Origin of the sequence: Aetokthonos hydrillicola CCALA 1050 (assembly GCF_017591665.1) — a bacterium.
GTDB lineage: Bacteria > Cyanobacteriota > Cyanobacteriia > Cyanobacteriales > Nostocaceae > Aetokthonos > Aetokthonos hydrillicola.
Genome location: NZ_JAAKGC010000055.1, coordinates 1 through 49,506 on the forward strand (window position 1 = coordinate 1; position 49,506 = coordinate 49,506).

At 39.5% G+C, this 49,506-nt stretch carries 46 protein-coding genes and 1 tRNA gene; 23 read left to right on the forward strand and 24 right to left on the reverse strand.

Going from position 1 to position 49,506, the window contains the following annotated elements:
- Nucleotides 1-982 (forward strand): sensor histidine kinase (locus G4P69_RS23590; RefSeq protein WP_243903031.1); only part of this gene is annotated, 982 nt, incomplete at its 5' end.
- A 279-nt stretch (nucleotides 983-1,261) separates the two neighbouring features.
- Here the strand turns inward: G4P69_RS23590 and G4P69_RS23595 are convergent.
- Nucleotides 1,262-1,804 (reverse strand): hypothetical protein, encoded by a 543-nt coding sequence (locus G4P69_RS23595; protein ID WP_208344753.1) that lies wholly within the window; start codon nucleotides 1,802-1,804, stop codon nucleotides 1,262-1,264.
- 118 nt (nucleotides 1,805-1,922) lie between these two features.
- A complete protein-coding gene (locus G4P69_RS23600; RefSeq protein WP_208344752.1) occupies nucleotides 1,923-2,480 on the reverse strand; it encodes a DUF6658 family protein in 558 nt (185 codons plus the stop codon).
- Nucleotides 2,481-2,824: 344 nt separating this feature from the next.
- Between G4P69_RS23600 and G4P69_RS23605 the strand changes: the two genes are divergently transcribed.
- On the forward strand, nucleotides 2,825-3,745 hold the full coding sequence (locus tag G4P69_RS23605; protein WP_208344751.1) for a lysylphosphatidylglycerol synthase transmembrane domain-containing protein: 921 nt from the start codon (nucleotides 2,825-2,827) through the stop codon (nucleotides 3,743-3,745).
- A gap of 19 nt (nucleotides 3,746-3,764) precedes the next feature.
- Here G4P69_RS23605 and G4P69_RS23610 read toward each other — a convergent pair whose 3' ends face one another.
- Entirely contained in the window at nucleotides 3,765-5,072 is a 1,308-nt protein-coding gene (locus G4P69_RS23610; RefSeq protein ID WP_208344750.1) for a hypothetical protein, read from the reverse strand.
- Nucleotides 5,073-5,284: 212 nt separating this feature from the next.
- Between G4P69_RS23610 and G4P69_RS23615 the strand changes: the two genes are divergently transcribed.
- The 3 genes from G4P69_RS23615 (at nucleotide 5,285) to G4P69_RS23625 (ending at nucleotide 6,448) form a co-directional block, all read left to right on the forward strand.
- The gene (locus G4P69_RS23615; RefSeq protein WP_208344749.1) at nucleotides 5,285-5,533 is read left to right on the forward strand and encodes an nSTAND1 domain-containing NTPase; all 249 of its coding nucleotides are present in this window, start codon (nucleotides 5,285-5,287) and stop codon (nucleotides 5,531-5,533) included.
- A gap of 255 nt (nucleotides 5,534-5,788) precedes the next feature.
- Nucleotides 5,789-5,992 carry a hypothetical protein gene (locus G4P69_RS23620; RefSeq protein WP_208344748.1) on the forward strand — a complete coding sequence of 68 codons (204 nt, stop codon included), beginning with the start codon at nucleotides 5,789-5,791 and terminating at the stop codon, nucleotides 5,990-5,992.
- Between the two features lie 51 nt (nucleotides 5,993-6,043).
- On the forward strand, nucleotides 6,044-6,448 hold the full coding sequence (locus G4P69_RS23625; RefSeq protein ID WP_208344747.1) for a hypothetical protein: 405 nt from the start codon (nucleotides 6,044-6,046) through the stop codon (nucleotides 6,446-6,448).
- Between the two features lie 110 nt (nucleotides 6,449-6,558).
- On the opposite strand, the gene G4P69_RS23630 is transcribed toward G4P69_RS23625, so the two are convergent.
- Both G4P69_RS23630 and G4P69_RS23635 read right to left on the reverse strand, forming a co-directional pair.
- Complete coding sequence (locus tag G4P69_RS23630; protein WP_208344746.1) at nucleotides 6,559-7,290, reverse strand: ParB/Srx family N-terminal domain-containing protein; 732 nt, start codon at nucleotides 7,288-7,290, stop codon at nucleotides 6,559-6,561.
- Complete coding sequence (locus G4P69_RS23635; protein ID WP_208351560.1) at nucleotides 7,290-8,654, reverse strand: AAA family ATPase; 1,365 nt, start codon at nucleotides 8,652-8,654, stop codon at nucleotides 7,290-7,292. Before G4P69_RS23635 ends, G4P69_RS23630 begins: the two co-directional genes overlap by 1 nt.
- A 59-nt stretch (nucleotides 8,655-8,713) precedes the next feature.
- Here G4P69_RS23635 and G4P69_RS23640 point away from each other — a divergent pair, with 59 nt between their 5' ends.
- Nucleotides 8,714-8,854: a hypothetical protein gene (locus G4P69_RS23640; RefSeq protein ID WP_208345031.1), complete on the forward strand. Its 141-nt coding sequence runs from the start codon at nucleotides 8,714-8,716 to the stop codon at nucleotides 8,852-8,854.
- A gap of 292 nt (nucleotides 8,855-9,146) precedes the next feature.
- Here the strand turns inward: G4P69_RS23640 and G4P69_RS23645 are convergent, their stop codons facing one another.
- Entirely contained in the window at nucleotides 9,147-9,593 is a 447-nt protein-coding gene (locus G4P69_RS23645) for a CHAT domain-containing protein (RefSeq protein WP_208345033.1), read from the reverse strand.
- Between the two features lie 1,411 nt (nucleotides 9,594-11,004).
- Between G4P69_RS23645 and ndhL the strand changes: the two genes are divergently transcribed.
- From ndhL to G4P69_RS23660, 3 genes are all read left to right on the forward strand, one after another.
- Entirely contained in the window at nucleotides 11,005-11,217 is a 213-nt protein-coding gene (gene ndhL, locus G4P69_RS23650; RefSeq protein WP_208345030.1) for an NAD(P)H-quinone oxidoreductase subunit L, read from the forward strand.
- Between the two features lie 25 nt (nucleotides 11,218-11,242).
- Nucleotides 11,243-11,539: a DUF3007 family protein gene (locus tag G4P69_RS23655; RefSeq protein WP_208345029.1), complete on the forward strand. Its 297-nt coding sequence runs from the start codon at nucleotides 11,243-11,245 to the stop codon at nucleotides 11,537-11,539.
- Nucleotides 11,540-11,856: 317 nt separating this feature from the next.
- Nucleotides 11,857-12,504, forward strand: a complete 648-nt coding sequence (locus G4P69_RS23660; protein WP_208345028.1) for a heterocyst differentiation related protein — start codon at nucleotides 11,857-11,859, stop codon at nucleotides 12,502-12,504.
- A gap of 85 nt (nucleotides 12,505-12,589) precedes the next feature.
- Here G4P69_RS23660 and G4P69_RS23665 read toward each other — a convergent pair whose 3' ends face one another.
- Both G4P69_RS23665 and G4P69_RS23670 read right to left on the reverse strand, forming a co-directional pair.
- Nucleotides 12,590-13,978, reverse strand: coding sequence for an efflux RND transporter periplasmic adaptor subunit (locus G4P69_RS23665; RefSeq protein WP_208345027.1), 1,389 nt, complete (start codon nucleotides 13,976-13,978; stop codon nucleotides 12,590-12,592).
- Nucleotides 13,979-13,983: 5 nt separating this feature from the next.
- On the reverse strand, nucleotides 13,984-17,352 hold the full coding sequence (locus G4P69_RS23670; protein WP_208351562.1) for an efflux RND transporter permease subunit: 3,369 nt from the start codon (nucleotides 17,350-17,352) through the stop codon (nucleotides 13,984-13,986).
- A 604-nt stretch (nucleotides 17,353-17,956) separates the two neighbouring features.
- On the opposite strand from G4P69_RS23670, the gene G4P69_RS23675 reads away from it, so the two are divergent.
- On the forward strand, nucleotides 17,957-19,186 hold the full coding sequence (locus G4P69_RS23675) for a serine hydrolase domain-containing protein (RefSeq protein WP_208345409.1): 1,230 nt from the start codon (nucleotides 17,957-17,959) through the stop codon (nucleotides 19,184-19,186).
- 23 nt (nucleotides 19,187-19,209) lie between these two features.
- Here G4P69_RS23675 and gap read toward each other — a convergent pair whose 3' ends face one another.
- The 5 genes from gap to G4P69_RS23700 all read right to left on the reverse strand — a co-directional run bounded on the left by gap (nucleotide 19,210) and on the right by G4P69_RS23700 (nucleotide 24,850).
- The gene (gap, locus tag G4P69_RS23680; protein ID WP_208351565.1) at nucleotides 19,210-20,235 is read right to left on the reverse strand and encodes a type I glyceraldehyde-3-phosphate dehydrogenase; all 1,026 of its coding nucleotides are present in this window, start codon (nucleotides 20,233-20,235) and stop codon (nucleotides 19,210-19,212) included.
- A gap of 115 nt (nucleotides 20,236-20,350) precedes the next feature.
- Nucleotides 20,351-20,923 (reverse strand): DUF1003 domain-containing protein, encoded by a 573-nt coding sequence (locus tag G4P69_RS23685; RefSeq protein WP_208351567.1) that lies wholly within the window; start codon nucleotides 20,921-20,923, stop codon nucleotides 20,351-20,353.
- Nucleotides 20,924-21,239: 316 nt separating this feature from the next.
- Complete coding sequence (gene brnA, locus G4P69_RS23690) at nucleotides 21,240-21,464, reverse strand: type II toxin-antitoxin system BrnA family antitoxin (protein WP_208351568.1); 225 nt, start codon at nucleotides 21,462-21,464, stop codon at nucleotides 21,240-21,242.
- Between the two features lie 173 nt (nucleotides 21,465-21,637).
- Entirely contained in the window at nucleotides 21,638-22,537 is a 900-nt protein-coding gene (locus G4P69_RS23695; RefSeq protein ID WP_208351569.1) for a peptidoglycan recognition protein family protein, read from the reverse strand.
- Nucleotides 22,538-22,561: 24 nt separating this feature from the next.
- Nucleotides 22,562-24,850 carry an FdhF/YdeP family oxidoreductase gene (locus G4P69_RS23700; RefSeq protein ID WP_208351576.1) on the reverse strand — a complete coding sequence of 763 codons (2,289 nt, stop codon included), beginning with the start codon at nucleotides 24,848-24,850 and terminating at the stop codon, nucleotides 22,562-22,564.
- Nucleotides 24,851-25,150: 300 nt separating this feature from the next.
- Here G4P69_RS23700 and G4P69_RS23705 point away from each other — a divergent pair, with 300 nt between their 5' ends.
- The 4 genes from G4P69_RS23705 (at nucleotide 25,151) to G4P69_RS23720 (ending at nucleotide 28,062) form a co-directional block, all read left to right on the forward strand.
- Nucleotides 25,151-26,335, forward strand: coding sequence for a LeuA family protein (locus tag G4P69_RS23705; protein ID WP_208351579.1), 1,185 nt, complete (start codon nucleotides 25,151-25,153; stop codon nucleotides 26,333-26,335).
- 49 nt (nucleotides 26,336-26,384) lie between these two features.
- Nucleotides 26,385-26,846, forward strand: coding sequence for a DMT family transporter (locus tag G4P69_RS23710; protein ID WP_208351580.1), 462 nt, complete (start codon nucleotides 26,385-26,387; stop codon nucleotides 26,844-26,846).
- Entirely contained in the window at nucleotides 26,846-27,688 is an 843-nt protein-coding gene (locus G4P69_RS23715) for a DEAD/DEAH box helicase family protein (protein ID WP_208351583.1), read from the forward strand. The genes G4P69_RS23710 and G4P69_RS23715 overlap by 1 nt, the downstream gene beginning before the upstream one ends.
- A gap of 110 nt (nucleotides 27,689-27,798) precedes the next feature.
- Nucleotides 27,799-28,062 carry a hypothetical protein gene (locus G4P69_RS23720; RefSeq protein ID WP_208351593.1) on the forward strand — a complete coding sequence of 88 codons (264 nt, stop codon included), beginning with the start codon at nucleotides 27,799-27,801 and terminating at the stop codon, nucleotides 28,060-28,062.
- A gap of 259 nt (nucleotides 28,063-28,321) precedes the next feature.
- Here the strand turns inward: G4P69_RS23720 and G4P69_RS23725 are convergent, their stop codons facing one another.
- From G4P69_RS23725 to G4P69_RS23740, 4 genes are all read right to left on the reverse strand, one after another.
- Complete coding sequence (locus tag G4P69_RS23725) at nucleotides 28,322-29,407, reverse strand: dCTP deaminase domain-containing protein (RefSeq protein ID WP_208351595.1); 1,086 nt, start codon at nucleotides 29,405-29,407, stop codon at nucleotides 28,322-28,324.
- Nucleotide 29,408: 1 nt separating this feature from the next.
- On the reverse strand, nucleotides 29,409-30,446 hold the full coding sequence (locus G4P69_RS23730) for an adenylosuccinate synthetase (RefSeq protein ID WP_208351598.1): 1,038 nt from the start codon (nucleotides 30,444-30,446) through the stop codon (nucleotides 29,409-29,411).
- Between the two features lie 22 nt (nucleotides 30,447-30,468).
- Nucleotides 30,469-32,550 carry a ribonuclease H-like domain-containing protein gene (locus G4P69_RS23735; RefSeq protein ID WP_208351599.1) on the reverse strand — a complete coding sequence of 694 codons (2,082 nt, stop codon included), beginning with the start codon at nucleotides 32,548-32,550 and terminating at the stop codon, nucleotides 30,469-30,471.
- A gap of 1,302 nt (nucleotides 32,551-33,852) precedes the next feature.
- Nucleotides 33,853-33,924: transfer RNA gene (locus G4P69_RS23740), tRNA-Gly, on the reverse strand.
- A 407-nt stretch (nucleotides 33,925-34,331) separates the two neighbouring features.
- On the opposite strand from G4P69_RS23740, the gene G4P69_RS23745 reads away from it, so the two are divergent.
- The gene (locus G4P69_RS23745) at nucleotides 34,332-34,664 is read left to right on the forward strand and encodes a hypothetical protein (protein WP_243903033.1); all 333 of its coding nucleotides are present in this window, start codon (nucleotides 34,332-34,334) and stop codon (nucleotides 34,662-34,664) included.
- Nucleotides 34,665-34,972: 308 nt separating this feature from the next.
- Here G4P69_RS23745 and G4P69_RS23750 read toward each other — a convergent pair whose 3' ends face one another.
- Nucleotides 34,973-35,200 carry a hypothetical protein gene (locus G4P69_RS23750; RefSeq protein WP_208351602.1) on the reverse strand — a complete coding sequence of 76 codons (228 nt, stop codon included), beginning with the start codon at nucleotides 35,198-35,200 and terminating at the stop codon, nucleotides 34,973-34,975.
- 437 nt (nucleotides 35,201-35,637) lie between these two features.
- On the opposite strand from G4P69_RS23750, the gene G4P69_RS40295 reads away from it, so the two are divergent.
- The 3 genes from G4P69_RS40295 (at nucleotide 35,638) to G4P69_RS23765 (ending at nucleotide 39,456) form a co-directional block, all read left to right on the forward strand.
- Nucleotides 35,638-37,140 (forward strand): zinc ribbon domain-containing protein, encoded by a 1,503-nt coding sequence (locus tag G4P69_RS40295; RefSeq protein WP_208351604.1) that lies wholly within the window; start codon nucleotides 35,638-35,640, stop codon nucleotides 37,138-37,140.
- A gap of 103 nt (nucleotides 37,141-37,243) precedes the next feature.
- Entirely contained in the window at nucleotides 37,244-37,822 is a 579-nt protein-coding gene (locus G4P69_RS23760) for an HD domain-containing protein (protein ID WP_208351607.1), read from the forward strand.
- A gap of 749 nt (nucleotides 37,823-38,571) precedes the next feature.
- A complete protein-coding gene (locus G4P69_RS23765) occupies nucleotides 38,572-39,456 on the forward strand; it encodes a lysophospholipid acyltransferase family protein (RefSeq protein WP_208351610.1) in 885 nt (294 codons plus the stop codon).
- Here G4P69_RS23765 and G4P69_RS23770 read toward each other — a convergent pair.
- Both G4P69_RS23770 and G4P69_RS23775 read right to left on the reverse strand, forming a co-directional pair.
- A complete protein-coding gene (locus tag G4P69_RS23770) occupies nucleotides 39,419-39,868 on the reverse strand; it encodes a hypothetical protein (protein WP_208351612.1) in 450 nt (149 codons plus the stop codon). The two genes, G4P69_RS23765 and G4P69_RS23770, sit on opposite strands and share 38 nt — an antisense overlap.
- Nucleotides 39,869-40,114: 246 nt before the next feature.
- Complete coding sequence (locus G4P69_RS23775) at nucleotides 40,115-41,350, reverse strand: RNA-guided endonuclease InsQ/TnpB family protein (RefSeq protein WP_208351614.1); 1,236 nt, start codon at nucleotides 41,348-41,350, stop codon at nucleotides 40,115-40,117.
- Between the two features lie 80 nt (nucleotides 41,351-41,430).
- Between G4P69_RS23775 and G4P69_RS23780 the strand changes: the two genes are divergently transcribed.
- Entirely contained in the window at nucleotides 41,431-41,757 is a 327-nt protein-coding gene (locus G4P69_RS23780; RefSeq protein WP_208351638.1) for a hypothetical protein, read from the forward strand.
- Here G4P69_RS23780 and G4P69_RS23785 read toward each other — a convergent pair.
- Nucleotides 41,754-42,311 carry a peroxiredoxin gene (locus G4P69_RS23785; protein ID WP_208351615.1) on the reverse strand — a complete coding sequence of 186 codons (558 nt, stop codon included), beginning with the start codon at nucleotides 42,309-42,311 and terminating at the stop codon, nucleotides 41,754-41,756. The two genes, G4P69_RS23780 and G4P69_RS23785, sit on opposite strands and share 4 nt — an antisense overlap.
- 56 nt (nucleotides 42,312-42,367) lie before the next feature.
- The gene (gene sipA / locus G4P69_RS23790; RefSeq protein ID WP_208351617.1) at nucleotides 42,368-42,607 is read right to left on the reverse strand and encodes a regulatory protein SipA; all 240 of its coding nucleotides are present in this window, start codon (nucleotides 42,605-42,607) and stop codon (nucleotides 42,368-42,370) included.
- A gap of 494 nt (nucleotides 42,608-43,101) precedes the next feature.
- On the opposite strand from sipA, the gene G4P69_RS23795 reads away from it, so the two are divergent.
- Nucleotides 43,102-44,319, forward strand: coding sequence for a sensor histidine kinase (locus G4P69_RS23795; RefSeq protein ID WP_208351620.1), 1,218 nt, complete (start codon nucleotides 43,102-43,104; stop codon nucleotides 44,317-44,319).
- Between the two features lie 6 nt (nucleotides 44,320-44,325).
- Here the strand turns inward: G4P69_RS23795 and G4P69_RS23800 are convergent, their stop codons facing one another.
- Complete coding sequence (locus G4P69_RS23800; protein ID WP_208351624.1) at nucleotides 44,326-45,144, reverse strand: SDR family NAD(P)-dependent oxidoreductase; 819 nt, start codon at nucleotides 45,142-45,144, stop codon at nucleotides 44,326-44,328.
- Between the two features lie 624 nt (nucleotides 45,145-45,768).
- On the opposite strand from G4P69_RS23800, the gene G4P69_RS23805 reads away from it, so the two are divergent.
- Nucleotides 45,769-46,434, forward strand: a complete 666-nt coding sequence (locus tag G4P69_RS23805; RefSeq protein ID WP_208351635.1) for a response regulator — start codon at nucleotides 45,769-45,771, stop codon at nucleotides 46,432-46,434.
- 19 nt (nucleotides 46,435-46,453) lie between these two features.
- Here the strand turns inward: G4P69_RS23805 and G4P69_RS23810 are convergent, their stop codons facing one another.
- Complete coding sequence (locus tag G4P69_RS23810) at nucleotides 46,454-46,879, reverse strand: nucleoside deaminase (protein ID WP_208351626.1); 426 nt, start codon at nucleotides 46,877-46,879, stop codon at nucleotides 46,454-46,456.
- A 359-nt stretch (nucleotides 46,880-47,238) separates the two neighbouring features.
- Between G4P69_RS23810 and G4P69_RS23815 the strand changes: the two genes are divergently transcribed.
- Nucleotides 47,239-48,021, forward strand: coding sequence for an ion transporter (locus tag G4P69_RS23815; RefSeq protein ID WP_208351628.1), 783 nt, complete (start codon nucleotides 47,239-47,241; stop codon nucleotides 48,019-48,021).
- Between the two features lie 181 nt (nucleotides 48,022-48,202).
- The coding region (locus tag G4P69_RS23820) for an alkaline phosphatase D family protein (protein ID WP_208351630.1) at nucleotides 48,203-49,506 on the forward strand (1,304 nt) is incomplete at its 3' end.

Sequence of the window (49,506 nt, forward strand, 5' to 3'; positions counted from 1 at the left end):
AGAAATTCTCAAAACAGCGACTCATATTGCCAGTATTGCTACAGAAACCACTAGAGCAGCAGAAGCTTTACAAAAAGCTAATAGTGAGTTGGAACGAAAAGTTGAAGAACGAACGGCTGAATTAAGAAAGGCTCTGCTGGATTTACAAAAAACCCAAGCTCAACTGGTTCATAGTGAAAAAATGTCGAGTTTAGGGCAAATGGTAGCAGGGATTTCTCATGAAATTAACAATCCCATTGGTTTCATTGATGGTAATCTCGGGTATGCGAATCAGTATGTCAATGATTTGCTAGATTTAATTAGGGTTTATCAAGAGCAATATCCACAATTTAATTCAGCAATAGCAGCAAAAATAAAAGCTATTGATCTACAGTATTTATGTAATGATCTACCTAAGTTAATGGAATCTATGAGAGCAGGTAGCCAGCGAATTACAAATATCGTTCTAGGTTTACGAAACTTCTCTCGACTAGATGAAGCAAAATTAAAGCCAGTAGATATTCATGAAGGGATAGATAATACCTTAATGATTTTGAATCATCAGTTGACAATACCTCATAAATTAGATATTCAAATAATAAAGAATTATGGTCAACTACCCAAGGTTAGTTGTTATGTCAATCAATTGAATCAGGTTTTTATGAATATTCTCAACAATGCAATTTATGCATTAAAGGAGAATATGCACCATTGGCAGTCTACAAGTCAGATACCAACTATTGAGATTTCGACTTCGGTTGTAGATAACCAGAAGATTTTAATTAGTATCAAAGATAATGGTTCAGGTATCGCTTCTGACGTTCAGCAACACATCTTTGATCCCTTCTTCACTACGAAACCTGTTGGTCAAGGAACTGGGTTAGGTTTATCAATAGCCTATCATATTGTTGTGGAGAAACATCAGGGGAAACTGTATTGTTTATCTGTATTAGGCGAGGGAACTGAATTTCAAATTGAGATTCCTATTGATATTGAAAGCTAACTTCTTTAAAGGAGAAATATCAATTGCTCTCATATCAATACTGCTCGGTTAAGCTAAAAACTTAAATTTAATGTAGGTTGGTTTGAGGAACGAAACCCAACATTTATAGGGTTTTGTTGGGTTTCGCTATCGCTCTACCCAACCTACAATTCTCGAATTCTCGTTAACCGAGCAGTATTGGCTCTCATATAAGCTTAAAAAAAATGTGTCTCAAGTATTCGAGACACATCTCAAGAGTTTTCTGCATTCGTATTAAGGCTTTATAGTATCCTCAGCAGATTATTGAACGTTGTCAGACAAGCCGCTAACGGCGTCCTTAGTATTTTCCTTAATATTGTCGATTCCTCTCTGAGTTCCCTTGACTAAACCTTCTCCCAATTCTTGGGCTGATTGTTTTACATCCTCACCAAGGCGCTTAGTTCTTTCTCCAAGGGGTGTACCTTCCCGATAGTTCCGACCATATTGCTGTGCGCTGTCTATTGACTTCTCATCAATGTTTGTTTGAGCGTTTTCTTTGAGATACTCGCTTTGAGCTTTTATGTTGGTTTTAGTTCTCGGATCTACGTCGCTGAAATTGTTCATCCCGCCTTCGTAACGGGATTTGATATTTGTTCCTTTGGGGACGTACACTTCAGAATTAGGTGGTGCTGATTGATTTCCAACGATTTGATGAGGAACTTCTGCTTTTGATGATGTTGCTTCTGGTGCTTTTGCTTGTACAGAGCTACAAGCTTGAGTAACAAACATGACGATGGCTACCAGAAAGACTGTTATTGTCTTAAATGGACGAAAGTTTTTTATTGTAGAAATAATTTTGCTCATTGTGCTACTCCTTGTTTACTTTTTGGGTTAATCTAAATGTTGAGCAAGTATCTGGTCAACAGTTTTAGATTGTTGGTTTGGGTTCAAATGCAACTGTGAAACCCACAAAAAATCAATTCTATTTTTCTAATGCTGGATTACGTTTCAACTCTGGTCTTGCGCTTGCTTCAGCAGATTTATCTTTGAGAAATTCTGAAGCTTCGCCAAATGCACCTTGAACAGCATTGATTCGTTCTCTGAATCGAGTTCCTACATCAGGTGAATTCTGAATTAAACCACCAGGCTCAGGCTGTTCGAAACTTTTCTGTGTTACAATTGGTAAATTATCCTCTTTGTAGATTCTGCCCTCTGGGGTCTCTGCTCCAGGGTAAAGTATCTCAGATTCTCTATTGCTGTAAGCAACTAATGGTTGTGAGTTTAGCAATAGGGTAGATTGATCACCCTTATGGTTATTAACCTCAGCATCGACAGACATTCTCTGGTTGAGATATTTATCCCCGCCACCTTTGTATGGGTTGTTAGCTCCACCAGCTTGCACCGCTGGATTATTTGGGTTCGCACCTTGAGCATTAGCACCACTGCAAGCAGTGTTTGCTATTAACAATATACTTACGAAAAATATAGCTAAGACTTGGCGTAGTCGCAGTTTTTTAATAAAAGCTATTAGCCTGTTCACAAATCACGCCCTCCTTTTAGCTTATGAGAAGCAAAACCTTTTTAATTAGGTTTTATCTTTATTGATGCTATAAAGGAAAAGCAAAGCTAACCTCTAACGTAGGTCGCATGATGATTAATATTAATCGATTTTTTCTCTCTAACTTTCGGGAGATATAAGTATCTATTATTAAGCTCTCATTTATTTGCTGTCTTTTTAAGAGAGTATAACTATTTAACCATGATTTTATATATGTACGTCTTCCTAGATTTATAGAAGACTCCTTAATGTCAAAATTGAAGCTACAGACAATTAAGTTAAGCAAGACAAATTCAAATTTCAAGATAAATTAAAATATCTGATTTATGAAGCAAATTTTACGTTGGTTCATTTTGGGCGGGACATTGTTTTTTCTGGGAAAAGCCCTTAAGGATCATTGGGTTGAGGTAACAGCTATCCGTATTGAACCAGTAGGATGGGCAATTATTGCGATCGCCATTGGTGTAACCTTACTCGCACACATATGGGCGGGCTGGGTATGGACTTGGATTTTTCGAGAGTTAAATCAACCAATAAACTCTTCCGAATTCATACAAGTATATTTAAAAACAAACATAGCTAAGTATGTGCCAGGTAATGTGTGGCATTACTACGGTAGAATTATCGCTGCAAAACATGCCAATGTTTCTGCTGGGCTAGCAACCCTAATTGTGCTGCTAGAACCACTACTTATGGCAGCAGCAGCATTAGTTATTGTTCTACTAAGCAGCCAATTCACAGCACAAAATATAAATCTCACTGGAAAAATTGCAGAATTATTCGGTTTGTTAGGGGTTCTTGCTATTGTTCATCCTCGATTTTTGAACCCAGTCATTCGTCTACTTTACAGGTTAAAGACAAAGCAGTTATCTTCTACTACCTCAAGCAACAGTGTAATTGTTGGTCTAGAACGCTATCCACTAAAACCTTTATTAGGAGAATTAGGCTTTGTAGGATTGCGTAGTGCTGGGTTTATATTAACTCTGTTTGCCCTTAGTCCATTAAACTTAAGCGAAATTCCTTTATTACTAGGAAGTTTTAGTTTTGCTTGGTTGCTAGGATTAGTTGTTCCAGCTGCGCCTGGTGGTTTTGGAGTGTTTGAAGCTACTGAGATTGCTGCACTGCAACACCATTTTCCGGCGGCGGTAGTCATTAGTGCTACCGTTTTGTATCGATTAGTCAGCATTTTAGCTGAAACTCTTGGTGCTAGCCTAGCTTGGCTTGATGAACATCTAATGAATCGGTAAAAAATACAGGATCTATCAATTATTTCGATTGAGAGAATACACGATAAGCATGTAAATCAAGCTGTGGATTCCGATATTGTTGATTTTCTTCCATGTTAATCAAATTATATTCAATATTATCTGCATAAATAGCCAACATAATATTTAAAATTTCTATGAAATTAATAAACCAACGGCATTCTTCTGCTGGATATTTATCATAGTAACCAATCAGGTTAGCAATACGAAGTTCTAAATGGCTACGAGAATTTTTGCAGATTAAAATTATTTTCAGCAAGACAATAACCAATGTTAAAGAATTGCCTTGTAGAACTAATAAAGTGAATAATGCAGAAGGCTCTCGACCATTTTCTGTTGTCAACAAATCAATAATACGGTTGCTGGTTCTCAATAGCAAATCCTTACTTACCGTTTGTTTGTCGTAATCAACTAGAAAAGACAATATTTTATCTGATAAGTCCTGTTTTAATGTTTCTACAACTTCTTGTTGATCAACAGAAAAAATTAAATACTTCTGAATACTTTCTTTGAATTGCTTAAAGGTTTGATTTTCTGTTTGTTTAACAAATATATTAGCTATATTTTTATAGTTAAAAACACCATTTTTAACTATAATTCTCTTAATTAAACGTACTACCTCATCCCCTAAAGTACTGGGATTTTTGTAACGATTTGTCTTAGCGAGCGCAGTTTCAGAATGAGCGCTATACATTGCCAGTTCAAACTTAAATTTGTCTTTTAGCTGTCTGGATATTTTATGAGCAACCTCTTGTTGCTCTTTTGGATTTTTTTTGTTTAAAGATTGAGCCGTCAATAAATAAGATCTGTAACGCTTAGTCCAATGTTGTTGTACCGACTCTTCGTGTTTATAAGCAAATAGTTTTAACTCTTCGTAGTCATTACTTGCTAAAAAGTTTTCTAGCCAAACCTTGTATCTACTTTTTGGGCGTGAACTTGTTAACTTTATATTCTCGTGAAGATTTTCTAGTAAACTGATTAATTTTTGTATGTACTGATATTTTCTACTAGTTTCCCAATTATTAATTAAAATATAGCAGCAACGCTTAAATGTGTTATGAAATTCATCTTCAGTACTTTCAATAAAGATTTCATATATCCCTGATGAAAAATTAGAATTGAATACATCAATAGTGTCTATAAATAAACACTTAAACTCATTTAAGACATCCTCTGGCTTCCAGTTTCTAACAATTTCCAGAAAAAAACGATAAATTTTCTCTTGTGCCATTTCGAAGCTTAGATATTGTTTGCCTAAGTTCCGGATATTTTCTTGCTCTTGATTAATTGATAAACTTTTAGTTGTCATAATAATTTTCTAACTCAGAGGTTTCACTGTTTATGTTCTTCTCAGCTTAACCTCGATTACTGTCAGTAACAATTGATTATTTTAAAATTTCGGTGATTTTTTCTCAAAGAAATAGTTATATGGCTTTATATTAGCATTACGGTTAGTTCGCAATACGCAGACACTCTATTTATTAAGCAAACTTATTTTTATAAAAAAACTATGATTGCTATATGAATTTTTTACAATTTAATGTAGGCTGTTGTCGACTAATTTTCCCTGCTCCTGGCTCGCCTGCCCAAGAATTACAAACAGCCATAGAACAACCAGCTAATAGCCTTAAAGTGCAATTAGAACCAGGATTAACACAACGTCTCATTGATGTGGTGTTAGAATCTTCCAGTTACTTACCTTTGCAGGAATTTACTTTAACTCAATTGTGGCAAAAACAACACAGAGGATGGCTGAGAGATAATTTATAAAGTAAACATTAAGACTCTGTAGGTTGGGTTGAACGGAGTGAAACCCAACAAAATTCTAAAAATGTTGGGTTTCGTTCCTCAACCCAACCTACGCAAATTAAAGGTTTTTGGTGCTAACGGTGCTTAAGATTTACTTTATAAATAGCCTCTGACTCATCAAGCTTACATAGATATTGGGGGTGTTGAAACTGCTTTAGCCTGTGTAGTTGGATTCCGCGCTAAATTAATAATGATGCAAACCGTAGAATTTTAATTATGAGTTGGGTATCACATCATTGTGAAAGTGAGCATTATGCAAAATTGGCAGAATCAGTGAAGAGAGAGCAGAATAATGCTCGTGCTGTAGAACTTTATCGGCTTGCAGATCAAGCGGAAATTTTAGCACTCGAAGCTTTAGAGCCAACTAAAACAAGAACTATTGGTATTACAGCAGCCAGTGCAGCCTCTCCGCTCTTGTGAAGCGCCGATCGCAAATCTTGCGGGTTACAGAACATTAACTAAAAAACAACCATGACTCAGCTTGAATTAAAGAATCACCAAGTCTGGCAAGATTTAACAAAACTTTTAGAAACTATAGATAGTAATGCACTCGCTAGAGAACATCTAGATGCATGTAACTATACAGTTGGTGGTTACTGGGATGAGGAAGATACATATTATGAGGAAATTATTTTACCTCTTAATTTAGAATTAGAATTAACTAGTAGTTCTATTGGTTTTACAGGGAAAGAACGCTTTTTACAACTCAAGTTTATCCTGAATATTCCTGTTGATGCTTCGGATAAGCTAAGCCATAAACATCAGACAATTGGTGAGATAGTTCTAATTTTTAATGAAAATTTGGAATTTCTAGATGAGCATTGGGTTTTAGATGTTGATTCTCCCTGGTTGGAGCTAAAACGGAAGCACCAATAATTTTTCGAGAGCGACATTTAGAACAGCAAATGCGATCGCATCAGACCTCTTCCATAACTTTTATAACAGATATCAGGGTTAATTTCTTTAGGCGCTACTAGAGGCAGTACTTAATTACTGTCTGACCACTGATCGACTATATGTAGCATTTTCTCAGGGCTGATTCCTTTAACCAGTTTCCTTCCACTTGGAATTTTAACCCGTTCAACCACATCGTTCAAAGATTTAAACTGCTCTTTAAGACGCTCTATTTCTACCATTTCTGCTATATCGGACGCTTTTTTAGAACTAAACCCAGTATTTTGTAACTTGGAAGCAAGTTGATCTTTGGGAAGTTTATTAAAAATTTCTAAGGGTTTAGTATTCTTGGGTTTCTTTTTCTTAAGATTTTCAAGTTCATTTTCTAATCTTACTTTAGAGGTTGCTTCTTCTAACAACTGATGAGTTATTTTGTCAAAGCGTGATTCCAAATTTTTGAGAAACATTTCAATGTCATCAGAATTCCAGACAGTCTTGCCTGATGTATCGGATTTTTGTTTTCTGAATAGCTCAACTTGTTTTATTAAACGCTCTTCATTCTCAGGCTCAATAATAAATACTCCAATCGTCTCACCTTTACGAGGATCTATCTCTCTTGCTCTAAGAGCAGCGTAATATTCAAACGCTCCATCAACTACCTCGTATGATTGCAAATCTTTTCTGCGAACAACTATGGGGTTAATAACTCCTTCAGATTCTAAAATTAATTTTGCAGCTTGTTCTACCTCTTCATCTTGAAACATAGAGAGAGGTGCTGCGCAAGTAATTTTTTTGACACTCACCAGTGAAGTAGATAATTTCATTAACTCATGCCTATTTTTTGTAATACTTCTTTTGCTAACAACTCAAATTCTTGTGCTGAAAGTGAATGAGGTTTAAAATCAATCACAGAAACCGGATCCGCAACTTCTATTTCTCCAACCATCAAAGTTTTTTCAGCACACTTTGCCAAATCATCTCTTTCATAAATCACAGTATCCATAACGTCAATACCGTATCGTTCAGAAATTTTTTGTAACCGATTTTTCAAAGTGGTTTGCACGAACTTAGAATTGGTGGATATTTTGCAAGGAAGAACACCTAGTATTTGAATAGGTGGCTTTCTTATCTGTCTTCTAAAACTATCAACGTTTTTGATGAATTCTTTAACATTTCTTAATCCCTGGTTGGCAAAGGGTTTTAAATCTGATGGAATTATCAAATAATCGGCAGCTATCAAAGCGATTCTTGCATACAGGTTTAAAGAAGGTGGCGTGTCAATGAGTACAACATCATAGTCATCTTGTACCTCTTCTAGTTTATCAATCAGTATCATTCGGCTGAAATCAAGACTATTTAAATCGGTTTCATTGTTCATCAAATCGATGTGTGCAGGAACTACGTAAATTTCTGGATTACTAAAATTAGAGGTTCTTGCAACTTCTGAGATAGGATAGAAATCAACTGATTGCAGTACGTGAAGAATGTTACAGTCTTGAATATTATCAAATTCTTCGTCATCAAATTTGACTAACCCTGTAGCAAATGTGGTGTTAGCTTGACTATCTAAGTCAATGACTAAAACTCTTTTGTTTCTTTTGCTAAGAGCTGATGCAAGGTTGACGACTGTTGTTGTTTTGCCTACACCACCTTTGTTGTGATATACTGCAATAATTTTCATTGAATGTTTCCTCCTGACTTCATCATTTTTATCACTCTCAGAAATTTTTGCTTTTAAGCCATTATTGTGGTACCTTGCTTTCAAGCTATCTCTGCCAATTAAATTTTTGATCTCAAATATATTACTATGAATTTCTTTACCAGAACATTGGAATATCATTTGAATATCATCTTTTAATTTGTGATATATTCTGATTTCTCTACCATTAGTTATCAGTCCATATTCGACATTCAAACTTGTTAAATAATGCCTGAGCCTAGAGACATAATGATCTAAGTTATGCTTTGGATGCTTTGCCTCCATCACAACACTCAGAGGCGAGTTCGCATCTAAAACAAACGGAATAGCTTGTGCTGCAAACGCTAAAAAATCTAACCTGATACTGCCAACTACAACTTCTTGGTGCCAAGTCTCTGGTGTATAACCTAACTCTGGCAGCAAATATTGGACTATAAGTTTGCTTTCAACTTCGCTTTCATTGCGGCAAAACTCAGGATTAAAAGACAATCTTCTTATACCTAATCGACAAGTTGATACATGTCTGATTATGACATAGGTATTTTTGTTTGCGTAAGAAAAACTACTGGGTGTGTGGAGTATTAGAGAGTTTAGGAGCGATCGCACTCACCTACCAGACACAGAACTACTCGAAACTGTGGTGTGTCTTGCTCATACCAATGGGGTTACGCGATCGCCAAATTCAATGAATATGAAGAAATGTAAATTCAGGGTAGCTGACATCTTGCACCATTCTGAATCAGCCCGATACCCCGCCCACAACTGAAGTTCCGGGCTAATAGCTTAAGTCCATTGAAATGGACTGAAATCCTTCATCAGTCCTCTTGAGAGGACTTTAGCTATCAGCCAGCGATTTAAATCGCTGGCTGGGTGACAGCCCAAGTGCAAGATATGACGTAACGCACCTTAAATTTGTGGCAGTGCATTACAACACACCCCACGTTAAAATTTCTTAACATAGCGTGAAATATTAACGCCGACTTACTTACAGCCAAACTCATAAGCCTCTTGATAGGATCTATTCGCCCCCAATGCATCATAAAATCCCACAGCAAATTTAATTGCTGCTCGATCGCCTATCGCCTGGTTCATCCCAATAACGTAGTCAATGTGTTGGTAAATTGCTTCTGCTTGCTCCTCGCTATAGCAAGCATTCAACAACACGCACTCTACCTTATCCTTAAATAACTTAAATAGCTGTGCTAGTGACTCAGTACTCACCAGATGCGTAGCACCTGTATCATTCTGTAGCGCTAAACCTTGGTTTACCACGCCATGAACGCAAAAGTGAACAATTTGTGGCGAGAGATCCGATAGCGCACGCCTTAAATCATCTGTACGCACCGCCCACCTGGTAATCATTTCAAACTGCTCTCGATTTTTGGCTCGTTCCAACGCTCCCTGAATTGCCCGTACTTCTTCATCCAGTCGTAGCTGACTTGTGTCCTAGGGATTAGCTGATAGAATCAGGATTTTTTTTGCCGTGGTTTTCACTGTTTTTAGCTACATGCATTTCACTACAACACTTATCCGGTTAATTCTTGAGAGTATACTACACTGAGTACCCTGTAAACAGGGTACATGAAAACGCCTTTGTTTCAGCACTTAAATCGTGTAAGTGAGTTGGTGTTAATATTTCAAGGGATCTTAAGAAATTTTAAGGTAGATGAGTAGACTGGTAGGTTGGGTTATAGCTTGCTTCCCCGTAGGGGTACGAAGTGAAACCCAACAAAATATTACAAATGTTGGGTTTCGTTCCTCAACCCAACCTACATTAGGATGTCATAAATTTAAATGGGGGTGGAGGGACTTGAACCCACACGACCGTTTAAGATCAACGGATTTTCATTCTCCTGCAGCTTTCGCGACTGCCTAATTAGGCTTTGAGAATTGGACTCTCCCTTTACCCTCGGCTTTACGTTAGGGTAGCTCCCGTCGAGTCTCTGCACCTTCCTGAGATTTTAGATTCTTGATGAGAAATCACAAATCTAAAATTCTTAGGCTTGGCTCAGGATTGCCATATCTGTTAACAGATTTAGGTTTCCCTGAATTTGAGAGCAGTCACTTGATAAATTTCTTTATCAAGGCTCAATTCCTTAAGTCCGTAGCGTCTACCATTCCGCCACACCCCCTGATATTTTTGGGTAGTTACTATTATATGTATTAAAACAGCAAAGCTGCCACATACAACTTACCCGTAGTTCGTCTCTGAGATTTGGGGTGTTTACTTCCCGCTTCTACCGAATGAGACACAACGTCTGAGTCTACAGCTATTTGACACTCTCCTCTCTAAAGAGACGGAGATTCTTAAGACCTTTCAGTCTTAATATCCTGCTTTCACAGGTTCCCAGGCTCGGCACGTTTGCCCCTAGGGCGTGCTGATGTCTCCTCAAGAGTGTTTTAGGCGTGACTTTCTCCCAGTCCGGGAGTAGGTTTTATTTAAATGTCTTGTACTGACATAGTAGCATTCTACCATAAAGCAGTCCTTTTAGGACGGGGTTTTAAACCCAGTAATTTTGATAAAACTGCTATTGATCAACTTTTTTGATCAACTTTATCTATAAAAACACAGATTTTGTTATTTGTCTATTAAAAATGCAAAATGTTTTTATCGAATAGAATTCACAAGTCAGGAGGCAGGAGTTAGAATACATCATTCCTGTATAGGTAGTGTATGCTGACTCCTGAATTCTGTCTCCTGGCTCCTCTTTAACTATGGCTGAGGTTGTATCATTGAGTAGCCATATCAAAACTGCCTCTTTGCTTACGCTAGCTTAGGCGCTCCGCCTATTATTATGGAAAGAGGATTCACATTCGTTTTTACTTAGAGCCAACAATTATGGTTGTAGCGCTACTGTATCTCAGTTTAGCTGGAGCTTATCTTTTAGCCGTACCAGTTGCCATTCTGTTATATCTCAACCTGCGGTGGTACACAGCTACCTCCTTAGAGCGTAGCTTTATGTACTTTTTAGTGTTCTTCTTCTTCCCAGGTTTATTGCTTTTGTCTCCGTTTGTGAATTGGAGACCCCAGAAACGACAGATTGAGGTTTAACAGATTTATTTGGTAGGTCATCATCATGCGACGCATTGACGCTCTTGGAATTGGCTTTGGCGTTTTTATTACAGGCGGCTTGGCTTATATCTTGTTGCAACAACTAGGCTTGGATAGCCAAAATGCTGGTATTTGGAGCCAAGCCTTGTTAGTAGGTGGGTTAGTTGGTTGGTTACTCACCTACGTTTTCCGCGCGACAAGCAAAAACATGACCTACCACCAACAGCGCAAACAATATGAAGAAGCCTTCCTTAACAAGCGTTTGGAAGAACTTTCTCCTGAAGAACTAGCGCAAATTCAAGCTGAAATTGAGAAAGAGTAGGGCAATGGGCATGGGGCAATGGGCATGGGGCATTGGCGGAGGAGCAGAGGGGCAGGGGAGCAGAGGCGCACAGGAGAGAATAATATCGGTTAATCCTAAGTGGGAACGAGTCAATACTGCGTAGGATTTACCTTTTTTTTGTACCCATGCCCTATGCCCCATGCCCCATGCCCCATTACACTAAAAAATTTATCTGATTATAAATTTTGAGTATCTTTTAAAGTGAAATAGGGTATAAATTATGAGTGTGACTAGGAGAGTGAGTGTGTACCAATCCGTAAGAATGATAATTTTGCTACATTTTAGGGGCGAAGGCGATGAGTGAAAGTATGGCATTTATCGGTGGAGTCGCCGTAGCAGGACTAGCAGCTCTTTTATTGCTTAAGGGGACGGGTAATTCCCTACAACCTAACATTTTGCCCTCGCAAGTTTCTTCTGTAGTAGCGCCACAGCCGGTGGTTCCACCACCGCAATATCCTTATGGGCAACCAGTGTATCCTAATCCCCCAGCACCAAGTGGCCCAACCACTGAAGAAAGGGTGGCAATGGAACGGCTGAAAATGGAGAATGAAGCCTTCAAAAAAGAAAATGATCAGCTCAAAACCCAAATTCAGCAAATCCAGTTTCAGTATCAAGCCCAAGTAAATGCTATAAACGCGCAAAACGCTCAAAATAACCAACCCATACCAGTCAAACCAACTTTACAGCCAGAGCAAAGTCCTTGGTGGTCTTCACCTATAGCTTGGGCGGTAGGCGGTATGACTTTAACGATTGGCGGTGGTGTTGTTGTTGCTGGTGTCTTGGCTTTATTTGGACCAAAACAGCAACGCCCAACCCGTACGGTACAGGTTATTCACCCTTATAACGGTCCCACTCCGCCACTAGCTCCTGTGCGTCGTGCTGAGTTTCTTCCCCCACGTGGTGTGGTCAGACGAGCTGATGCAGAGTATGAAGATACTTATTAAATGGAAGCGAAAAATGTAAATTTGTAAGGGCAACCCTCCCAAGTTATCTTCAGGGTGTTTTGCCCATACTTAACAAACTTGACAATTATTTTGCTTTTCTCTTTTGCACAACAGGTTGTATTTTTGTGCCTTCTGTTTGATCTACTGTAGGAGTGGCAACCAACAATTCATTTCCTCTTAAACCAGAGGTAACTTCTATCTCTGTGCCAAAATCCCTCCCTAGCTCAACTTTTTGATAATGCACTGTATTATCTTTAGTTACTGTTGCTACTTGTGTACCTGATGCGTTGATTACCAAGGCACTATCAGGAACAATAAAAGGAGGATTAGCAGAGGCAAGTTTCTTAAAGTTGACTGTTGCATACATACCTGGTCGCAACGCTCCGTCTAAATTCTTGACTGATATTTGGGTGAGCAAGGTGCGAGTATTTGGATCGAGAGCGTTGGTTGTGCGTGCTACATTACCGCTGAATACTCTTTGAGGGAATTCACGGACTGTAATCTCAGCAGGTTGATCATTCTTGAGTGACTGTGCTAAAGTCTGCGGCACATTAACGTTTGCGTAAACGTTGTCATAACTAGCAATTGTGTAAAGGCTACTACTACCACCACTGCTACTTGCGTTGCTTGGTGGCGTAATTAAAACCCCTGTACTCACGTTACGTGCAGTTATAATGCCAGTAAGAGGAGCAGTCACTTTTTGAAAGGACTGCAACACAACGTAGCGTTGTAGATTTGCTTGATTGGAATTGACGATCGCCTCAGTAGCCTTGATGTTAGCTTGAGCAACTTTAACAGTATTTTCAGCAGATTGAACGGTTGCTAAGTTAGCTTGATATGTTGCATATCTTGTGTCTGCATCTTGCTGTGAGACAACACCCTGCTGTACCAGTGTCTTCCAACGCTCCCAGGTTTTCAGGGCTATGAGTAAGTTAGCACGAGATTGGTTTAAATCCGAATAACCTTTGGCTAAAGTGGCACGACTTTGAACCAAGCTAGCTTGTGCTTGTGCTAGTTGAGCACGTGCTTGTGTAACTTGTTGATCAGCATCAGGAGACTCAATCTCAGCTAACAACTGACCAGCACGTACTGGCTGACCAATATCCACTAACCATCGACGCAGATACCCAGTACTACGAGCATAAACCGTAGTTTGGTTGAGAGATACTATAGTACCAGGAAGAACCAAATTACTAGCAGTAGCACGGTGAGGAGTGATCACGTTGACCTTAGGTACAACGCTTTGTTCCTTTACGGCGGCTTTTAATTCTTCTTGTTGGTTAATCCGGGGTAAAATGCCTACAGCCAACAGGCTCACCACAGCGCCAAGACCCAGCGCGATCGCCACAATAGGAGGACGACCATGATGGTGTTCCTCTTTCTGCTTCAAAGGTGCTGGTTGTGCTGATGAGGGTTGATCTCGCGACTCTGTATCAACCGCTGGAGATGGGGATTTACGATCTTGAGAATCCATAAATATTACTTCTGCTGTTGTGATGAGAAAGCAAGTGCTTGATGTGGATCAGAGAGAGCATCGTCCTCCTCATCCATAGGACGAGGCTGTTGACGCCGTAAAATGCTATAAACAACTGGCACAAAAATGAGAGTGGCAAATGTCGCAGCCGACAACCCGCCAATTACAGCACGACCTAAAGGTGCATTTTGTTCGCCGCCTTCCCCAAGACCGAGGGACATTGGTATCATACCGATGAGCATGGCAAAGGCAGTCATTAATACCGGACGTAACCGAGTGTAACCTGCCGCTTGAGCCGCACGATAAGCGTCCTCTCCTTCAAAACGCTGATCATTGGCAAAAGTGATTAATAAAATACTATTTGATGTTGCCACACCAATACTCATAATCGCGCCCATCAACGAGGGAACGCTAAAGGTAGTACCTGTCACAAACAGCATCCAAATAATACCAGCCAAAGCACTAGGCAACGCCATCATAATAATCAGAGGATCTAGCCAAGTTTGGAAGTTCACCACCATTAAGCAGTAAACCAACACAATCGCAAAAATCAAACCTAATCCCAAACCCACAAACGAAGAATTCATCGTTTGAACTTGACCGCGCACCTGAATTTTGCTACCTCTAGGTAACTTGCGCTTAAATTCAGCCACAATCTTATTAACATCACGGGAAACGCCACCAAGATCACGACCTTGAGCATTGGCAAAAATGTCAAAAACAGGTTGCACGTTGTAGTGATTAACAACTTGCATCATCTTGTCACGTTTTACAGTTGCTATATTGCGTAGAAGTTGGGGTGATCCAGTTTGGTTATTCGCTATTGGTGTATTTTGCAGCGAGTCAATGGAATTCATTTTGTACTGAGGGACTTGTACAGCAAGGGTATAACTTACACCCTTTTTGGGATCAAGCCATTGGTTAATTGCTGCTTGACCGCTTGAACTTAAACTAGTCAACACGCTATTGGCTACGTCCCGCTGAGTTAAACCAGCTTGTTGTGCTTGAGTGCGATCCACGTCAAGGCGTAACCTTGGAGCATCCATAACTTGCTGTACATGGACATCTACTGCACCAGGAACACGAGCAACACGAGCTTCAATTTGTTTAGCAATTTTATAGTTTGCTTCGGTGTTTGGAACTGGCCCAGATATTTGGATGTCAACAGCAGCAGGTAAGCCAAAATTTAGAATTTGAGTAACAATATCGGCTGGCTGAAAAAAGAACGTGTACTGTGGAAACTTGGCTTTTAATTTTTGCCGTAGTTGCTTAATGTATGAAAAAGTCTTCCCTGACTCTTTCATAGAGACAAGAATATCAGCATCAGCACTACTAATTGTGGCACCGTTGTACCCATAGGTGAGGTTAATACCGCTGCTGGGTACACCAATGTTATCCAGAATCATACCTAAATCATGTGCTGGAATCGTCTGGCGAATAACGTCTTCTACTTTACTAACAACAAGTTCTGTCTCTTCTATACGAGTTCCAGGTAAAGCCCTTACATGCAAAGTCATCTGACCAGCATCAACTTGCGGGAAAAAGTCTTGTCCAACGAATGGTAACAGCACTAAAGCACTCACCCAAAAAGCGCCAAACAACACGAAGACGATCTTACGGCGATTTAATGACCATGTGAGGATGCCGTAATACCAGTTCCGAAATTTTTCAAATTGGTGATTAAACTTTTCATGTAACCGCCAGATCCAGTTTTTCTTGACTGGCTTGTGTTTCCCTGTTGATCCGTTAGATTTCCCATTTGGTGAGTCTGTGTGGTACTGGTTACTATTATGCTCATCAAGCAACGTAGTATTTAGTGAATCTGTCTGGTGCTGATGACCATTGTGTAGGTTCCCACTACCATTATCCTCCTCACCTTCAGTATACAAGTCTAATTCAGAACGTAGTAAATAGTTTGCCATTGTTGGCACTACAGTTCTTGACAGTAAGTAGGAAGCTAGCATGGCAAATACTACTGCCATCGCTAAAGGCACAAATAGGTACTGTGCCACTCCACTCAAAAACACCACTGGTACAAAAACAATACAGATACACAGCGTTGCTACAAACGCTGGTACGGCAATTTGCTGAGCACCATCTAAAATTGCTCGCTTGAGGGGCTTGCCTTGTGCTAAGTTTCGATGGATATTTTCAATTTCTACTGTGGCGTCATCTACCAGAATCCCAACTGCTAGGGAAAGACCACCCAAAGTCATGATGTTGAAGGTCTGCCCCAAGAAATTCATGATTATAATTGAGACTAAGATAGAAAGGGGAATTGAAATCGCCACAATTATCGTGCTGCGCCAACTTCCCAAGAAGATAAGAATCATCAATGCTGTTAAACACGCAGCAATAACCCCCTCTTTGATTACCCCATCTATAGAAGCTTTAACAAAGATGGATTGGTCGAATAAATATGATAATGTCAGATCTTTGGGCAAAGTTGCTTTAATCTGTGGTATCGCTTCCTTAACACGCTTGATAACATCAATTGTAGAGGCACTACCACTTTTGAGAATACTGACCAAAATAGAACGTCGCCCGTCCTGACGGACAACATTCGTTTGCACAGCGAAACCATCTCTAACCTGAGCTACATCCCGAATATAAACTACAGTCCCGTTAACTTGTTTAATTGGCAAATCGTTAAGAGCTGCTACTACGCCTGGACTATTATTAAGCTGTACTGCATAGTCACGACTACCTATTTTTGCATTACCTGCTGGCAAAATCAGGTTTTGTGCACTAACAGCGTTAGTAACGTCTTGGGCAGAAACTCCTTTGGCATAAAGTGCCTCTGGATCAATATCAACCATAATCTGCCTAGGTTTACCACCGAAGGGCAAAGGTACACTTGCGCCTTGTACTGTTGCTAACTGAGTACGGACAAAGTTTGTAGCGTAGTCGAAGATTGATTGTTCAGGAAGGGTTGGACTACCCACATTCATCTGAAGAATCGGCACACTAGAAGCGTTGTATTGAATGATAAACGGCGGTGTGATTCCAGGTGGTAGAGGGCGTAGAATTGTTTGACTAATAGACGTGATCTGGGCTACTGCCGAGGGTATATTGGCATTTGGCTGTAAGAACACTTTAATCACACTGAGTCCACTAAGGGACTGAGACTCCATGTGTTCAATATCACCAACAGTCGTTGTAATAGCGCGTTCACTAATTGTGACAATCCGCTCTGCCATTTCCTCAGGCGTTATGCCATTGTAAGTCCAAACTATACTAACAACTGGGATATTAATCGCTGGAAAAATGTCCACAGCTGTCCGAGTTATTGTCACTATACCTAGAAGGACTATAAGCAAGGCTAAGATCACGAATGTGTACGGGCGACGTAAAGCGAGTCGTACTATCCACATGTAATTACCTATGAAATGCGTTTACTGGTAATGTTATCGCCAACAATTAGCACAACTAAAGTTTAGAGTGCTAAGCTTTTCGAGCAAATATTCCCTACTATCCGATTTTTGTTAGTGAGGTGGTTGCAGTAAATCAATGATCTTAATCTGAATTATTATCATATGCAATTTTAATTGTCAATAACAAATTAAAGAGATTGTGGTGTTCTGATCGCGACAAGTCGCACTCTATATATAACCTGATTTTAAAGTATCAAATTTGACTAATAACTGGTGTTTCTTAAAAGTTTGTTTGGGTAGTGCCTCACAATTTTAAACTTATCTTTACATTTTTAAATCTTTCCTATGATAGTTGATTTGTTCAATAATTCCGAATTATTGAATAACAGGATTCGTCGTCTCAAAAAATCTATCTTTGGAAAGATTATTTTTGGCGGATATGCAATTAAATCGACTTTGCCTAAAAAATATCTACTTTGTATACAAAATAAAAAGGGCTATATTGTTAAGAGTATAAAAAATTTTCTCGAGCAAGGTTAAAATTATCAGAATGAAAAATTAAATTTGTTGATAATTGGGTTGGGTTTCCAGTAGGCGAGTAAAGATGAATCAGAGAATTTTGCTTCCCGTTAAAGTTTTAGTTGCAATAGTCTACGTAATATCACTAAGTTGTGCAGGATATTTAGTAGGGAGTAATCTTAGTCAGAAAGCAATGGGTAAATCTATTGCTAAACAGGAAAAATCATACTCTGCCAAAGATATTAGCACGAAATTACAGAGACTACTAGATGAAGCTGTTTCAGACCAGAACATACCTGGCGCAGTAATGTATATTTCTACTCCTAAAGGTAAATGGGTGAAAACATCCGGAATCAGTAACGTGGAAAACAAAACACGCATAAAACCTACGGATGGGTTTTCCATTGCCAGCATGAGCAAGACTTTTGTTTCAGTAGTTGTGCTGAAATTAGCGGAAGCAGGGAAAATAAATTTAGATGAGGCGATCGCCACATATCTACCAACCAAAGTCAGTCCTCATATTGTCAACAGCGACAAAATAACAGTTCGTCAACTTTTGAACCACACCAGCGGAGTTGTGGAATACGACACAACAGAAGAGTTCAAGGAAGCTACAGCAAAAAGAAGCCGTTCACAGCCTTGGACAGCTGGTGAAGCAGTGGAATACATGTATGATGCTCAACCTCAAGCAGATCCAGGAGAGAGATTTATCTATACAGATAGCAACTACATCCTCTTAGAACTGATTGTTGAGAACATCACTAAAGGGACTCTTGCACAAGCAACTCGCAACCTCGTCTTAAAACCGTTAGGTTTGAAAAACACCTTCACTGAACTGCGCGAACCAAGTCTAGGAAACGTCGCCACAGGTTATGGCGATCGCAATAAAGATGGTAAGGTTGTCAGTTACGCTGAGGTTAATGATGGAAATGGTCTAGGAGATGGAGCCTTAGTTTCTAACGCAGAAGATTTAGCCAAATTTGCCCAAGCCTTATTTGCTAAGAAAACCTTGCTATCTGCCAAGATGACTAAAGAAATGTTGACCTTTAAAAGAAATAACGTCAGCTATAGCTATGGGCTAGGTGTAGAACGCTTGCCAACACCTTACGGAAATTCCTATGGGCATACTGGTACAGCCTACGGTTTTGTAACTTTAATGGCCTACTTGCCGAGCAAACAGACTACCATAGTTTTGCTGCTAAACAACCAAGATAGCGATGCAAAAAAACTTGCAAACAAAGCGATCGGCATAGTCAATACTATGAACCCCAACGAAAAATTGAACCCCCACGAAAAACTAAAAAGGAAAAATTAAATTTTTCCTTTTTATCCGGAGCTTTACAACAGTCCTTCTTTCCGTGCCATTGATAATATCAGGTCAACAACCCGATGGGAATACCCCCACTCATTGTCGTACCACGCTACAACTTTGAAGAAATTTGAGTTGAGTTCAATCCCAGCACCAGCATCAAAAATACAAGAGTGGGGATCGCCCTGAAAATCTGTTGAAACAACTTCATCGTCAGTGTAGCCTAAAATACCTGATAGCTCTCCTTCAGCCGCCTCCTTCATTACAGCACAAATTTCCTTGTAGCTAGTGGCTTTAGCAGTCTTAAAGGTCAAATCAACTACCGACACATCAGGAGTAGGAACCCGGAATGCCATACCAGTGAGTTTACCTTTTAACTCTGGCAATACCAGTGCTACAGCTTTTGCTGCACCAGTAGAAGAAGGAATAATATTTTGTGCAGCACCTCGACCACCGCGCCAATCCTTTTTACTCGGTCCATCTACCGTTGGCTGAGTTGCAGTCATAGCATGGACAGTGGTCATTAATCCTTCAGTCAAGCCAAAGTTATCATTAATGACCTTAGCTACAGGAGCCAGACAGTTAGTTGTACAGCTAGCATTAGAGACAACTGTATCCTTTGCTGGGTCAAATATATCATTGTTCACACCGACTAGCAGGGTAGGAACTTTATCTGGATCCTTTGTTGGAGCGGAAATAATAACTCGCTTAGCTCCTGCTTTGAGGTGATTTGCAGCTCCGTCATAGGTAGTAAACAATCCTGTAGATTCGACGACGTAATCTGCACCCAATTTACCCCAAGGTAGTTCAGCCGGATTTTTGATGGACATACAAGGAATAAAATTCCCGTCTATCAAAATACCATCATCTTTTGCCTGAACGTTCCCCTTAAAGGTTCCGTGGGTTGAGTCGTATTTCAGTAAATAGGCAAGGTTATCTGGTGGTACTAAATCGTTAATGCCTACAAACTCAATATTCGGGTTGTTAAGACCAGCACGCACTACAAGTCGCCCGATCCGACCAAACCCATTAATGCCAATCTTAACCTTAGTCATGACCAAAGATCCTATTGTTGGAAATAAGAACATTAAGGAAGGGGGATTGTTTAACCACACCCTTGACCCGATCCTGACAGCGATTATTACTCAAAGTTCATTTAATCGCTATATTTTAAGGTTTATTTCGGAGGACTTTTTGAGTTCCTTGCTTTTTTAGATCTTTTAGTTCTTCGGTTAACGTTTCTTCCAGAGCATTCACCACTGCTTCGGGATCAGCAGCTTCCTGCATTGTTTGAGCTTCAGGATCGTAGCGATTTTCAACATCAGGAAGATCACTACGCAGTTCCTCAAGCAAAGCAATGAGTTTAGCAATTTTTTGCTCAGATAGTAAACTCAGTTGTAAATTAAGTTGTGCACGTTGCTCTGCTAACTGTTCCTGACGATTTTGCTTAATCAATACTCCTATTGTCAGTAACAACGAGCTAGTGGTGAGTGAAAATTGTAGCCAAGGAAATGGAGGGGGATCGAATCGCGGTGAATTAAAACGTCTTGGCAAAACATTAGGTATCGTCCACAAGATAATCGTGAGTAAGATACCGTACAGGAATGACGGACGACCGAAAGAACCGATTACAGCTTCTACAATTCGCTGATGCTTAGATACATCTTGTTCGTGACGTGTACGTAAAGCTATGATATTTTCGATATTTTGACTAATAGGTTCTGGTAATGGGGCAGTGGGCACAAAAGAATTCTGGTGTGTTTGGTATGATTTTTGTAACGAATTTTTTGAGTCTTGTTTGCTGCTTTTCATTGGGCTGTCTCACCTTATAAAATACCTCGTTGGGTTGATGAGCGAGGTTTGTGACAACTTATATGGGCAGCTTGCTTACACCCACCGCAGTGGATAGATACAGAGGCTACTGTTCAAAGTTTAACAAGACTATTGTTTTGTCCTTGGCAAAAGTCTCTACAAGTTATTGAAAACTCAAATGATAAAATACCCCACCGCATAGACCGATAGGGAAGAAGCCGTTTTGTTAAAATTGCTAATAAGGTACTTACGGGCGACGCTCAAGCCGCGCCGCGATCCACACTTTAATGATGCTTTGGCGAGTTACCCCAAGCCGCTGCGCTTCCTGATCAAGGGCTTCAATCATCCATACTGGGAAATCAACATTTACCCGCCTTTGCTCATATCCAGGACGGCGCGCCTCAGATAAGTCTAAGAAGTCGGTTACGTCCTCTCCCTCATCGAATCGTCGGTCAAACTCTTCTGCCTTCATACAGTACCACCTCTTCTAATACTGGTCGGTTGAGCCAAAAATTTAAGTTTAATGTAGGTTGGGTTGAGGAACGAAACCCAACACATACAAGGGTTTGTTGGGTTTCGCTGACGCTCTACCCAACCTACGATCTCGTCATGAAACGCAAGTAAGATACTCACCTGTCAAAAATACTATTTTCTATCTAGAGCTAGTAGACGGTACTCATGAAGTAAATTGAAGAACTTGTCAAAATCAAAACTTCTGGGATCAATTTTTTGACCTGAGCGATCTACAGCCTTATGAGTGGTAATCCGCTCATCTGGAACATTACTTTGAGCGATTAACCAAGCAAGAGAACGGTACTGAGCTTCAGTGTAACTGCTATGAGTTGGTTCAGTATTCATATGACCATCAGGCGGTGTTTCTAAAGAGACGTGATAGGCAAAGTTATTCACAGAAGATGGAAGTTGGGGATTAGTTTGCACAGCCTCTAAGCCATAGGAGCCATTAAACTCTGAGTTAGCTGCGCCAAAGGCTCGCTTTTCTGGTGGGACGATATAAACAACCGTTCCGTCCAACTGAATCATAGTGTGATAACTTGCTTGCACACTCTCGTCTTGATGAGGTTCTTGAAAAAAATTAATGACACTGGACGCAGAAGCATCAGTTTCATGAAGCACAATAATCGGTTGATTGTTAACAGCAACACCATTTACATCTCTATTAAACCTATCCCCGTAGTTGGTAGGGTTTGCCCAAGCAATTTTATATTTAGGTCTATATTGTCTTACACTGGCAATGGTATTAATCTGAGAAGTTGCAACAGCTTGAGATTTACTTGCACTAGTGCTGATCTGAGAATCAAAATCAGCAGACTGCGGCTTACCTTTGTTATTTGTTGTTAATTCGACTGACGGATTAGGATGCGGATTAGGATATTGATTCCAAACCGTAGTTTCAGAACCACTTGTATTGTATGCTACTGTTTTATTTTTTATCTGTGCTGTTCCAGCCAAGAGTACACAAACAATAACACAGACAAGTGGAAGAAGAAATAGCAGCCCTGACTTTGCTCTTACCCTAAATCTCATTTTGCGTGAATAAATCTTGAATATTTAATTTTGTCTAGTACTATCAGTATAAACAACAACAGGAACTCGTTTGTAAGCAGGTGTGCCAGATCGTTTGTCAATTGGTGCGTTGAAAATTACATTAACTTCAGGGTAAAACATCAAGGCAGATCCTTGACGAACTGCGCCGTAAATAACCTCGACATTTTCCATTTTGCCCGCGTTACCCTGAACTGTAACACGCTGATGTTCTTGCAAATTGACGCTTTCAGCATCCGCACGATTCATCAATATACAATTGCGATGGGGTATACCTCGGTACTTATCACCTATTTTGTAAACTACGGTGTTGTGTTGTGAGTAGCTGCGTCCAGTCATTAGGGCTAATACTATCCCCTGAGTTGAGTCAGATAAGCCAAAATCTTTTGGTTCTGGTAGCGTCAACTTAGGTAAAGGGGTAACAAACATAGACGCTTTCCCAGAAGAAGTGGGAAATTTCGGTTCTGTAAAAATGCGCCCGCTAATCGTGAATTCTTCTTTTGTCTCATCGATCGCGCCAATTTTTTCATACCCAGGAATAGTTTGCGCAATTAATTGCCGAACGTATCGAGTGTCTTGAAGTTTTCGCCAGTTAACAGGATACTCACCATGAACCCCATAAGCTAATTCTGTCAAAAAGTCGACTTCAGGAATTAGATCTTCATTTTTAAGGTGGGTTTCACCTTCATCGTTTAAGCGAACAAAATTATTACCTGATTCAACTGTTGTTTTATGAGGATTCTCAAACCTAGTTAGTACAGGGATGATAATCGTGTTTACGTTGGCTAAACCGTGGAAATGTCCTAAATTAGGCTTTGTGGCTAGATAGATAATAGTTTCAATCTTACCTAGCGCGCGTTTTGCTTGTGTTAAATCTGGATTTGCGCCGTATAAGTTACCGCCTAGACAAATCAGGGTATCAACGTTACCTGCATCGGCTGCTTCAATTAAAGAACGAGTGTCATAACCTTGAACGCGACTTAAGGAACGTCCCAATAATTTTTCTAAAGCTTCCTGAATCTCTTTTCTCAGCTTAACGGTTACGCCCATTGAACCAAAGCCTTGCACGTTAGAGTGTCCTCGAACAGGCATTACCCCTGCACCAGGTTTGCCTACATTACCAGTTATTAAGGCAGTGTTGGCAATACTGAAAACGTTGTCGACACCATTTTCATGTTGAGTGATTCCCATTGCCCAAGCAAATACCACTTGTTTGGACGTACCGATAATTCTTGCTGCTATCTCAATTTCTGGTTGAGAAACCCCGCAGCTTTCAGTAATTGTCTCCCAAGAAATTGATTTTGCATGTTCGATTACTACTTCCCAACCTTCTGTGTAAGCTTGGAGATAATCGATTTGAATCAAGCCTTGTTCAATGAGGGATTTTTGAAGACCTATAAAAAGGACTGTATCACTTCCTGGAATGAGTTGTAGATAGAGTGAAGAAATATCAGAACCAGTTAATAGGGATTTAATTGGGAAGGCGGGTGAGCCAAATTTAACTAAACCAACTTCCATGACGGGGTTGATCACGATGACTTTACCACCGCGATCGCGCAATTTGATCAACTCGTTCATCAACCGAGGATGATTATAAGAACAATTGGATCCCGCTAGTACTACACAGTCTGCTTCCTTTAAGTGCTCCAAACTAACCACAGAAGTACGTGTCCCAAACATCTGGTTTAATCCAACTGTTGAAGGAGCATGGCACAAATCAGAGCAATCGGCTAGGTTGTTAGAACCGAGTGTTCGCATCATTAGTTGCAGTAGAAACGCTGCTTCGTTAGAGGAACGTCCTGAACTGTAAGAAGCGACTCGTTCAGGGGACTTGCGGAAAGCTGATGATGCGATTTTATAGATCTCGTCCCAGGAAATGCGATCGTAGTGAGACTTACCTTGCCGTAAAATGACAGGATAGCTGAGCCGTCCTAGCCTATCTGCTTCCATAGAAGAGAGTTGCTGGAGTTCGTTAATGCTGTGTTGCTCAAAGAAATCTCTTAAAACAGGTGGTTTTATTTCAGAGGAGATTGCCTCTACACTCTTCATACAGCGTTGAAGTTTTTCCCCAACCTCATTCGTAAAGCCTCCTTTCTGTCCACCTGTTCCCCAAGAACAAGAAAGACAAGCACTTTTATGAAGCAAAGTTTTCCAAAGTTTTGGTCCTTCAGGAGACAAGGTATGTTCTGCCCAATACTCAATAACTGGTAAGCCTCCTCCAATATCTGGTGTTTCGTCGTTTTTGTCGTTATACTCCGGAGTGGGCTGGATATTTGGCTGTGAGTCTGCGGTCATAAAGTTTACCTTTGAATTGGGCTGGTGCTGATTAACTTCCCAAGACAAGGAAGAAACTATTCACTAACACCTAGTTCTTGGTAATAGCTAATCCTAGTGGAATTCTAGCGAATGGACTATGTAGCTAAACAGTAATAGGCTGAGCTTGGTTAGGAGATTTTAGCTCAGCGCCCTTAAAAGTTGATTTCGTGAGCTTTTTAGCTTCTATATTACCCTCTCAGCACTAGCAATCCCCCTTTTGGGACAATTGTGTGATGTACTAAAAGTTTGAAATGCTAAAGATAAGCGCGTCAGAAAAATATGGTTCAAATCATTGATTCGACTTTGAGAGAGGGAGAACAAACTCCTGGAATTTATTTTTCTCCAGAGACTAAATTGTTAATTGCTCAACTTTTAGACAAAATTGGTATCGACATTATAGAAGCAGGTAACCCAGCAGTCAGCCCGGAAATATCAAGTTCTTTAACCCGCATTGTCAATTCTGGATTGAATGCTAAGATAGGTGCTCATTCTCTATGTCGTATAGATCATGTGACAAAAGCATTGGATTGTGGTGTCGATTTTTTAGGGATTTTTCTGAGTGTTTCACAGCAACGTCTAGAACGAGATTACAAAATTAGCTTAGAAGCGGCGATTGAGAGAATTGTTAAAGTTATTAGGTATACCAGAGATCAAAAGCCAGATTTATTAATCCGATACACACCGGAGGATACTGTTCGCTCATCAATGGAGCATGTGATCCTGGCTGCAAGTGCCGCCGTAGAAGCAGGAGCTAATATAATTAGCATTGCCGATACCACTGGGTACGCAACCCCGTTTCAACCAGAGCGCAGTTATTTCTACTATGTGAAAACTTTAAAAGAGGAACTTGCTAAACAACAAATGTATCCAAAAATTGAGGTTCATTGTCACAATGATCGTGGTTTGGCTTTGGCAAATGCCTTAGATGCGTACAAAGCTGGAGCAGATATTATCGATACAACTGTTATGGGATTAGGAGAACGAACTGGCATTGTTGATTTAGCAACATTACTGGTGAATTTGGTTGATATGGGTGAGCCGGAATCTAGATGGAACCTCAATTATTTACAACAACTATACGAGTTGGTGAGTGAACAAGCTCACATCCCAATTTCTCCTCACTCGCCGATAGTAGGTAAAAATGCTTTTACTCATTATGCTGGTGTTCATGTTAAGGCGATCGCACAGGATGAGGCTTTTTATCAAAGCTTGAATACACGGAATTTGGTGAGAAAAAGTAATGTTGCATTAGGAATGCAATCGGGACGTACTGCTATTGAATTAGCTCTCAAACAGATTGGCAGGGAAGATTTATTAAAAAATAATACCTTGATGAATCAAATTCTGAATGATATTAAGGAATTGGCTAAAAGAGGAATTCCAATTGATATTGAAAAAGAATTCCCAATTCTTGTCGAGAAATCTGTAGAAAAATTTATTTCTATGGATTTGAATGCTGATTAATTAAATTTTAAAAAATTGATATTATATGGTCTTAAGTGAGCCAAAAATTTTGCCATTCAAAGAATCGCTGCCCTTCTCTAAACGAAGCTTTATTCCGTTATTGATTGCCTTAATTGCGCTATCATTCGCTGCTATTTTTATTAAATTGAGCGAGCAAGAAATTGGACTTATCGGTGCGATCGCTATGATCCCCTTTGTCTGGCTAACAGAAGAGCATTTTTTCCCCCATTCCCTACATGGTTGGCTCATCATTCTTGGACTTGCGATCATCTGCCAGTGTTTTGGACAATGTATTTTAGTTCACAACCTCAATAAATTTTCTTCTGGTTTTATTGCTGTGTTTCTACTACTTGAGCCTACCCTCACAGCTATTTTTGCCTGGTTAATTTTTGCCGAAACTTTAAGTGCTTTGAACTTACTTGCTTTTGTGATTGTTTTAATCGGGATATTTTTTGCTAAAACTAGCCAAAGCTCTAATAGCAAAACATTACAGGAGGGTGGATCGAGATAATGCAGTTAAATCAAGAAGAACTTACTTGTGTGGAAATGGTTCCAGGGATAGGAATAGGATTTTCTGCTTCACAAGGATGGCTGCCACTGAGGGATCATCCTTTACTGATTTTAGTAGGGCTAACTGGTGTTGGGAAAAGTACAGTCACCTCTTGTCTATCTCGTGAAGGGCTAGACTTTTATTTACTTCCCAACCGCCGTACTTTAACTGATCGGTTTATTATCCCCACAATTATCAAAATGGAACAAGCTCAAGAAGCTTACCCCTTTTGTCGTGTAGCACGGTTCTACTATACCAGCCGCTACAAACAGCTATTTCCAGCAGGAATGGTGCATGTTTTGAGCCAATTACAGTTCCATTCTTTGGAAGTTAGGTTTCCTCTGATATTTGATGGATTACGAGGAGAAGATGAGATAAGTTATGCTACAAAAATTCTCCCGAAGGCTCAATTTGTGCTGTTGGAGGCTCCTGAATATGTTCGATTGCAACGCCTTTTAGTTCGTAACGACTCGTTTGATCGTGTTACCAAGTCTATGCAAGCAGGCCATGATATTAAAGTAAACTTAACGAACAGTTTTGCAGATTTGGGAGTGCCTGAAGCATCAAATATCTTTTCAAGTGAACAAACAGCAGAAATTTTTGCGGAGGTACGTCAGGGAGTGTATTCCGTATCTGCTTTGCGCGATCGCTTAATGATTTTAGTGGAAGAAGGACGAAGCTACAATCCTTCTGCAACAAGAACCGCATTACAAAAGTTAGCCCCTGAGCGAACTCTAGTGATAGATACTACTACTCATTCCCCTGAACAAATTGCACAAAAAATCATGCAGTTTATCTTCTAAATCAATTCTTTAACAGTCAATGAAGAAACAGTAAACCTCGCAAGTGTTTTCACCCAAGCAAATTCATAACAAGTAAAATCTAACACAGACACAAACTAAAGTTAAATTTTATGTTAACCCAACACAGCGAAACCAACACAGTAACCAGCAAGATAAGCAAGTTAATCTTTAACCCAATCTTTTGTGGACTTGGACTACTTGTTGCAGTTATCTCTGTTGCCAACGCTCTGTCTGAGCCAAATACAATGGCGTCTAGCCTTAAAAATGAGTGTTACAAACACATGAGTGAGAAAATAGCAGCACATCAAAAAGCGCATGTAAGTCATGGGATTGTTGACGGTTATGCTGCTGAACTTCATAGTCGATGCGATTAACACTCTTTTCTTGACTCTCGCCAGAATAAATTTGAAACTCTAGTTTTAGAGTAGTTCACCCACGCAGACTTTGTTTGTGTAGCCGCGATTTCCAGTTACCTTGATTATTCTCTCACCAGAGTCATAGAAGAGGTTTCCTTCCGAATTAGCGATACAAAAGCTGCATGAAAAATTTTGGGCTCATTTCTCCCAGAATCAACACCCATCCGAAAGGGGGTGCCGTACTCTCGCTCTTTAGCGCCTAGGAATACTTCAAAAATCAAATATGAGTTCTATCTCTACCGGGTTGTATATTTCTTATTGTTGCACTAGATGATTTAGGCACTGGAGATTGAATTACTGCTTTTCCATTACCATTCTCCAGTTCCTTTATCCTATTTTCTAGTTCCTGAATTTTTTTCTCTAAGGAACTAATTTTGTTTTCGTTCTTAGAGTTATCTTTTTGAAAGTCATAGAGTTCTTTACGAGCAGCGTTTGTGTAAGAATTTGTAGTTTGAACCATATCAGCGCTTTGCTTGTAGGAATCAAATAGGCTATAGCCGACGATTGAAGCTGATATTAAGCCTCCTACTGTACCTGCTATAGTAAAAATTTGAACAGTCTTGGCCGCAGCTTGTGCAGAGTTTTTAGCATCTTGTATCGCATCTGGAATAGAACTGCGTATAGAACGATGAGGGTCGGCCTTACGAAGATATTCCTCTACGTCGGAAAGTTTATTTTTGTTAGCGGGGAATGGTATGTATTGCCCCTGACGATTTATAGCACTTGCTTTTTTGTTCAATACCTTCCAGCGTCTGTTCGGACTTAATTTTGTAAACTCTATCCAAATAAGAGGCTCACCACCTCTAAAAATGTAGTCATTAGTAGTTAGATTATGCAATGGAATTGAAAGACGACCTACAAACCCTGGGTCTACTAGTGGCCCGGTTCCTAGTAATAAACCTCTATAGACATGTGTTATTTTTAAGTTAAATCGCAGTGCAATATAATCAGGAAGACGAAATATTGGTTCTAGAGTGACGAATGCTATAGAATTTTTTCTCAGAATAAATTCTTTGCCTTCATCTATATATTCAATCTGTTTTTTTCCCTCATCATTACAATATACGCATTTTCCAAGTAAATTTACCTCATAAGATGCAGGCTTAAGCTTATCCTTGTCAAAAGGAAATATCATGCCTGTTTTAGCAACATAGTCATATACATCAGCTGAATTCAGGAGAGCAGGTAATATCTCAGGGAATGCATCTTGAGATTTGTAGTTTTGAAACCGAAGTTCTGCTTGTTGATCCGTCGTAGCAAATGGGCTATTTGGTGTTGTGTTGGATTGTGAAGTGTTACTCATACTAGCTTGGTGTGAAATTTAGATGATTGCGTGGTACAAGTGATGCAGGCCCAAATCCAAGGTAATCTATAGACAAGTTAAGCTCTGATTCAATCTCAGCAACAAAATGAGAGATTTTTTCTGATTGGTGATTTAACAAATAGCATGATGCATCTACATAATCCAAATGATTCAAAACAATATGGGTTGGCCTATTTACTAAAATGGCTTGACGTACTACGTCCGGATGAAATCGCGCAACCCGCCTGATTAATTTAGTAACTGAGGTATATTCAATAATTGGAGTAGAAACCCCCGACTCCCAAGATACTGTTTGCCAATCAATTTCATCAGGTAAAGGCCCGGAATTTCCACTTACCCGGATAGGAAATGCACGCAACACAAGTACAATTTCATCTACATCTAGGGGACTGAGACCAGCTTCAGCAATAAAGCCCGCCGCTGTTGTATCGCGACTTGTTACATAAGGATAATCACTAGAGTGAAGTAGAGATAACCCAAATCCTTGTGTACCTTCAACAATAATCCTTTCTTCAGCATCTAAATATGAACGCATTAATGGTACTACAGGTTTAACAAATTCTTGCAACCTGACTTCATGCTTAGCTAAACAAACTGATGAATTCCTTTTAATTCGTCTCTGTACTGCCGCACCAGTTCCACTTAAAGTTGAACCTATAGATTCACCCAATGATCCTTTTTGTTCTTCTAGTTGTTCACGTTCAGTCACAATAACAGCATTCGGATCAATTAACAGTCTATCCTTAGATAATCCTATGTGATTAATTTCATTTATTAGTATGTTTGGTTGTATATAACTTCCTGCGCCTAATACACATATAACGTTTGGTAAGAGCGCAGCAGTAGGTAATTGCTGAAGAATTATTGGTGTACCTGATTCCGATATAACTGTATGTCCGGAGTTACAACCTCCAATACGTACTGCTACAGTTGCTTTTTTGTCTCTTGCAAAAAAATGTGCAACCTTGCCTTTACCTTCAGAACCAAACTGACCACCTACTACTACTGTTACAGGCATCTTGTAAATCTTGTTCCTTTCCTTAATTTGTTCTTTTTCTGGACTCTACAGCTTGAATAATAGCTAAAGAAAAATCTTCTGTAGTTTTATCATTAATAATTAAAATATGTGCTAAATTAGCCAGATTGATAATACTCTGTTCTGTTAACTGAGAATTGGCTACAACAAATTCTTCTGAGTTTCCTCCTCTAGTGATATATCTAGCCATGCGGGATTCTAATCGAGAGATAATATGAATGTGTAAGAAAGAAGAGCCGAACGTTTCTTGCCAAAAAGCATAATCCTCAGGAAACCGTAAACCGTCTATAACAATATCACCATCCTTGGGCAGCTTTTCAAGAAGTTTTTTACACAGCCAACGCTGCCCTAGTTCTTGGTTTACTTGTGTTCCAATTTGTTGCAGCGCTTCGCGAGTAGGCTTGATTCCTTGTTCATTCAGAATATCTTCTAGAACTAGGCTATATCTGAAGTAGTGAAATCCTCGCGATTTCAGCAACTTTCCAGCAGTTGTCTTTCCAGCAGCAATAGATCCGCTCAATCCAATAACTATTCTGCTATTGTAAGTTTTTTGAAAAGAATTAACATCAGGAATAATTAGGTATTCTTCTTCAATATTTCCTAATGCTTCAAATTTTCCATTCCAGAAAAAAATACCTACAATAGCTGAAGTTATTGCATCTAATTCATCGTGACTTATTGTTTTTTCAGAAAAGTCTCCTCGAATACCAAACTCACTAAGACCAATTCTAAGAAATTCAATACCTGCTTGTTTTCTTGGAATATTCATTATATCTTGTGCAGCACCAGGATAACTTTCAATTACAGGTATTCCCTGTTTTCTAAAATATTGAGCAAGACGAATACCGCGAGCAGTTAAATTTTGCATACTCTTAATTAAAGATGGATAAACATTTATCCCTCGTTTCTTTAAAATTCTTTCGCAAGACCGAGTAATACCGTAAAGCTGCCGTCCAGGATCGCTATCCTCAACACTAATTCTTCCTTTAGGTAAAGACAATGGTGAATCAATAGAGACTAGAGTGGGCTTAGCATCAAGCGTTGCATTAATGATGTCAGAATTAGTATTCAATCTTTTGGTAATTACGTAATCTCCCTCTAATAAGCTCCATCCAGATGCTCGATTTTCTGACCCAGAAAGGTCAATACCAACAATTTTTAAATTAGATAAATCCTGTATATCGGCAAGATCTTTTAGTGATATATTCGAGCATTTTTTTTCTTTAGGATCTGGTATACATATTCCCTCTTGGTCTGATTGAGATTGGCTTTTCTTCCACTGTAATACACTTGGAATTGCCGCAAAACAATGAATGGAAGCAGTAATATCTAGAGGAATATCGTGTTTTTGTATAAGACGAGCAACGACAGCATCAAATATTGATTTCATGCCTTCTATATCTGCATGATTGTAAGAAATTAAGAGTCTCAATGAATCAGCATCTCCTCGACAGTATTTAGACCAAAGTAAAGGAGCAGAATCACCTTCTATATTCAACAATTTAGAATGTCTTTTTATTCCTAATAGTTTTTCAATTTTTTTTTGTCCTCCTGTTAGTCCAACCCGTTTTGCTAAAAAACGTAGATCAATATGAGTTTTAGGAAGTTTCAAATTATGAAATTTTTTACAAATAAAAGGAATATCAAAAAGTGAACCATTAAAAGTAACGATTATTTTCGCTTCTGTTAATGCCCGCCTGAAGGAGTAATCGTCATCGCCTTGTATATATACATTGTACTTTGAATCCATACTCCATCCCACCAAAGTAATATCATTGTAGTATATACTTAAACCAGTAGTTTCAATGTCTAAAAACATTGTTTTTCGAGGAAAAGTCAGTGCAATTCGATAGTATTCTGAACTAGGTAAACTTTCTGCAAAAAAGTCGGCATTTTCATTTTCTATAGCTTTGCGAGAAGCTTGAATCAAACTTTGTCTACTATTATCTGCATTAAGATCAAAGATAGATAACTGAGTTGCTTTTTTTGTTTCCCAGTGGTCCCAAGATACAACACCTGAGCGCCAAAGTTCATTTTCTGTCTTAGCTCCAATTCCTTTTAAATGTCGAAAAGTTGATAATAGCATTGTAGTTGCATTTTTTTAGTAATGTTGGTATTTGTATCTTATTATTAATTTTATTCTCTCTTCCTTATTACATCTATATACTGATGTCATTCGTCACAAGTTAAATCCTTCGTCAATTTGTCAATCTACCCATAAAATTAAAATTAAATCAAAAACCATCATAGAAAACATCGTTTTTGGGAAGCCTGATCGCTTAATCTCGGTCTTTATCATTCATCTTTGTGCTGAAATTTAATTATAGAGATCATTTTTATACTTTCTTTAGTTCTAAATTTACAGTAATAACGCTAATTGACAAAGGCAATGTTATCTTAACTTGTGACCAATGTGCTAACGTCGGATATAGACGGACTAGCCTGTTTAGTTTAGGAAAATACAGGCTCCAGTGATAGTATGGGAGCATCCCAAATGTGCCATTCCCTTGATAGACCTCATCCCCTAACCCCTTCTCCCAAACTTGGGAGAAGGGGAACTAGCAGCATTTCTCCCCTCTCCCAAACTTGGGAGAGGGGCGGGGGGTGAGGGCACACAGGTTTCTGTGCAAAATTGGGATGCTCCCGATAGTATCACCTGTTTTACCTCAAAATTAGCGCCCTTATCAAACCAATTTACACGTTGCTGACAGTTTTCGTCTTTAAGTTCTGAGCGATACTTTGGAAGCAATCCAATGCTGTTTCTAAATCTTAAGCAATCTCTAAAGCTAAAACATCTGGTGCTGTGGTAGGTTATCAGGTCTTTCTAAACTCTCATCTGTGATCCAAAAAATATCTATACTAACTTTACCCTGTTATGTCTATTCTTCATAGCGAAAGACTCGAAACCTTTTTGTTTACTAGCTTTGCTGGAGATTTAGTGCTTTGTCAATGCGGATAAATAAGTACTTAGACAGAATTAATGAGGTTTATCCCTCTTCTGTCACTCTCCGAAAACTCTTGCCATTTCTGAATTCTAGAACTTTTGTATGGAAAGCGATCGCGCGATTATTTTCTAATAACAAATACAAGACCCATTTTTTTCTAATAGAAAAGCTTGTATTGATTGCCTCATGAGGCTTTTAGCGATCACCCTCCCGGAAAGTGACAGAAGAGGGTTATACCAGTTTTATATAAAGACGCATAGAAAGAACCCCACCGTATAGCAGCACCTCCCCTTGGCAACGGGAGGTTAGGAGGGGTAAAAATAATGTGCAGCTTCACAGAAAATTGGTATTAGACACTTTGTTTCCCTGTTCCCTGTTCCCTCTCACCACTAATGAATTTAATTTTGTAAGAACTACTCAATTTGGCAATTGACATTTTTTAAAGCGGGCGATGGGACTCGAACCCACGACGTTCACCTTGGGAAGGTGACATTCTACCACTGAATTACGCCCGCAACAGGTATATGGTATATTATACCACCATTTGCAAATTTGAGAATTTGAGTTATCAGAAAAATGCACAAAACCTTTCAGCATGAGGGTGATTAAGATTTAATCACCCTCATTCGTGCTTGAGACGCAGAGAAAACCCTATTAAAGAAATTAATGGATGACATATCCATTAACTTTGGGATGAAAATACCTAAAGGAGCTAAAATCTTTTGTGTTCAGCTGTAATTCCCTTAAGCGCAAAAATATTCCTTTGCCTCCCAACTTGCTCCCTCTGCTATTTTCAAGATAGTGATCCAACAACAGACTACCCCCATTGCTCATTTTCTGCTAGCGATGGGGGTGACGTTGAAAACAGCACACCCTCCCCATCTGCAAGCGCGTTTGTTGGGAGTTTCTCGCGAAAAACGATATGAAAAAAATACTACCGAACCCAAAACCCAAAGACCAAAATTCCAACTTTGAAAAGCATTACGAGGAATCGGAACTTCCACCAGAACAATGTCAGCATGTTAGGATTGTTGATTGTGACAAGCCAATTAAACGCGTGTTCTATGAGTGCTATCACTGCCTACAAGGCTTAATAAGCGAGTGTAGTGGTAAGCCTATTATAGAAGAGGTTAAAGGTCGTCCGTCTGTACGAGAGATCAAAGTTAGATGTCCCAATTGCGAGCAAACTGCTATTAAACTCAGTACGGGCAAAGTTCTCTCAACGACAGCGATTCCCTCTCCTTGGAGACAATGAAAACTTGAACCTCATAGAGTTTATTGAAAGACTTGAGGTTTATTTTTATACACTTGTATAATGAGAATTGCCGTAAAGCAGAAAAAGCGCCAGTAGATACGGTATCGCAAAAACTGGCGCAGCTGTTGTCGTTTTTGTGAAACCACCACTGTAAGTAAAGCGCTGGGGATCTGTCGAAGGGGTCTGACCCTCCATCGATTAAGATACTTAAAGCAAAACCTTAAGTTATAATTCGTTGACATTTATCTTAACAGTGGCACGGTTAAGAATATTTACATTAAATAAGCGATTCTCTACCTTCCAACCGTTCACGGGACGGATTGACGTGAAAGAAAAATCACCGCCAAAACCACAGTCGCGATCGCAAATGGTGCTACAGCAAAAATGAATAGGATTGTGGGTGTTAACTTAGGATTTCTAAGAACAGAAGCAAGAGGTTCACCACCATATTCCTCTCCAATAATTTGGCGCTTGGCAGAAGCTGGCTGTTGTTTTTCAGACTCTTCAATATTTTTGTTTGACATATTCTTTGCCATGGTTATCTCCTCTAGTGGTAGATACATGAGCAAAAATTAATGCGCTTTCTGCACCTAGCACTAACTATCAGTAGTTTACAAAAAGCTGGAAAGGGCAAGTGTTAATAATTGCATCAATAAACGAGACTGATCAAGCGACGGTAACTACCCAAGGAAGATAGAAAGCAGGCAAGAGCGATCGCCTAGTGACTTAATAAGCGAAAAACGTAGCAAAACGGGACAAATCCGATTTAATTGGACTTTTGTGGAAGACGCTGTATAAGTAGCCTCATAGCCTCAGAAATATTGATCCCATTTTCGTCTGCAAAAGCTTGCAGTTTCTTTAATTCTATGTCATTAAGTCGGGTATTGATTTGGTGTTTTCTAGCTAAATTAGACATATTTAACTTGTCAATGTATAGTATTTGCTATACAATAGTAGTAACACAAAAAAGGAGGTGACAATTATCAAGCGAGCTAAAAAACAAACCAAGAAGAAGTACGAAGGTGCAGTGGTTGTTACTCAAATAGCACTGCTTGATAACGTTTCACATAACGCTCTAGAAGAGTTGGTAGATATTGCGAATCGTTGCGGACAATTACGCTCTGACATCTGGAACAAATACGGCTCGGTCTCAGGTTGGGGATTGAACAGAAATATCCACGACAAACACCAGTTACAGATCTCGTTAAGAACAATCTTCCCACTTGAAAAATACGGATTAACAGCCAAACTGTACGAGCGTACCGCATATAAATGCTTGGATGAAATAGCGACTTACCACGACGCGGTTAAATCTTATGTTGTAGATGAGATCTACCGTCGCTACGATGATGAAACAGAGCGCGCTTACTTGGTAATGATGCTCAATACTCAAGCGTGGTCGTACGTCAACAGTTGCCGCGCTAGATGGTTGCACCGTACAATCAGAAAGTACTTTTATCGTGGTCACACAAGGAAGCGTAATCAAATTGTGTACAACGGCGACATGTACAAGATTGTACCTGTTGGGAAAAAATCTTACATTGAGTTATCCACGCTCTCCAAAGGCAAACGTTTACGTGTTCAACTGCATGGCAGTCCAGAGATAGAGAGTGAAATCAAAGTATTAATCCGCTCAGATCACCGCATCGAAATACATTATCCAGGTAAGCGCTTTATAACATTGCCAGAAAACCGCGTCCCACAGGCGGGGGTAGATCGCGGCTACACAGAAGTTTTTGTGGATTCACAGGGTCAAGTATATGGTGATGGATTGGGTAAAATCATCACCCAGGCTACAAACCAGCAAACGGATTTATCAAAGAAGCGCGGTAAATTACACGCTTTGGCTCGCAAGCTTGAAGCGCAAGGCAAGCACGAAAAAGCCCAAAATATTCGACGCAACAATTTAGGTAAAGCCAAGTTGACACGTAAAAAGCGTAAACTTGACGGCAAACTAAAAACCCTTGTGTTCACTGCCACAGTTGAATTATTCAAGCGTTACGAGAAAGTTTTTTATGAAGACCTCACAGAACCCATTAAAGATAAGCGAGGTCTGAAAGGTAAAGCAGCAGCGCGAATGTCCCGGTGGTACAAAGGAATTGTAGCTGATGCTATCTCTCAAGTTTCTGTGCGTTTAAATGCCCAAGCTATTCAGGTTAATCCTGCATACACGTCGCAAACGGATAGTCGTTATGGTGTCCTTTTGGGAACCAGAAACGGAGATTCGTTTCACTGTTTCGACGGGGTCGTGTTACAAGCAGATTACAACGCCGCTCGGAACATATTCACTCGTGGGTATGATGCAGAAATCCCGCAGTACATGAAGTTTACTCAGGTAAAATCCATTTTACTGCGTCGAACCGAGCTTTTTCAAGAGCAACAGCTCCGGGATAGAGCCAAGACTCTAGAAGGATACAAGGGAGAGCAGCTAAGTTTGTTCGATATCACCTTGTCCCACTCAGAGAGCGCAGTCTAATTTATACCAATTTGCTCTGATTGGTTCCATTTTAGATGTATCCCTAAACACAAATGCCAGAATCGAATTGTTATTTAACGCGCTCATCTCCCCTAACATACACATGGAACCCGAACATATTGGGCTAATATTAAAAGCCTTAGACTTTGCCGCCTCTAAGCACCGACATCAACGCCGTAAAGATAAGGAAGCATCTCCCTATATCAATCACCCTATTGCTGTTGCTAAGCTGTTATCGAACGCCGCAGGTGTAACGGATCCTATTGTCATTATGGGAGCTATCTTGCATGACACAGTAGAGGACACAGACACAAGCTTTGAGGAGTTGGAGCAAGAATTTGGTAAGGACGTTCAGCATTTGGTCAAAGAAGTCACTGATGATAAATCTTTACCCCAGCAGAAACGTAAACAGCTTCAAGTAGAACATGCGGCACATTTAAGTGAACGGGCAAAGTTGGTAAAACTTGCTGATAAAATTTGTAATCTGAGGGATATGGTCGTATCTCCACCCCACGATTGGTCAACGGAGCGGAAACAAGAGTATTTTCAGTGGGGAAAGAGTGTTATTGATCAAATACGAGGAATTCATCCCGATCTCGAGAGAATTTTCGATGACGTTTATCAGCAAGGTGTGGAACAATTAAACAACACGCTTGTTGAGAATTATAAACGTAAAGATTAGTTGCAATAAAACTACCTCCATTACTAGTAGTGTTATTTTAGTAATTGAAGCAAGTTAGCTTCAAAGGCAGATTCAACAGCCTTAGAACACAAGCTCAATTTAACTCAAGAGGTAAGTAACGCTGTTTAACTACAATCTGTCTAGCCAAGTAACATCAACACCCAACCCGAAAGCTAATATTTCCTCATACTAGTGACTGGGGGGCAATGTAGCTAGTTGTTCATGAATTTTTGGTAATTCATCCACTAGTGCAACCCTGAGTATTATGAGCAAAAAGAGGAAGTAACTAAGCTATTACCTGTTTGGGTGTTGTTGTTTTATAAAACCCTAGCCTTCAGGTATGAAAGTCTCAATGGAGGTAATAGCGAATGACAGGAATATTTTTGTTTTCGATTTTATGTTTTTTTTGGCTAATTGGTTTGTCACTTTTAGCTGAAATTTGGTTTCATGAAGAAGAGCAACAGTTTTAATATATTTTGATTTTTCTCAGGATGTCTAAGATACCTGAAATTTTTGGATAAACGATATCAACCAGTGTGAGTTAAATCAAGTCTAGTAGAATAGTCATAGTACTTAGTCCTCATACCTATCCTTCCAGTTTGGGAGAATAGTGTGAGGGCTTGTTTAATTTTATTAACTAATTTGCGAACTTCCCGATTCTTCTTTAAGGTTGGGATGGTTTGCTGTAGACGCATAAGGTATTGAACCTTATACATTTACAATATAGTTTTGCTTTATTGTTAGGACTTATGAGTCATCAAAAAAAGCCTACCTCTTTACCAGGCTGGTCTTTAGAAGAGCGAGATCCTGAATTTATTGAATCATTGATGCCTATATGGGAATTGTTGTACCGCCACTACTTTCGAGTAAAAACCGATGGTTGGCATCATATCCCAACTGTTGGGAAAGTATTGCTGGTGGGGTCTCACAATGGCGGGATGGCTTCTCCTGATTTGGTAATGATGACATATGATTGGTTCCGTCACTTTGGAACCAGTCGTTTAGTGTATGGTCTCATGCATCCCTATGCTTGGAAGGTGAGCCCACCCTTAGCTAAACTAGCCGAGAAAGTTGGGGCTATTATTGCACATCCAAAAATGGCAAGTGCTGCTTTTGCTAAAGATGCGAGTGTGCTAGTCTATCCTGGAGGACAGTACGATATGTTTCGTCCTCATAGCCAACGATATAAGATTCATCTAGCAAATCGCAAAGGTTTTATTAAACTAGCTTTGAAAGAAGAAGTCCCAATTATTCCAGTGATTTCTGTAGGAGCACACGATACTTTGATAGTTTTAGGTGATTTTTATGAAGTCATGAAACAGTTACATCAGTGGGGCTTACCGTGGTTATACCAAATAGATCCAGAAGTGTTTCCCATTTATTTAGGTTTACCTTGGGGCTTAGGTATTGGTCCTCTACCTAATATTCCTTTCCCTACTCAAATTCATACTCGCGTATGCGCCCCGATAGTTTTTGAAAGATATGGTAACCAAGCAGCTAGGGATCGCGAGTACGTAAATGCTTGCTATGATTTGGTTAGTAACCAAATGCAACAAGAATTGGATTGTTTAGTTAAGGATAATGAAAAAGGCATAGTTAGGAATGATGACGCATGGCTTCTCGACCCAAGATAAACATACCTGTTACGCCTAAGCTAACAAACCATATATATTGATGCCAATACTTAGCAATTTGCTCAACTGCGCTGAGTTCTGGATGTAGCGTATTGAGATAAAGCAATAGCACAATTATCATTAACGCCCCGAACCCAACAAAGCTTAAGCCAATCCGAACCCTAGCAGGTTGTAGTTCAAAATCACTAATCTTCTCTAAGTCAACTTCTGCTAGCTGGTTCAAGGAGTCATCTGCTACAAAGGAGGCTGTTTGCAAGTTCCTTCCCAATTTTGGTGGCAATACTGACACTAATATTGATACTGTGGGACGGCGTAACAATGCCTCCGCATCGCGCAGCAACACCAATCGTTTAGGAGGATCTGCTAACAGCTTAGCAAATTCTGTCTTGGTCGTTTCGCGTTCAAAGGTCATACTAAACTTCTTCAAGGAGTTCCCTGTGTTTAATCAAACAGAATTCAGGAGGAGCCACTGCGCCCTTACGGGTTTCCCGGTTTGGAGCATGTGGCGTTCAGAATAAATGTTTGTTAAAACCTCGCCCCCTGTGGACGAGACAGAAGTTGAAACTTTTCTTAAAAAACCATTTCTTTATGGGTGGTGTATTCTGACTCCTGAATTCTGTCTCCTGACTCCTCTTTATTATGACTCGTTGTGAACTACCTACATCGCCGCAAGCGGTCGATGTAGGCTTCCAGTCTCAATGGCTACTGCCTTCGTTCCCTTACGGTTAGTTGGTCTTACGTTGCCTCCACTGGCAGTACCGGGGTTCCCTCCGGCATTGACTTCCTGACAAGCAGGGGAGTTCATTATTCGGATGCCTTCATTTCTGATGTTCAATGCTGCGTTTCCATCTCTATCATGATGAGTTAAACACTTTGGGCAATCCCATTGACGTATATCGAGCGTTAACTTATCAACTACATGATTACAGCAAGAACACATTTTAGAACTGGGGAAGAATCTATCAATTTCTATTAATTTTCCGCTTCTTTTCTGTAGTTTATAATCCAAGAAATTAACAAACATTCCCCAGCCTACATCCGAAATACTTTTAGATAACTTACGGTTGCGTTTCATCCCCTTCACATTGAGGTTTTCAACTGTGATAACTTGGCTTTCGTCTACCAATTTCCTGCTTAGTTTATGCAAAAAGTCTTGGCGGGTGTTAGCAACTCGTTCGTGTACCTTAGCAATTAGTTTTCTTGATTTCTCTTTTGATTTACTACCTGATGGCTTGCGAGCATGTTTCTTCTGTTTACGAGCTAGATTCTTTTCATGACGCTTAAGGTGTTTAGGGTTAGCAAACTTTTCAACCTTCTCACCGTCATGAACGATTGCGAAATCCTTTAACCCTAGATCAATGCCGACAATTTTATCCCCTTCTACATTATCCTCGGTTCCCTCTACGGAGCATAAAACAGAAGCAAAGTACTTGTCAGATGGTGTTTTTGAGATAGTGACAGTTTTAATTGTTCCTTTAATAGGTCGATGGAAAACGGCTTCTACTTCTCCAATTTTGGGAATCTTCAAAAACTTTTCTTTTACCACCGTGACGTTTTGAGGATATTGGATGGACTGTTTGCCTTTCCTTGATTTAAAACGTGGAAACTTGGCTCTCCCTTCAAAGAAATTTGAATAGGCTTTATTTAAGTTGATTGCAACGCATTGTAAAACCGATGAATAGCAATCCTCTTTCAACCAAGTATGTTCTACCTTGAGCTTAGGTAACACTCCCTTGTAAACGCTCATCTTTAATGATTTACCCGTTTTCTCGTAGTGTTGAATGCATTCATTTAAAGAGTAATTCCAATACCACCTAGCACACCCAAAGGACTTAGCTAGTGATTCTTGTTGTTCTGTTGTTGGGTATAGTCTTACCTTGATTGCCTTCAACACTATTGATCACCTCCTTGTTTTTATTGCTATACATAAGATAGCATAAAGAGGAAACAAAGAGGAAACAAAGAGGAAACAAAATGAAAGATAAATATATCAGAGTTAGAACATCAGAAAGAAGATTAAATAAGTTGCGCTTATATGCCGCAATCAAGGAAAAGACAATGACTCAGGTTATAGATGAGTTTATAGACTCATTGAAAATCCCTGAAGCTGGCGACTCCGACGCTCGTTCGCCTTTGGCGTCTCCCCTTGGGAGAGGACTCGAAGAGAGCTCCGCTATCAACCACCCCTCACCCTGGTTGAGTGGTAGTCAACCTCGGATGGGGGTGGTTTCGTCGCCGCCCCAAAATTCATCCCACGTCTCACCCGAAGGGGAGCGTGGGATGAATTTTGGTTTAAGCTAAGAAGCAGTTTTTTGCAATTCATTAAGTCGTGCCAAAACTTCCTTGCTGTGAATAGCTGGATTGACGTTAAGGAAAATCTCCCGCAGAGTCCCCTGGGGATCAATGATAAACGTATGACGCATAGATATAAAGCTCATCCAAGAACCGTAAGCTTTACTGACTGCGCCAGTGGTATCAGCTAACAAAGGAAATTTCAGTCCTTCAGAATCACAAAACTCGGCGTGGGAATCAACATCGTCAGCACTAACACCAATAATTTGAGAGTTTTTTTGTAAATATTGGGGTAAGTCTTGTTGAAAGCGGCGGGCTTCTATAGTGCATCCGGGTGTAAAATCTTTGGGATAAAAGTAAAGAACTACCCACTTACCACGGAACTCCGACAAAGAAATTTTGCCATCACCAGTGTTAGTTGGCAAAGTAAAGTCTGGTGCGGGTTGATTAAGTGGAGGAAGTTTACCTCCTAAAGCGTAAGCAACCGATGGTAAATGCAACCAACTAATGAGAGCAAAACAACTGGCAAGTAATATGCTCAGGAAAGTGCGGCGATAAATCATTGCCTAAACCAGAATCACAGCTTAATATAAGTTTACAATTAATCGCTACTTTTATTCTATTGGTCAGATGTACGATTTGTATCTACGCTTTCGATATACTGGCTATCTAGAAGGAATGCTCCCTTGGTAAAGCGTACACCCCAGTATCCTCCAGGACGGCGATCAATGACTATCCCCTCTTCACCCACAGCAATCACGTCTGGAGGGCGTAGCATAGGCATCGGGTCAGCAGTTTTGACGTAGGGTGGTAACACTACGAGGCGAACTTTTTCTCCAACGGTAAATTCTTTAGACATGTTGATGGAGTCGGACAGCTTTTACACTAAAAATATAGCTTGCTATTGGATGGAATAGACTTGTGGGAGAACAAAGGTGGTTGCGGTTAAACTCAGAGTCGCTTTCAGTGATGATTTTTTGAGTTCCAGTCACAACCTAACTGACATCTTGCACCCGGACTGAATCAGCCCGATATCCCGCCCTACACTTAAGTGTAGGGCTAATAGCTTAAGTCCATTGAAAAGGACTGAAATCCTTACTCAGTCCTCTTAAGAGGACTTTAGCTATCAACAAGCGATTTAAATCGCTGGCTGGCTGACAGCCCAGGTGCAAGATATCAGCTAATCACTTTCTTTTAAGAGAAGGTTCGATTTGAGAAATTTCTAATCATTCAACTTGAAAAAAGTCATGGGTAAACCCGTGACTTTAGTCATATTTCCACTTTGATATACTCCATTTAGGAAGCATGACGTTCTTAATCACATACTATTAAGAAAGTGAATAAAAGTAATTTATGAGTCCCCCAATTCAATTCAAAAATCATCCTTTTAGATTTCTGCTTTACTTAGAGTGGATACTGCTGACGTTTGCGGCATTTACAGTAACAACACATTATCATCATCATTCTCTTCAATTTTATGAACTCACAATTTTAAATTTATTAATTTTCGGTTTAATCGGCCTAAGATTACCGACTAGTAACATAAAGATAAAAATAGTTTACACAGCCATTGAAATAATACTCATTTTATTAACAGACTATTATGGATTGCTCAAAGGACCACCGTTTCCTTTTCTGTATCTAATTGTGGTAATTCGCAGTTGTTTTATGTTTAATTCTTTTGGGCGTTTAATAGTTACTTCTCTATCTTATTTATTATTTCTGATAACAATTTTAATAACAACAAAATCCAGATTACATCAAGCCAGACATTTATCAATAGAACAAGAACAAAACCATATTGTCTTTTTTTGTATTAGTATTGCCTTACTGTTGGGAATAGCTTTAGTATTTGTTTTATTATTAATGAATGCAGTACTTTCTGAGAGAAAAAGCCGAGAGCAACTAGCAATAGCTCACGAAAAACTCCAGCAGTACGCTTTCCGAGTTGAAAATCAAGCCACTCTTGAAGAACGTAACCGTATAGCTCGCGAGATCCACGATTCATTAGGACATTCTCTCACGGCTTTGAATTTACAATTAGAAACTGCTTTGAAACTTTGGAATGCTGACCAATTCAAGGCTTTAAGTTTTTTAACTAAGGCGAAGGAATTAGGTTCTAAGGCACTACAAGATGTACGACATTCAGTTTCTGCTATGCGTTCTAATCCTTTGCAAGGTCAATCATTAGAGCAAGCAATTATGGGTTTAGCAGAAAACGTTAACCGCGCAACTGGTGTTTCACCAATTTGTCAAATTGCTTTGTATCACCCTATTCCAATTGAAATGAGTTCTCCTATCTTTCGCATTGTCCAAGAATCGTTTACAAATATTTGTAAGTATGCCAAACCTACAGAAGTTAGGTTAAAACTAACCAGCACTCCAACAACTATACATTTGATTATTGAAGATGATGGAGTTGGTTTTGATTTATCTCAAAACACTACTGGCTTTGGACATCAGAGTATGCGCGATCGCACTTTAGCGCTAGGAGGAACTTTTAATATCTACAGTTCTCCTGGTTATGGTTGCAAAATTACAATTGTTATCCCCTTACTGAGAGTGCAATGAACCACTTTAGATACGTAATGTTATCCGAGTATTTCTGAGTCGTTGATAACGCTTTTGTTTTATGGGAGCAGCCATAAATAAAATCTGCTCTAAAAGCATTGGTGCAACGCGATTACACCACATAGCCAAATGACTTTGCCACCCTATTAACATTTCAGGTGATTCTTTACGCAGTTGTTTCACCAGTGCCTGGGCGACTTTTTCAGGAGTCGTAGGAATAATCCATCGAAACCACTTTAATTCTCGCACCATATCCGTATCTGTTAAGGATGGCAATAAAGCCATCACTCGAATATTGTGTGGTGCTAATTCACCACGCAAAGCCTGGGTAAAGCCTAAAATTGCAAACTTGGTGGCAGAGTAAGTAGCCATTGTCGGGGCTGCAACTTTACCCATCAAGCTGGAAACGTTAATAATTCTTCCTTCCTGCTGTGATGCCATGCGGCGGGCAATTAGGCGGGTAACAGTATACATTCCCATTAAATTCACGCTGATCTCTTGCTGCACTTGTGGTAACTGAGAGTGTAAAAAGGGAGCTTGGTAAGCCACTCCAGCACAGTTGATCAGTAGATCAATTGGTCCGTAATCTCGCCAAGCTTGTGCCAGCGCGATGTTAACTTCTACTAGTTGAGTCAGATCCAAAGGTAGAGTAACGACTTCTACACCAAGGGCTTCGACTTCAATCGCTACTTCAGTTAATCGAGTAGCATCTCGTGCTAGTAACAACAGGCGTTTCACTCCTTGTTGCGCTAGTTCTAGAGCGATCGCTCGTCCAATTCCACGAGAAGCTCCAGTAATTAAAGCTGTTTTTCCTTGAATATTCATAACTCAAACCTCTAAAGTGGAGGTCCCGATAGGTTTTTAGCCCATGTCAAACTGAAAGACTTCAACTATATGAAGTCTTTTGTGCATACAATCTGTGCATCATCAAATCAAGTCAATCTTGATGTCATCTTTGCAAGTAACTAAATTAGTGCAGCACTAGGATTGATATCGAGCATGGGTAGTAAATCTCCTAGATGTGAGATGTCAGCCGAAATGGCTTTCCAACACAATCTAGCAATGGGATCAAGCCCTTGCAACATTTATTAACATAATTTGCTAATTGTAATATAACTATACAATTCTTTCAGAAGTAAAGTGCCGTGGAGGTATACAAAAAATCCTTGCATAACCCTTGCAATGACAGTATCTAGTAGAGCTTTAGGGGGTCAAAAATATGATAGGTATTCTTTAATATACGTACAGCAGTTTTCCTCGTTGCTGAGCCTAGGAGCTTTATTCCGGGCGTTTTGTAAGAGCTCAGTTGTAGTTTGTTACTCAACTATGTAAACTATGAGAAAAATAGAAACCCGTTAAAGGTTACACAAATAGGGAGCTATTGCGCACGAAAGAAGCGAAAACTACCATGTTTTGGCTTTCAAGACCAGCGTAACGATGATTGATGATATGATTAAAGTCTTGATTGTCGATGACCAAAGTTTAATTCGTCAAGGATTAAAAGTTCTACTGGAATTAGAACAAGATTTAGAAATAGTAGGAGAAGCGGAAAATGGTGAAATCGCAATTAAATTAGTTGAAGCATTTAACCCTGATGTGGTATTGATGGATATTAGAATGCCTGTTATGGATGGGGTAGCAGCGACAAAGGAAATTCAAAACCGTTTCACAGGAAGTAAAGTTTTAGTACTAACGACTTTTGATGATGATGAATATGTGACAGCAGCGTTACAGAATGGAGCAATGGGTTATCTATTTAAAGATACGCCTTCCGAAGAGTTAGCTGTTGCAATTCGTGCTGTTTATAAAGGGTATACCCAACTAGGACCAGGAATAGTTAAAAAACTTTTAACTCTATTTCCAAATACATCACCTGCAGCATCGCCGCCACCTCCGCCACCAAGCTTAGCAGAACTGACTCCTAGAGAAAAAGACGTTTTGCGATTAATTGCCTCTGGTGCTAGTAACCGCGAGATTGCTAGTCAGCTATATATTTCGGAGGGTACTGTGAAGAACCACGTTACCAATATTCTGAATCGGTTGGAGTTACGCGATCGCACTCAAGCAGCAATTTTTGCCAATTCGTATTTATCTTATTTGAATGACCATAGTTAACAAATTATTCAACAAGGGGTTAATTAAATAATTTTAAACATTCCTCTCTTAAAACACCTTTGATCAATTTTATTTTCCTAAAACTTTTAGCAATAACTTCTTCACAAGATATTTCAATTTGAGCTTGTTTTAAGGCAATTAAATCTTTAATGGAAGCACCATAAACAATTTGTGAAATACCAGACCAAACACAAGCACCAGCACACATGGGACAAGGCTCACCAGTTGTATATATTGTATAACCATCTAAGGAAGGATTTTTAAGTTTAGCCGTCAAAATGCGAATAGCGTTAATTTCCGCATGTGCAGAGGGATCGTTATCTTGTTTAACAGTATTATAAGCGCTGGCAACAACTTTATTGTCTTTGACAATAACTGCACCATAGAGCGTATTCCCTTTCTTTGCTTGTGCGATCGCCATGAGCATAAAGTCTTCTTGTTTCATTATTATTCTATGTATTAGATATGGATAGTCGTTAAGAATTATAGTAGAGCTACCTGTACATGAGTTAGAAAAGAATTCAGAATACAGGAGTCAGGAGTCAGAATATACCACCCATAAAGGGATGGTGTTTTAAGAGAAGTTTCAAGCCCTTTCTCATCCACAATGGATGAGGTTTTTACCAGTATTTATTCTTCTGACTCCTGAATTCTGACTCCTGAGTTCTTTTTGATAAAGTTACTTGTTAAGCTAGAGAAAGGTAAAGAAGGGTGTACATAACGACTTAGTTCTTTCACAAAGAATATAGGACTGCTAAAAGGCCAATGTAATTGTAGCAGATTTCCGAAATAACCTTTGAAACTATGCTCTTTGACAAGAAACAAACCGAATTTTACTTAAAGGACCTAGAAACGCCCATAGGCAGAGCGGTTAATTTATTAATCGTTGCACTAGTTCTAGTCTCATCAGCAATTTTTGTTTTAGAAACATACAATCTTCCTAATTCTACCCGGGTTGCTTTGGATATTGTGGACAATGGAATATTAATAATTTTCGCTGTAGAATATTTAGCACGCCTGTGGAGTACAGAAGATAAAATTAAATACATTCTGAGTTTTTACTCGATTATAGATCTACTTTCTATTGTACCTTTTTTCCTCGGAACTTTTGATACAAGATTCATTCGTCTACTACGATGGTTCAGGATTTTACGGTTGATTAGATTTATTGATCGCAAATTTTTATTTGCTAACATTAGCACTGAAGATGGAATAATTTTTGCAAGGATATTATTTACTTTATTTGCGATAATTTTTGTATATTCTGGTTTAATTTATCAAGTAGAGCATCCAGTCAACACTAGAATTTTTCGTACTTTTTTGGATGCATTCTATTTTTCTATCGTCACAATGACAACCGTTGGATTTGGTGACGTTACTCCAATTTCTGAATTAGGGCGGTTGTTGACGGTATTAATGATTTTAACAGGGATTGCCCTAATTCCTTGGCAAGTAGGTGATTTAATTAAGCGGTTAGTCAAAACTACAAACCTTGTAGAAACAGTTTGTTTTGGTTGTGGTTGGTCTTTTCATGATACAGATGCTCATTTCTGTAAGATTTGTGGAACAAAGCTGAGAAAAAACTAGGGAATGGGGGGTAAAAATAATGCGCAGCTTCACAGCTTATTGCTAGCAAGTAACAGCCAGCAGTTAACCCCTCACATTTAAAATTACTTCAAAAAATAAATTTTTCTTTACTTTAACTTAACCTGTCCCGAATAACTTGAGAATGAATCGGTAGTTTCACTTATCATAAGGTTTTAAATAAATGGATAGAAGAGCTTTTCTCAAGTATTCACTAGCAGCTGGTTTAGTTATTTGTGCTGGTGAGGAAATTCCTAAACTTTTGGGAATGAATGAATTGCAAGCTAGTAGACTTTTTGACATTGAGCCGGTTAATGCTACCACAGTTAATCTTGCCACAAAAGTTTTCCCACAAAGTGTCGCTTCAGGAGATCCCCAAGCTCACGGGATTACCTTATGGACTCGTGTTGTCCCATCTGAATCTGAGCCGGTTCACATTGCTTTTGAGGTAGCCAAAGACAGTGAGTTTAAGTCAAAAATTCTGCGCGGTGTTGCTCAAACAGACGAGTCGAAGGATTATACGTTCAAGGTACGGTTGGATTCTAAAAAGCTTAAACCCTACACAACATACTATTACCGATTCATTTACAAGGGTATAGCAAGTAAAACAGGGCGCTTTAAGACTTTGCCAGAGAATAATGCACAACTAAATAGTGTTCGCTTTGCTTATATCAGCTGCCAAGATTACACAAACGGATACTACAATGCCTATCAATTCTTAGCCACAGAAGATATTGACTTTGTGGTTTTTTTGGGTGACTACATTTACGAAACGGTGAGTGATACCAGTTTTCAAAGAGGAGTACGTCCCCTCCAATTACCAAGTGGTGAGTCAACAGCTTCAAGTCTCGAAGATTATCGATTTCTCTACCAAACTTACAACTCAGATTTAGATCTGCAACTTTTACGGGAGCGAGTTGCATTTATCTCTATTTGGGATGATCATGAATTTGCCAATGATTGCTTTGGCGAGAACGCGCCTGACCAATTCTCGTTCCAAAAACCAAACCTCCGTCAAGCAGCTAATCAAGCATGGGCTGAATATACACCAACTAGTATCCTCTTTGATCCCGACAAAAACCCCCTCGATTCAATACAAATTTACCGCACGTTTAAAATTGGTAACTTGCTTGAATTAGTGCTGACAGACGAACGTCTCTATAGAAATGGTCCGCCATGCGATAATTTGGAAGCACAGCAACAAAGATATCTCTCTCAAAAGCGTTACATCACACCAGATTGCCAAGAGCGCTATGATCCAACACGAACTATGTTAGGGGTGGAACAGCGTCAATGGTTTCTCAAACAAATCACCGAGTCTTCAAGAATTTGGAAGATTTGGGGGAATGAAGTCATGACCATGCAGCTTAAAGTGCTGTCAGCTTATGCTACCCAATTGTTAGGACAAGCGGTTCCAGATTTATTTGTTACCTTGGATCAATGGGATGGTTATCCTGCTGAGCGGGCTTTATTGTTCAAGTCTATCAG

Excerpts from the sequence above, each read along its gene's own strand:
- G4P69_RS23595 (WP_208344753.1), bottom strand. The coding sequence starts at position 1,804 with ATGAGCAAAATTATTTCTACAATAAAAAACTTTCGTCCATTTAAGACA.
- G4P69_RS23605 (WP_208344751.1), top strand. The coding sequence starts at position 2,825 with ATGAAGCAAATTTTACGTTGGTTCATTTTGGGCGGGACATTGTTTTTT.
- G4P69_RS23610 (WP_208344750.1), bottom strand. The coding sequence starts at position 5,072 with ATGACAACTAAAAGTTTATCAATTAATCAAGAGCAAGAAAATATCCGG.
- G4P69_RS23615 (WP_208344749.1), top strand. The coding sequence starts at position 5,285 with ATGAATTTTTTACAATTTAATGTAGGCTGTTGTCGACTAATTTTCCCT.
- G4P69_RS23620 (WP_208344748.1), top strand. The coding sequence starts at position 5,789 with ATGAGTTGGGTATCACATCATTGTGAAAGTGAGCATTATGCAAAATTG.
- G4P69_RS23625 (WP_208344747.1), top strand. The coding sequence starts at position 6,044 with ATGACTCAGCTTGAATTAAAGAATCACCAAGTCTGGCAAGATTTAACA.
- G4P69_RS23630 (WP_208344746.1), bottom strand. The coding sequence starts at position 7,290 with ATGAAATTATCTACTTCACTGGTGAGTGTCAAAAAAATTACTTGCGCA.
- ndhL (WP_208345030.1), top strand. The coding sequence starts at position 11,005 with ATGGTTGTAGCGCTACTGTATCTCAGTTTAGCTGGAGCTTATCTTTTA.
- G4P69_RS23655 (WP_208345029.1), top strand. The coding sequence starts at position 11,243 with ATGCGACGCATTGACGCTCTTGGAATTGGCTTTGGCGTTTTTATTACA.
- G4P69_RS23660 (WP_208345028.1), top strand. The coding sequence starts at position 11,857 with ATGAGTGAAAGTATGGCATTTATCGGTGGAGTCGCCGTAGCAGGACTA.
- G4P69_RS23665 (WP_208345027.1), bottom strand. The coding sequence starts at position 13,978 with ATGGATTCTCAAGATCGTAAATCCCCATCTCCAGCGGTTGATACAGAG.
- G4P69_RS23670 (WP_208351562.1), bottom strand. The coding sequence starts at position 17,352 with ATGTGGATAGTACGACTCGCTTTACGTCGCCCGTACACATTCGTGATC.
- G4P69_RS23675 (WP_208345409.1), top strand. The coding sequence starts at position 17,957 with ATGAATCAGAGAATTTTGCTTCCCGTTAAAGTTTTAGTTGCAATAGTC.
- gap (WP_208351565.1), bottom strand. The coding sequence starts at position 20,235 with ATGACTAAGGTTAAGATTGGCATTAATGGGTTTGGTCGGATCGGGCGA.
- brnA (WP_208351568.1), bottom strand. The coding sequence starts at position 21,464 with ATGAAGGCAGAAGAGTTTGACCGACGATTCGATGAGGGAGAGGACGTA.
- G4P69_RS23695 (WP_208351569.1), bottom strand. The coding sequence starts at position 22,537 with ATGAGATTTAGGGTAAGAGCAAAGTCAGGGCTGCTATTTCTTCTTCCA.
- G4P69_RS23700 (WP_208351576.1), bottom strand. The coding sequence starts at position 24,850 with ATGACCGCAGACTCACAGCCAAATATCCAGCCCACTCCGGAGTATAAC.
- G4P69_RS23705 (WP_208351579.1), top strand. The coding sequence starts at position 25,151 with ATGGTTCAAATCATTGATTCGACTTTGAGAGAGGGAGAACAAACTCCT.
- G4P69_RS23715 (WP_208351583.1), top strand. The coding sequence starts at position 26,846 with ATGCAGTTAAATCAAGAAGAACTTACTTGTGTGGAAATGGTTCCAGGG.
- G4P69_RS23720 (WP_208351593.1), top strand. The coding sequence starts at position 27,799 with ATGTTAACCCAACACAGCGAAACCAACACAGTAACCAGCAAGATAAGC.
- G4P69_RS23725 (WP_208351595.1), bottom strand. The coding sequence starts at position 29,407 with ATGAGTAACACTTCACAATCCAACACAACACCAAATAGCCCATTTGCT.
- G4P69_RS23730 (WP_208351598.1), bottom strand. The coding sequence starts at position 30,446 with ATGCCTGTAACAGTAGTAGTAGGTGGTCAGTTTGGTTCTGAAGGTAAA.
- G4P69_RS23735 (WP_208351599.1), bottom strand. The coding sequence starts at position 32,550 with ATGCTATTATCAACTTTTCGACATTTAAAAGGAATTGGAGCTAAGACA.
- G4P69_RS23745 (WP_243903033.1), top strand. The coding sequence starts at position 34,332 with ATGAAAAAAATACTACCGAACCCAAAACCCAAAGACCAAAATTCCAAC.
- G4P69_RS23750 (WP_208351602.1), bottom strand. The coding sequence starts at position 35,200 with ATGGCAAAGAATATGTCAAACAAAAATATTGAAGAGTCTGAAAAACAA.
- G4P69_RS23760 (WP_208351607.1), top strand. The coding sequence starts at position 37,244 with ATGGAACCCGAACATATTGGGCTAATATTAAAAGCCTTAGACTTTGCC.
- G4P69_RS23765 (WP_208351610.1), top strand. The coding sequence starts at position 38,572 with ATGAGTCATCAAAAAAAGCCTACCTCTTTACCAGGCTGGTCTTTAGAA.
- G4P69_RS23770 (WP_208351612.1), bottom strand. The coding sequence starts at position 39,868 with ATGACCTTTGAACGCGAAACGACCAAGACAGAATTTGCTAAGCTGTTA.
- G4P69_RS23780 (WP_208351638.1), top strand. The coding sequence starts at position 41,431 with ATGAAAGATAAATATATCAGAGTTAGAACATCAGAAAGAAGATTAAAT.
- G4P69_RS23785 (WP_208351615.1), bottom strand. The coding sequence starts at position 42,311 with ATGATTTATCGCCGCACTTTCCTGAGCATATTACTTGCCAGTTGTTTT.
- sipA (WP_208351617.1), bottom strand. The coding sequence starts at position 42,607 with ATGTCTAAAGAATTTACCGTTGGAGAAAAAGTTCGCCTCGTAGTGTTA.
- G4P69_RS23795 (WP_208351620.1), top strand. The coding sequence starts at position 43,102 with ATGAGTCCCCCAATTCAATTCAAAAATCATCCTTTTAGATTTCTGCTT.
- G4P69_RS23800 (WP_208351624.1), bottom strand. The coding sequence starts at position 45,144 with ATGAATATTCAAGGAAAAACAGCTTTAATTACTGGAGCTTCTCGTGGA.
- G4P69_RS23805 (WP_208351635.1), top strand. The coding sequence starts at position 45,769 with ATGATTAAAGTCTTGATTGTCGATGACCAAAGTTTAATTCGTCAAGGA.
- G4P69_RS23810 (WP_208351626.1), bottom strand. The coding sequence starts at position 46,879 with ATGAAACAAGAAGACTTTATGCTCATGGCGATCGCACAAGCAAAGAAA.
- G4P69_RS23815 (WP_208351628.1), top strand. The coding sequence starts at position 47,239 with ATGCTCTTTGACAAGAAACAAACCGAATTTTACTTAAAGGACCTAGAA.